The organism is Nonomuraea sp. N2-4H (assembly GCF_045291505.1).
Classification (GTDB): Bacteria; Actinomycetota; Actinomycetes; order Streptosporangiales; family Streptosporangiaceae; genus Nonomuraea; species Nonomuraea fastidiosa.
In genome coordinates this window covers 340980-396334 of sequence record NZ_CP147987.1, presented here as the reverse complement: position 1 = coordinate 396334, position 55355 = coordinate 340980, and the positions used below count along the sequence as shown (strand labels likewise).

Here is a 55355-nt window from a genome sequence, read left to right as displayed (position 1 = left end):
GCTGGCCGCAAGACCCTTCTGCATGGGCTTGCCGCTGGCCGGCAGCCCCGTGTCACCGGCCCGGCCGGAGCCGTCGTCCCAGAAGTAGGACGCCGTGGTCGAGCCCTTGAGCAGGATCTTTTCGTCTTTGGTGTCGGCATGGGCCGCCGTGCCGGCGATGGTCATGCCGACCGCGCAGCAGGCGGTCAGCGAGGCGAGGGAACGCAGGCCAAAACGGGCAGACATGAAGCAGCTAACCCTTCACGAGGGGACAGGGGGAGTTACGCCGGGCTCTCGGGGGAAATGGGCGCAGCGGGGCAGAGCACCCGCGCGCTACGCGCGGCGCAAATGATGAGCCTGGGGAAGGGGGCCGCTCAGCAGGCGGCCGTCAACACGAAGCGGTCCGCGAGTACGACACGCTGGTGACACATGTGATACGCAATCCTCTCCATCACGCCTACCGGGTTAGCTGACGGGTTCGGGCGGTGGAGTTGCCCTACCGGCCACGGGGGCCGGATTCACCCCAAGGGGAGGGTGGTTCCCCGGTTCCCGAAAGGTTCGGGATTCGGCGCCAGCCGGTCGTCCGTCTTGGGTAAGGACTAGGTCACCGGCTGGTAATGGCGAACACTCTAACGACGGGATCGGACACCCGCAAACGTTTCACCACGAATCGGACAAAAGATCTACCTTCGGCGGGAATGAAATGCGAAAGGGGCACGGCATGCCGTGCCCCTTGGGATTTCGCTTTCTCAGCCGCCGCTCTTACGCCTGAACGATCTCTTGCTGGCGGCCGGACCGTGCGTCCCGTGAATCTTCGATGGATCGAAGCCCCTGCCACCCGCGCCTGAGCCCGCCTGCTGATTGCGCTTGCGTTCGAGCGCCTCGCGGAACTTGCGCTTCATCTCGTCCTCGGGAGTCTCGCTGACTTCCGGCTCCGGTGTATCCGCCATGAGGACCTCCATGGTGTTGGGGATACTGACAGCTTCGCATGGTGCCGTTCATGACGCGAAACCGGCCTCCACCGCGCTCTCCTGCGGCCGGGCAGGCGCTCCCGGGCGGGTGAGCCGCCGGTCCGGCAGGGCGGCCAGCGCGACCAGTGCGATCACCGCGCCCGTCACGCCGAGTGACGGCACGACCAGTGCGGCGGCGGAGGCGTGCGCGGCGGCCTCGCCCGCCACGGGTACGCTCGCGGCGAACTCCGCCGAATACAGCGTGCCGCCGATGGCCAGCGCCACCGAGCCGCCGATCTGCCGGAAGAAGGTCAGGTTCGCCGAGGCGGTACCGAGGTGCCGCGGCTCCACCGACTGCTGCGCGGCCACCGTCAGCCCGGACAGCATCGGCCCCATGCCGAGCCCCAGAGGCAGCATCCACAGGGCGACCGCCACGCCCGCGCTGTCCACGGAGAGGTTGAGGCACAGCAGCGCGCCCGCGGCCAGCAGGAACGGCGAGACCAGCAGCCACGGCTTGTACCGGCCGCTCTTCGACATCAGCGCGCCCATGAGCACGCTGCCCGCGGCCATGCCCAGCGTCAGCGGGTAGATGCGCAGGCCCGAGGCGGTGGCGCTGGCGCCTAGCGCCTCCTGGAAGTAACGGGGCAGGAAGACGACGCCCGCGTACATGGAGAAGGCCGTGACGAACGAGGTGAGGTTGACCAGCGTGTACGAGCGGTTGGCGAACAGCTCCAGCGGCATGATGGGGCTCGCCGCCCGCCGCTCGACCGCCACGAAGACGGCCAGCAGCGCGAGCGCCAGCAGGATCGGCCCGGCCACGGCGGCGTCGGTCCAGGTGTGGCCGTCCAGCCCCTTCTCGGTCAGGCCCAGCAGCAGCGAGGTGACCGCCAGGGTGAAGACCGCGATGCCGGCGTAGTCGGGCCGGCCGCCGCCGGTGCCCGGCCGGTACGGCAGCCGCAGCACGATGATCGCCACCAGCACGACGCCGATCGGCACGTTCACGTAGAAGGCCCAGCGCCAGCTCGCCTGGTCGGTGAAGATCCCGCCGAGGAACGGCCCCGCCAGGTACGTCAGCCCCATCACGGCGCCGATGGCCCCCTGGACGCGGGCGCCGCCGGACGCGGGCGGGAACATCTCCATCACCAGCGCCAGGGACAGCGGCATCAGCGCTCCCGCGCCGAGCCCCTGGAGCGCGCGGAAGACGATGAGCTGCGTCATGTCCTGCGCGGCCCCGCACAGCGCCGAACCGATCAGGAACACCACCATGCCGGTCAGCAGCAGCGGCTTCCTGCCGTGCTGGTCCGACAGCCTGCCGTACAGCGGCACGGTGACCGTGGAGGTCAGCAGGTAGGCGGTCACCGCCCACGTGTAGAGCGTGCCGCCGCCCAGCTCGGCCACGATGCGCGGCAGCGCCGTACCCACGATCGTCTGGTCCAGCATCGCCAGGAACATGCCGCCGAGGACGGCGAACAGGAGGATGCCGTCACCCTTTTTGTCATTGCTCACATGTGAAGAGTGATATGTAAGTCTTTACATGTCAAGCCTTCGATATGCTGGCGGCCATGTCCCTACGGATCGCGCTGCTCGGACTGCTCTCGACCGTCGGCCCCGCCAGCGGCTACGACCTGGCCAAGACGTTCGACGGCTCGCTCAACCACGTCTGGCAGGCGGGGCACACGCAGATCTATCCCGAGCTGGTGAAGATGGCCGCCGACGGGCTCGTGACCGTCGAGGCGGAGGGCGCGAGAGGGCGCAAGATCTACGCGATCACGCCCGAAGGTGAGCGCGAGCTGCGCACGTGGATGGAGGAGCACCACCCCGTGCTGCCCGCACGCAGCGAGATCGCGCTCCAGGCGTTCCTCCTCCACCTGATGGAGCGCGATCAGGCGATCGCCGTCGTCGAGCGCATCAGGGCCCGCTACCAGGCGCAGCTGGAGAAGCTGGAGGCCCTGCGGCCCGGCCGGTTCGGCCGCCACGCCCACGCTTTGGGCCTCGCCCTGGCCCGCGCCGGCCTCCAATGGGCCGACGACACCCTCACCGACCTCGGGAAAACCTGACCCGGCCCGCTCACTTGATCCAGCCGCGCTTGGCGGCCATGACGCCGGCGGCGAAGCGGGTCTCCGCCGAGAGCATCTCCATGATCGTGGAGATGTGGCGGCGTACGGTGCGCAGGCTCATGCCGGTGCGGTTGGCGATCGACTCGTCCTTGAGCCCGAGCGCCATCATCCCGACCAGGCGGAGCTGCAGCTCGGTGGGCCCGCCGCGGGCCGAGGGCACGGGGACGGCCCCGGCCCGGCCGGGCGCGGCGACGGGCGTGGCCCTGTCCCACAGCAGCTCGAAGTACTGCCGCAGCGCTTTGACGATGACGGGGGCCTTGACCAGGGCGATCCCGTCGGCGCCCGTGGGCGTCAGCGGGAGCATCGCGACCTCTTCATCGACGAGCTTCATCTTCATCGGCAGCCTGCGGATGATCCGCACCTCCTCGCCCTCGGCGATGGAGCTCTGGATCACGTGGTGGCCGACCTCGTTCTCGAAGTACTCCGTGGAGTAGATCGACCGGCAGCGGACGTTGCGGGAGATCACGCCGCGCGGCGGCTGGGCCGAGCTCTCCTTGCGCAGCGGCCTCTCGAAGCGCCAGGTGTGCAGGCCGAGGAAGTCGGACTGCGCCGAGTTGATGATCGACAGCGACAGGGAGTGGATCTCCTCCTTGTCGGTCACGATCCTGATGGCCTCCTCGGGGGCCTGCTCGATGGCCCGCCGGGCGAAGATCCGCTGGACGTCGTTGAGCCAGCCGTAGGCGGCGGCGAGGCGGTCGCTCGATTCGATCAGCCGCCGCTGCAGATCGTGGATGATGTCGCGGAAGGCCAGGGCGGGGTCGGTGGGCCGGATGGCGGCCGAGGACGCGTAGACGACCCGGTGGACGAGGCCGCGGGCGATCAGCTCGTCCAGCACCGCGCGGGATCCGGCACGCCCGGCCGCCTCCTCCTCCGGGCACTCGCCCCGGCTGAGGAAGACCGCGTAGCCGGCGGCGAGCCGTTCGGGGAGCAGCCCGCCGAGCAGGTCCCCCATCTCGGCCGCGGCGCCGTCGTCGTGCTCTGTGGTCCGTGGCGCGTCCGTCACGAGTCCCCCGCTGAGCTCCAGGCCCGACAGTGATCAGCGCGGGCACTGTAACACCGTCCATGACGGACATCCAGGTGCCGATCGAGGTGCCTGTTGCTGCCATCCGGCAGCTTCTCCCTCCACCGCAGGAGGGTGCGCGGCCTAGTGTGCGATCGCCTGCCCGTCGGCCGACAGCAACCCCCACCCACAGGTAAGGCGGAGACCGATGATCACACACGAGGTTTCAGCGTCGCCGATCTCACACGGCGTCCGGGGCGCGCCCGCCATCGAGGTGAGCGGCCTGCGGCGGAGCTACGGTGACTTCGAGGCCGTACGCGGCATCTCCTTCCAGGTCCAGCCCGGAGAGCTGTTCGCGCTGCTGGGCACCAACGGTGCCGGCAAGACCACCACCATCGAGGTCCTGGAGGGGTTCTCCCCGCCGACCGCCGGCTCGGTCAGGGTGCTGGGCCACGACCCGTACGCCGAGCGGGCCGAGGTCCGCTCCCGCACCGGACTGATGCTGCAGGAGGGCGGGTTCTTCGGCGACCTGACCGTGGCCGAGACCGTCCGCTTCTGGCGGGACGTCTCGCCGCGCAAGCCGTACTCGGCCCTGGAGATCATGGAACGGGTCGAGCTGGCCGACAAGGCGGAGGTGCGGGTCCGGCAGCTCTCGGGCGGGCAGAAGCGCCGCCTGGACCTGGCCCTGGCCACGCTGGCCCGGCCCGAGGTGCTGTTCCTGGACGAGCCCACCACCGGCATGGACCCCGAGGCGCGCCGCAACACCTGGGCCGTCATCCGGGACCTGGTCGGCTCCGGCACCACGGTCCTGCTGACCACCCACTACCTGGAAGAGGCCGAGCAGCTCGCCGACCGGCTGGCCATCATGCACGCCGGCCGGATCGAGCTCTCGGGCACCGTCGCCGAGGTGGTGGCCGCCCACGGCCACAGCATCCGCTTCCAGCACCCCGCCCAGGTGGCCGCCCACCACCTGCCCGAGCTGGGCGGCGTGCGGCCCCAGGTGGAGGGCGGCACGGTCGAGTACCGGCTCGGCCCCGACCCCGTCGGCACCCAGCAAGCCCTGGCCCGCCTGCTGGCCTGGGCCTGCGATCACCATCTCGTCCTGACCCGGCTCGAGGTGCGCAGCGCCTCCCTGGAGGACGTCTTCCTGGAGGTGGCTCATGGCGCTTGACACGTTCCCGTCGCTGTCCCTGTCGTCGTCCCTGCACGGCCTGCAGCCGTCGCTGCTGCTCAGCCACACCTGGCGGCTGGCCAGGCTCGACCTGACGCTGCTGTTTCGCAACCGGATGGCGTTCTTCACCGCCATCGCCTTCCCGCTGCTGCTGGGCAGCGTGGCGCTGCTGCTGCGCAGCGGGTACGTCTCCGGCGTCTCGACCGGCCTGTACACGCTGACCGGGATGCTCGCCCTGGCCGGATTCTTCGTCACGTTCATGCACCTGACGACCGTGTTCACCGTCCGGCGCGAGGAGCTCGTACTCAAGCGGATGCGCGGCAGCGTCCTGTCGGAGGCGGCGATCTTCGCCGGCAGCGGCCTGGCCACCACCCTGGTCTACGTCGCGCAGACGGCGGTGCTCATCACGCTGAGCATCGTCACCCTCGGCGGGCACCTGCCCCGCAACCCGCCGCTGCTGTTCCTGGGCGTGGTGCTGGGCTCGGTGATGTTCGTCCCGCTGGCGGCGGCCCTGTCCGGCGTGACCAAGAGCGGCGAGTCGGCGCAGATCACCGTGCTTCCGGCGATGCTCGTGCTGGCCGCCACCTCCCAGGCGAGCTTCCCGCTGACCGGCATGCCGGAGTTCCTGCAGCGCATCGCGGCCTCCATGCCGCTCTCTCCGGTCGTGGACGTCATCCGCATCGGCTACTTCGGCCTCGACTTCACCACGGCCGCCCCGCATCCGGCGGTCGGCTTCGCCGAGTCGTGGGCGGTGGCCGCGCCGCGCCTGCTGCTCATCGCGGCGTGGATCGTGGCCGGGACGCTCATCGCCCGCAGGTACTTCCGCTGGGAGCCGCGCCACGGCTGATACGCGCAACTAACACCGTTTCGGTAAAAATGCCCGGTTCTGTTCCTGGTGTTGCGTTGGAGCAGCTCAGGAAATACGTCCGGCGATGAGTCTCTTCGGTCGTGATTTGGCGATGGACCTTGGAGCCGCCAGTACGCGCATCTACGCCAAGCGCAGAGGCATCGTGCTGGACGAGCCCTCGGCCGTGATGTGCGACGGCCGCACCGGCAAGGTCATCGGGTTCGGCGCGGAAGCCGCCGCCCTCGGGGGTGGCGGCCGTACATGCTGGCCGGTGCGCGGCGGCCTGCCCGCGGACACCGAGCTGGCCAGGCGCATGATCCGGCACTTCCTGCGCAAGGTGCACTGGCACCCCTACTCCCGGCCGCGCGTCGTCATGGCGCTGCCCGGCGACTGCACGCCGATCGACCGGGCGGCGCTGCGCGACATCGCGTACGAGGCGGAGGCGAGGATCGTCCGCCTGGTGCCGCACCCGGTGGCGGCGGCGCTCGGAGCGGGCCTGGAGCTGTCGGACTGCACCGGGCACATGGTGATCGACATCGGCCGCGACAGCGCGCGCATCGCCGTGCTGTCCGGCGAGTCGGTGGTGGCGTCGGGCTCGGTCCCGTACGGAGGGCTGGCGATCAACCGGGCGATCGCCAGGTTCGTCGAGCGGGAGCACGGCCTGCTGCTCGACGACGAGGAGGCCGAGTCGGCCAAGCGCCGCTCCACGGGCATGAATCCTGAGGTCACCGTGCGGGCCAGGAACCCGGAGACCGGGCGCGAGCACGAACTGGTGCTCCCCGTGCAGAAGATCTCCGAGGCCATCGCGCCGCCGTTCGAGTCGATCGCGCGCACGGCGGTGGAGACCGTCGAGCGCTGCCCGGCCGAGCTCGCCGCCGACCTCGGCGTGCGCGGCGCGGTCGTGGTCGGAGGCGGCGCGCTGCTGCGCGGCCTGGGCCGCTGCCTGCGCGATGCGCTGTGCATGCCGGTACGCCGCGCCGAGCGCCCGCTGGAGGCCGTGGCGCTCGGGCTCGGCCGCGTCGTGGACGAACTGGGCCTGATCAGGAGGCTGCGCAGCCGCACGTGAGCGGCCCGTACCAGAGCGGCGATCCCGCGCGACCCGTCCGGAAAGCCGTACATGAGCGACCCCGTCCGGCACCGTCTGACAGGAGGCAGGCCCATGACCGTGCGCGGCATCGACCACATCGGGGTCACCGTGCCCGACCTCGAAGCGGCCACCGAGTTCTTCGCCCGGGCCTTCGGCGCCGAGGTGCTCTACGACACCCTCCCCCGCGAGCGGGGGCCAAGGGGCGGCTGGGCGATGGAGCGGCGGCTCGGCGTGCCGCAGGGCACGGTCGAGGTGGCGGTCCGCATGCTGCGCCTGCCGAACGGACCGGGAATCGAGCTGTTCGAGTTCGAGGGGCCACGGCAGGGCGGCCCCGTGGTGCCGTGCGACCTGGGGTGGCAGCACGTCGCGGTGTACGTGGACGACCTGGACGAGGCGCTGCGGCGGGTCACCGAGGCCGGCGGGACCGCGCTGACGGAGCCGGTGCCGCTGCCGGGCCCCGAGGCGGGTCCGCACAACCGGTTCGTCTACTGCCGCACGCCGTGGGGCGCGACCGTCGAGCTGGTCACGTACCCGGACGCGCAGGCGTACGAGAAGGAGACCGATCTGCGCCGCTGGCGTCCGTGAACCGGCTGAGACCCCCTCGTCCGGCGGGGGCGTCCTCGATATGGTCGAAGCGTGCGCGCCCGCCGTCACGTCCTGTCCGCGGTGCTCATCTGCGTCGCGGCGATGACGGCCTGCACGCACGCGTCCGAGCTGCCCGGCTTCGAGGAGGCCGCGCGGCAGCTCGACCACGACACCGACACTCTGCTCGGCTCCGGCCTGACCCGCTCGGCGGTGCGCCTGCTCGACGACGAGACGTGCGTGCCGGGCCAGGTGCGACACTCCGTACGCGCTGAAGGCGACCTCGCCGGCGGCTCCGACGGGCTGCTCGAACGGCTGGGCGCGCTGGGCTACGACCGCGTCGCCGACGACACCGACCTGCGCGACGACGCCGACGACGTCGCGGTCTTCCGCAACCCGCGCACCCAGGTGACGTTCGAGCTGACGCTCAACCCCCGCGACGGCGGCGACATCCGGGTGATCGGCAAGACCGTCTGCTACGCCACCGACTGACCGACCCGCCGGCCTCGGACGCGCGCCACCGGCCGTCCCCGAGCACGCGCGCCACTACGGCGTCGCCAGCGCCTCCGTCGGCGACAGCCGGGAAGCACGGACCGCCGGATAGAGGCCGGCGGCGGCGCCGATGACCAGGGTCGCGGCCAGCCCGCCCGCCGTCGCCCACGCGGGCACGACCGGCGGCCAGCCGCTGTAGAGCGCGTACGCCATCGTCACCCCCGTCCCGAGCAGCACGCCGCCGGCCCCGCCCAGCGCCGACAGCAGCAGCGACTCGGCGAGGAACTGGGTGCGGATCTGCCCCCTGGTCGCGCCGAGCGAGCGGCGCAGCCCGATCTCGGCCCGGCGCTCCAGCACGGAGATGACCATCGTGTTGGCCACGCCGACCCCGCCGACGAGCAGCGCCACCGCGCCGACGCCCAGCAGCAGGCCGGCGAACGCCTGGCTGGTCGCCTGCTTGGCGGCAAGCGCGTCGGACGGGCGGGAGACGTCCACCTCGTTGGGCGCCTGCGGGTTGGCGGTGGCGCCGAGCACCTGGCGTACGGCCTCAAGGCGCGACTCGTCCGACCGGGTGTAGACCGTGGTCGGATGCCCGTCGAAGCCCAGCAGCCGCTCCGCCACCGGCCAGCCGACGAGCACGCCGCTGTCCAGGTCGGAGGCCAGCGCCACCGGCTCAAGGACCCCGATCACGGCGAACCTGACGCCGCCCACCACGATCTGGGTGTCCGGCCCGGCCGCGCCGATGCCGAGCCGCCGGGCGGCCGTCGCGCCGACGACGGCGGCCGGGTAGCGTTCGGTGGCCGCGTTCAGCCAGGTGCCGTAGCTCAGCGTCGCGCCGATGGTGGCGGGCAGGTCGAGTCTGGCCGCGTACGTGCTGATGCCGCCGGTCTGCGCCTCGGGGATGTGCTCGGAGCGGTAGACCTTGGCCTCGGCGACCTTCCCGACGGACGAGACCGCCTGGACGGGGCCGATGCGCTCGATCATCGCCTCGGCGTCCAGCGGGAGCTGCGCCGACTCCCCCATCAGCGTCGTGCCCGAGGTGACGGTGAGCAGGTTCGTGCCCAGCGCGGAGAGCTGCCGGTCCAGCTCGGCGCCCGATGACGACGACAGCCCGACCACGCCGACCATGGCGGCGATGCCGATGGCGATGCCGAGCGCGGACAGGAACGCCCGCAGCGGCCTGGTGCGCAGGCCGACCGCGCCGACCCGCAGCACGTCGCCGGCCCGCATCCGGGCGGGGACCGGCCGGGGCCGCGCCTGCGGCGGTATCGGCCGCTCGACGATCGCCATCACGCCTCGCCCTCCCCTGTGACCGCTCCCGAAGCCACTCCCCTGGCCGCCCCCGTGACCTTTTTCCAGGCGCCGGAGAGCGCCGGTTCCGCCGGGTCCCGCGCCGAGTCGGAGACGATCTCGCCGTCGCGCATGCGCACCTGACGGGGCAGCCCGGCCGCGATCTCCCGGTCGTGGGTGATGATCACGATGGTGGTGCCGGAGGCGTTCAGCTCGCGCAGCAGCTCCATGACGCCCGCGCCGGAGACCGAGTCGAGCGCCCCGGTGGGCTCATCGGCCAGCAGCAGCGGCGGGTCGCCCGCCACCGCCCTGGCGATCGCCACCCGCTGCCGCTCGCCGCCGGACAGCTCGTGCGGCTCGTGCTCCATGCGGTGCCCGAGCCCCACGCGTTCCAGCGCCGCGGCCGCGCGGCGGCGGCGCTCGGCCCGGCTCATACCGGTGTAGACGAGGCCGTCGGCCACGTTGTCCAGCGCCGGGACCTTCGGCGCCAGGTGGAAGGACTGGAAGACGAAGCCGATCGTGGTGGCGCGCAGCGCGGAGAGCTGGTCGTCGGTCAGCGTGGAGACGTCGTGGCCGTCGATGTGCACGCTGCCCGCCGTCGGCCGGTCGAGGGTGCCGATGACGTTGAGCATGGTCGACTTGCCCGACCCCGAAGGGCCGACGATCGCGACCAGCTCGCCGTGGCCGATGCGCAGCGAAACCGAGCGCAGCGCCGCGACCCCGCCGGGGTAGGTCCTGGACACGTCCGCGAGAGCGATCATCGGGTACGTCACTTCGGCATCCCCACGGTCATGCCCTCGGCGATCCCGTCGCCGGACACCTCCACCTTGCCCCCGGCGAACAGACCGGTCTCGACCGCCACGTACCGGGACCTGCCGCCCTCGACGATCTCCAAGCCGTATCCGCCCTCCTGCAGCGCGACGAGCGCCGCGACCGGCACGGCGAGCACGTTCTCGCGCTTGGACGCGGTGAACGTGACGTCGACCGACGCCTTGTCCAGGCCGCGCGCCGCCTTGGCCGAGCCGATCGACACCAGCGCCTCCACCCGCGTCTCCGGCTCCTCACCCTGGCCCTGGGCGGGCACGACGACGGTGGCGACCTCGGTCACCTTGCCCGGCACGCTCTCGCCGTCCGGCAGCGTGACCTGGACCTTCGCGCCCTTCTTGGCCAGCCGCTGGTCCTCGGCGTCAAGCTCCACGGTGATCACCTTCGAGGTGCCCGTGTAGGCGAGCACCTGCTGGCCGGGCTGCGCGGGACGGCCCTCCTCGGCCTCCAGGCTCTCCACGCGCACCTTGCCGGGTGCGAACACCACCCGGCCCAGCTCCACCACGCCGGTCTCGGGCAGGCCGCGGTCGTCCTGCCACTCCATGACGGCCTGTGCGGTGTCCCAGGTGTACTCGTCGTCCACGGTGAAGCCGTCGTAGCCGAGCTTGCTGAGGTTGCGTTCGAGGTTCTCGACGTCCTTGCCCGTCATGCCTGGCTTGAGGTCCCGGTACGCGGGGGTGCCGCCGTACATGAGCGTGACCGGCTGGTCGTCGATGCGGTAGAGCGACTTGCCGCGGGTGATCGTCGCGCCGCTCTCGGGCAGCCAGGTGATCGTGCCGGGCCGCCTGGCGACGGCCGTGGTGACCGGGCCGTAGCCGAGCTCGCCGTCGGCCTCCTTGGTGTCGTGGAGCGTCTGCCTGGTGATCGTCGCGGTGGCCGGCGGCAGGGCGCTCGCCGATGCGGCCGGGCTCGCGCCGCCGTCCAGCACGCCCGCGCCGGCGGCCGCGACCAGCCCGCCGCCCGCCACCGCCACCACGGCCAGCAGCCCCGCCACCACCAGCCCGCGCCTGCGGGTTCCGACTCCCATCAGAGGTCTCCCAGGCCGGCCTCACCGGCCTCCTTCTGGCACTTCTTCTTGGCCGACTCGAAGTCGGGGTCCTCGCCGACCTCCGGGGTGATGCGCATCATGCCGCCCTCGGGGTCGGGGTAGTTCTCGACGCCGTTGTCACGCATGCACTGGGCGAGCTTGCGCAGCCGCTCGGCCGTCTTGCCGTCGCCGCCGCGCTTGCCGTCGCCGCTCGGCGCGTACTGCTTGCACGCCTCCTGGGCGGCCTCCACCTTCTCTCTCGGCGTGCTCTTGTCGAAGCGCATCGTGAACCGGCCGCTGGAGTCGGGGTCCGGCACGTCGATGCCGTTCTCGCGCATGCATTGGGCGAACTTGAGCGCCTTCTCCTTCGGATCCTCGGTCGGCTGCGCGCTGGCGGCGGCCTGGGTGCCCGCGCCGGTCACCGAGGCCACGTCCGCCCCGCCGCCGTCGCCGGTGCCGCACCCGGCCAGCAACCCCGCCAAGAGGCCGGTCGCCAGCAGGGTGGCGGCGCGTGCTCGTTCTCGTCCTCGCATCAGGCTCCCTTTCGTGGAGGAACGTTGTACGAGGGGAGATGGAACAGATCGGGGTGTTTCCTCCGCGTTTCCACCGGCGGCTTACCTGGAGCGAACGCCGCATGCAGCACACTCGGCTTCGTCAGCGAGCTTCGTCGCGAGCTTCGTCAGCGAGAGGAAGGGACCTGAGGAACGTCATGCGGGTGCTGGTGGTTGAGGACGAGCCGATGCTCGCCGACGCGATCGCCGAGTGGCTGCGTGAGGAGACGCATGCGGTGGATCTGGCGCACGACGGGGAGGCCGCGCTCGAACGCATCGCGGTCAACGACTACGACGTGGTCGTGCTGGACCGGGATCTGCCGCGCGTACACGGGGACCAGGTGTGCAGGGAGATGGTGGCCGCCGAGTGCGCCGCGCGGGTGCTGATGCTCACGGCCGCCGCGCAGCTCGACGACCGGGTGACCGGGCTGTCGCTGGGCGCCGACGACTACCTGACGAAGCCGTTCGCGTTCCCCGAGCTGGCGGCGCGGGTGCTGGCGCTGGGGCGGCGCTCGCGGCCCGCCGTGCCGCCCGTGCTGCGGCGGGCCGGGATCACGCTCGACCCGGCGCGCAGGGAGGTCTTCAGAAACGGGCGCTTCGTGCCGCTGTCGAAGAAGGAGTTCGCCGTGCTGGCCGAGCTGATGCGGGCCGGCGGCTGCGTGGTCTCGTCGGAGCAGCTCCTGGAGAAGGCGTGGGACGAGAACGCCGACCCGTTCACCGGCGCCGTCCGCCTGACCATTCTCAAGCTGCGCCGCAAGCTGGGCGACCCGCCGGTCGTGGAGACCGTGCCGGGCGTCGGCTACCGCATCCCATGAGCCGTCCCGTCGGCCTCGCGGCCCCGGCCCGCCTGCTGCGCAGGCCGCGGCCCACGCTGCGGCTGCGGCTCACGCTCGTCTACAGCGTGCTGTTCCTGCTGGCCGGCCTGGCTCTGCTCGCGGTGACGTACCTGCTGTTCGACCAGCAGCTCAAGGCCATCTTCGAGCGCCAGTACGCCTCCGAGCCCGGCAAGCACAAAGAGCTTTTCATCACGAGGAACGGCGTCACGCTCTCCGGCGAGGCGGCCCTGGAGTGGCTGCGCGAGCAGCAGGCCGGCGTGCACGACGCCGCCGTCACCTCGCTCATCGTCCAGGGCGCGCTCGCGCTGCTGCTGGTCGGCGGCCTCGCCGTGGGGCTCGGATGGGTGGTCGCGGGCCGCGTGCTCGCCCCGCTGAACCTGGTGACCGAGACCGCGCGCAGGATCGCCGCCGCCCCCATGGCCGAGCGCGGGCTGTCCGAGCGCATCGCGCTGCGCGGGCCCGACGACGAGGTCAAGGACCTGGCGGACACGTTCGACACCATGGTGGAGCGGCTCGACCGCTCCTTCGACGGGCAGCGCAGGTTCGTCGCGAACGCCTCACATGAGCTGCGCACGCCGCTGACGCTCAACAGGGCGCTGGTGGAGCTGGCCATGCACCGCCGTACGGCGTCGCCCGACGTCAAGGAGCTGGGCGAGAGCCTGCTGGAGATCAACGCCAGGCACGAACGCCTCATCAGCGGACTGCTCCTGCTGGCGAGGTCGGAGCAGGAGCTGGCCGACCGGGCGCCGGTGGACCTCGCGGACGTGGTCACGCACGTGATCGAGCAGAGCGCCGGAGCCGCCGAGTCCGCCGGGGTCACCCTGAAGGAGGTCACCGGCCCCGCCCCCACCACCGGTGACGCGCTGCTGCTCGAACGCCTCGTGCACAACCTGGTGGAGAACGGCGTCCGCTACAACGTGACCGACGGCACCGGCTGGGTGCGGGTGGAGAGCAGGACCGCGTCAGAGGAGACGGTCGAGGTGGAGGTGTCCAACACCGGGCCGAACGTGCCGCCCTACGACGTGCCGCTGCTGTTCAAGCCGTTCCACCGCCTCGGGGACGAGCGGGCCGTGACCGGGACGAGCGCGGGTCTCGGTCTGTCGATCGTCCGGTCTGTGGCGGTGGCGCACGGCGGGGACGTACGGGCGCGGCCCCGCGAGGGCGGCGGGCTGGTCGTGATCGTGTCACTCCCCCGAGCGCGCTGACGCCCCGCTCTGCGAGGCCGTCTCACTCCGCGCGCCGACGCCCCGCTCTGCAAGGCCGTCTCACTTCGCGTCCGGGAGCACCGCCACGGCCTCGACCTCCACGAGCTGGTCGAAGTACCCCAGCACAGTGACGCCGAGCAGCGTGCTCGGGGGCTCGTGCTCCCCCATGTACTCGCGGTAGACGTTCCACACCGTCACGAGGTCCTTCTGGTCGCTGGAGGCGACGTACACGGTGGTCTTCACAACGTCGGTGAGCGCGGCGCCCGCGCTTTCGAGCGCGCTGATGAGGTTGCGCATCACCTGGTGGGTCTGCCCGGCGTAGTCGCCGACGGCCACCGTGGCCCCGTCGGCGTCGAGCGGGCAGGCTCCGGCCACCCAGATGGAGCGGAGCGGCGCGTCGGTAGTGGCGGCATACGCGTAATCGACCTTGGCCAGCCGGTCGTCGCGGACGAGTCGGACACCTGAAGTCATGACCGGTTTCCTATCAGTTGCCCGGATGACGATGCATCTGAATTGCGGTTGGATAACCGTGTCACCCGAGCGTGCCCGAGCTTCGTCCTTTCTCGTGCACCTCGTCCGTCGCAAGGAGAACCGTCGTGCGCGTCCTGCCGGCCGTCTTATCCGCCGCCGCCGTCTTCTCGTTACTCCCCGTGCCGGCCGCCCACGCGGCCGCCCCGATCCAGTACAGCTGCAAGATCGGCGGCACCACGCAGGAGGTCGGCATCGACGTGGAGCTGACCGTGCCGGCGCAGGCCGAGGTGAACGAGGAGCTGACGATCGGCTGGACCGGCTCGTACGCGGGCGACTCCGAGCTGATCGCCCCCGCCACCGGGTTAGAAGGCGACATCAAGATGTACGCCTACGCCGGCATCAGCGGCATCCCGAACTTCACCTCGGCCACCGGCGTCGCCGAGATCGGCACCGTCATCCCCGGCGAGGCCATCCCGCTCCCCACCACCAGGGTCGAGCTCAAGACGACTCCCAGGAACACCGGCACCGGAAAGGTCCACGCCGCCTCGATCAACTTCGGCCTGACGAACACGGATCCGCTGATCGAGTGCGAACCCTCCGACACGGCCACCAGGACCGAGTACACCATCACGGTCGGCACGGGCCAGGGCTCTCCCACCACCTCGTCCAGCCCCACGGCGGACGACACGGAGAGCACGACCCCCACCCCGGACGAGACCGACGACACCGACGAGACGGGCGACCTTGACGAGACCGACGAGGACGCCGAGGAGACCCCTGCCGAGGTGCCGTCGGGCGGCGCGGACACGGGCGGCGGCGGCCTGGCGGGCCCGGACGGCCGGGCACTGATGGGGATCGGCCTGGTGATCTTCCTGGCCTCACTCACCGGCCTGCGCCTGCGCAGACCCCGCCGCACCTGACCGCGCCCGGTCCGTGCCGAACTCGCCGCACCCGACCGCGCCCGACCGGTGCCGAACTCGCCATATCTGACCGCGCCCGGTCCGCACTGGACCCGCGGCACCTGACCGCGCCCGGCCCGTACTGGACCCGCCCCGCCCGGCCCATCACCCGCACCGACCGTCTCGTTGCGCCGCCGACGATGCGCTGCCCTGTGGTCAAACCATTGAACTGAGGCCCGCGCGACGCTACCGTTCACCCTCAAGGACTTCTTGCTGTGAGTAGTATTTTACCGATTGAGGTCTGCCCATGCTCAGACGAGCGACGTTCCCCCTCATCGCGGGCTTACTGACGGCCGCGACGACCGCACTTCCCGCACAGGCCGCCCCTCCCCAGCAGATCGTGTACGTCGCCGAGAACGGCAGCGACGACGCGACCGGCACCATCAACGACCCGTTCGCCACGATTGAACGCGCCCGCGACGCGCTGGCCCGCAAGACCAGCCGCAACCGCCCCGGCGTCGTCTACATCCGCGCTGGCGTCTACCAGACCGCGAAGACGGTCGAGGTGCGCGGCCCGGAGCACTCGTACGTCACCTACGCCGCCTACCCGGGCGAGCAGGTCGAGCTGGCCGGCGTCACCACGCTCGCACCGGAGAAGTTCCGCAGGCTGAGCGACCTGCCGGCCGACGACGCGAAGTGGTCGTCGAAGGCCCGCGTCCCCGAATCGGCCGCCCCGAACGTCTGGGTCTACGACCTCGGCGCGGAGGGCATCCCCACGGGCACGCTCAACAAGAACGGCTTCAACTGGAAGCCGCAGCCGTACGCGCCCGAGCTCATCACCGACGACGTCGCCCAGACGCTGGCGCAGTACCCCAACGGGGACGCCAAGCTCACCAGGGACCACCTGACCGTCAAGGTGGCCCCGAAGGGCGCCCGCGACTACTTCTCCGACAAGACGCCCGACGGCACGACGCTGCCGTACGAGGAGATGCTCAAGCTCCCCGGCCCCGTCTACACGGTCGAGGACGCGGACCTGGCGGCCAGGTACGAGAAGTGGGCCAAGCCGCCGGGCGCCGAGACCCCGGACGGCACGCAGGTCGAGACGGACGGCTGGCTGTCCGGATATTTCGGTAACAACTACGCGAACGACCGCATCCGCATCGACACCGTCGGCGGCGGCGACATCACCACCTACTACCCCACCATGTACGTCGCCACCGACAAGTGGTCCTCGTTCGTGGCCCAGAACGTGCTGAGCGAGCTGGACACCGAGGGCGAGTACTACATCGACCGCTGGCAGGGCCACGACACGCTCTACTACTACCCGCCCGGCGGCACGGTCGAGGGCAAGGAGATCAGCCTCACCTCGTTCGACGCCCCCTTCTTCCAGCTCGAGAACGTCACCGGCGTGACGCTCAAGGGCCTGCGCATGAACGGCACCACAGGGGCCGGCATCCGCTTGCTGGACGCCGAGTCGTGCACGATCGACGGCGTCGAGATCCTCAACGTCAGCATGGACGCGGTGCAGATCGGCGAGGCGAACGACGCGATCACCGCCATCGCCGAGTACCGCACCAGCCGGGGCGGCCACCACAACCGGGTGATCAACAGCCGGCTGCACGACCTCGGCGGCGGCGGGGTCTTCACGGCGGGCGGCGACCGCGACTCGCTCGAACGCGGCGACCACGTGGTGGAGCACAACGAGATCTATGACTTCTCGAAGCTCGCGACGTACACGCCGGCGGGCTACATGTACGGGGTCGGGAACACGTTCCGGTACAACCACGTGCATGACGCGCCGCACATGGCGATCCAGATCATGGGCAACGACATGGTGATCAGCCACAACAGGTTCGAGCGGCTGGTCACGCACGCCTCCGACCAGGGCGTGATCTACTCGGGCCGCGACTACACATATCTGAACAACGTGGTGGCGTACAACCTGTTCAAGGACATCGGCGCGGACGGCAACCAGGCCGTCTACATGGACGACGGCATGTCGGGGATGGTCGTGCACCACAACGTCTTCGACAACGTCCAGCACGGGCTGTTCTACCAGGCGGGGCACAGCAACGTGGCGCGCGACAACGTGTTCGTGAACGTGACGTACATCGGCCACGACAAGCTCTACCACGAGGGCGGCAAGCGGCTGCCGGTGCCCAACGCCAAGGTCGTGATCGAGCGCTTCAACGACATGCTGAAGGCCGGCGAGGGCACCGGCTTCACCAACACCAGGGAGAACGTGGAGAAGTGGTACCGCCACTACGCCAGGCAGTACCCGAACATCCGCGACTGGTACGTGCCGTCCGACGCCCAGGGCGTGCCGTGCACGGCGGTCGGCGAGACCGAGTGCACCGACGAGCAGGTGTGGAGCGACCCGAACTCGGTGTACGTGCCCGCGAACAACGTGCTGACCAGGTCGGTCAGCATCGGTAGCGGCGACTTCGCCTACACCGACGACGCGGGCGGGCTGAGCGTGAAGACGTTCAACCCGGGCTTCGACTCCTTCAACGCCAAGGCGGCCACGCCGGAGGAGGCGGGCTTCGACCCGGCAACGTGGCGCTTCGACGCGCGTAACACGCCGCTGAACAGGACGGAGGGCTTCGGACCCGCGTGGGTGCGCGAGTGGAACCGCACCTTCAGCCTGGACGGCGTCGGCCCCAGGGCGACGCGATGAGGGCTCAAGGCCGGTGAGAACACTTCGGGCGCTCACCTCGCGAGGTGAGCGCCCGATCCGGTACGCCGCCAGGGACTCGAACCCCGGACCCGCTGATTAAGAGTCAGCTGCTCTGACCAACTGAGCTAGCGGCGCGCTGGCAGGAATGAATATACCGGTGATCGCCATCCTGGTCGAATCGGAATCCGGAGGACAGGCCACGCTAGAATAAAATTCGGTACTTCCGGCTCCGGCAGACAGGATTCTTGGATGTTCGACTCCCCCGCCGACGTGACGGAGCGGCTCGCCGCCGTGGACTACCTCTCCGACGACGCCATCTCCACCTCGGTGTTCCTGGCCGCCGCGCTGGGCAAGCCGCTGCTGGTCGAAGGGCCGGCCGGAGTGGGCAAGACGCAGCTCGCCAAGGCCGTCGCCCAGGCGACCGGCGCAGACCTCATCAGGCTGCAGTGCTACGAGGGACTCGACGAGTCCAGAGCACTCTACGAGTGGAACTACAAAAAGCAGCTCCTGCGCATCCAGGCGACCAACGCCGACGACGACATCTTCAGCGAGGAGTTCCTGCTGGAGCGCCCCCTGCTCAAGGCGGTGCGGGCGCAGGAGCCGACCGTGCTGCTCATCGACGAGACCGACAAGGCGGACGTCGAGGTCGAGGGCCTGCTGCTGGAGCTGCTGTCGGACTTCCAGGTGACGATCCCCGAGCTGGGCACCATCGCCGCCACCCGCCGCCCGTACGTCGTGCTGACCTCCAACGCCACCCGCGAGCTGTCGGAGGCGCTCAAGCGGCGCTGCCTCTACCTGCACATCGAATACCCGACCCCCGAGCGCGAGCGCGACATCGTGCTGGCCCAGGTGCCCGGCTTCCGCGCCGATCTGGCCGAGCAGCTCGCGCGTACGGTCGCCACGCTGCGCTCGCTGGAGCTGAAGAAGGCGCCGTCGGTGGCCGAGACCGTCGACTGGGCCAACACGCTGCTCGCGCTCGGCCGCGACGAGCTGGACGAGGCGACCGTGGCCGGCACGCTCGGCGTGGTGCTCAAACACGCCTCCGACCAGGCGCGGGCGATCAAGGAGCTGGGGCTGCCCGATGCCTGAGACCGGCTCGCTGGTCGACCGGCACATCGGCTTCGTGCACGCGCTGCGCGAGGCCGGGCTGCCGGTGTCGATCGCGGAAGGGCTGGACGCGGCCAACGCGCTGCGGGTCATCGACCTGGCCGACCGGGAGTCGCTGCGGGAGGCGTACGCCGCCACGCTGGTGAAGAGGCCCGTGCACCGGCCGGGGTTCGACGTGCTGTTCGACCTGTGGTTCCCGGCGTCCACCACCGGGCTGCGGGCACGGCGCCCCGGCCGCGAGCGCATCGACTTCGCGACGGCCGACGTCAAGGAGCTGCGCGAGCACCTGGCGGACCTGCTGACCGGCTCCACCGACCAGGAGATGCGCGCGTTCGCCGAGGCCATGGTGGAGCGGTTCGGCCGGCAGGAGGCCGCTCCCGGGCGGCAGAACTGGTTCTCCTACAGCGTGCTGCGCGCCCTGTCGCCCGAGACGCTGATGGCCGGCATCCTGCGCGCGGTGCTGCAGGGCCGCGAGCGCGGCGGGCTGGCGGAGAAGACGGTGCGGCAGGGCGTCACCGCGAACATCCGGCGCTTCGAGGAGGCGGTGGCCACCGACGTGCGCCGCCGCATCGCCGAGGACGCCGGGATCGAGCGCATCGCGCGCTCCGCCGTACGCCCTCCGCTCGACCAGATCGACTTCCTCCGCATCACCAGGGCCGACCTGGCGCAGCTGCGCAGGGAGGTGCACCCGCTGGCCCGCCGGCTGGCCGCGCGCCTTGCGATGCGGCAGCGCAAGGGCAAGCGCGGCCGGCTCGACTTCCGCAGGACCATGCGGGCCTCGCTGCAAAGCGGCGGCGTGCCGCTCACCACGCACCTCCGCCCGCCCCGGCCGCACAAGCCCGAGCTGGCGGTCCTCTGCGACACCAGCGACTCGGTCTCGTCGTTCGCGCACTTCACGCTGCTGCTCACGTACGCGCTGCGCGAGCAGTTCACGAAGGTGCGGGCGTTCGGGTTCGTCGACACCGTGGATGAGATCACCCGGTTCTTCCAGCCCGGCTCCGACGTGGTCGAGGCGATGACCAGGCTCGCCAACGAGGCCGACATGGTGCGCTTCGGCCGCACCAACTACGGGAACGCGCTGGAGCGGTTCGCCGAGCGGTACGGCGACGCGCTCGGCCCGAAGACGTCGCTGCTGATCCTGGGCGACGCCCGCTCCAACTACCAGCCGCCCGCGCTCGACGTGCTCAGGTCGCTGGTGTCGCGGTGCCGGCACGCGTACTGGCTGAACCCGGAGCCGCGGCAGCAGTGGGACACCGGCGACTCGGTGGCGGGCGAGTACGGCACCGTCGTGCCCATGTACGAGTGCCGCAACGTCGCCCAGCTCACCGCGTTCATCGAGACCCTGGCGTGACCGGCCCGGTCAGACGCGCTGCAGCTCCCGGGCCGCGGTGCGGGCGAGCACCTCGACCTGCGCCGGGCTGAGCACGTCGCGGTCAGCGGCCTTGATGAGCTTGGCCATCGTGCGCGGCTTGGCCAGCGTCAGGCCCTCGGCCGAGACCACGCCGTTCCTGGGCAGCAGACCGCAGTGGACGGCGAGCATGGGCGTGATGCTCACCTGGATGCCGGTCTCGCGGCTGAGCAGCTCGGCGAACTTCTCCGCCTGCTCGACCAGCGGCTTGGCGGTCTTGCTTCCGTACTTCTCACCGAAGAACAGCCGGCCCGCGTAGCAGGCGATCTCGGTGTCGGGGCTCCACGACTCGTTGTCGATGATCCACACGCCGCCGGGGCCGATCACCAGGTGGTCGATGGAGGCCTGCCCGCGGATCGCCCGGCCGTCGAGCACGTGGTAGTCGTGGCGGCGCAGCGAACGGCGTAGCAGGCGTCCCATGATGACCTCGCCGCGCTTGGCTCCGCGCCAGACGGCGGTCTTGCGGAAGCTGTAGATGTCGTACAGCCAGTCGCCGCCGAAGACGAGCGCCGCCGCCAGCAGGCCGGTGAACGCGGAACCCCCCGTGAGCCCGAACCTGAGACCGAGCGCCACACCGATGATGAAACCCACAGCGGCCTTGACGTACCTGCGCTTGAGCCGGTTGGGCGCGTCGTCGCGCCAGAATTTCTCGTACCACCACTGCGGGGATGAGCCAGTGTACTTCTCGTTGGGCTGCACGTAGATAGAGCCACCGGGCACGGCAAACTCCCCGAAAGTCGTCGTAGTGCAGGATCTGCCACGCCGAAGATCCCTCGCCGGTCAAGGGATACCCATTCCCCGACCAAGGTGAGCCTAAGGTGAGGGAATTAGTACCCGCAAGACCAATCAACCGACCAGTCGGTATGCTAAGGCGGTGACCAAGGGGGACCGAGTGAAAGACGAACCGGTCAGGCAGCGGTTGCTGGCCGAGGCGACCCGGCTGTTCGCCGAGCGCGGCTTCGAGAGCACCTCGGTGCAGGAGATCGTCGCGGCGGCGGGCGTCACCAAGGGCGCCATGTACCACTACTTCGACTCCAAGGACGACCTGCTGCACGAGATCTACATGCGGGTGCTGCGCATGCAGATGGATCGGCTGTTCGAGATCGCCGACGGCCCCGGCACCGTCCAGGAGCGCCTGCACCGGGCCGCGGCCGACGTCGTGGAGACGACGACCGCGAACCTCGACGACTCCAAGATCTTCTTCAGGTCGATGCACCTGCTCGCCCCCGAGACGCGCAAGTCCGTGCGCGCCGAGCGCCGCCGCTACCACGAGCGCTTCCGCGACCTCGTGGCCGAGGGGCAGCGCTCGGCGTCTTCAGCGACCGGGTGCCCGCCGAGCTGGTCGTCGACTACTTCTTCGGCTCGGTGCACCACCTGGGCACGTGGTTCAACGCGCAGGGGCCGCTGACCGGCGCCCAGGTGGGCAAGCACTTCGCCGACCTGCTGCTCACCTCACTCGGGGCCGGGCACGTCGACGAGTGAGGCCAGCGCCTCCCGGTGATCGCCCGGCGTGCCGAGCGCGACCTCGGCGGCCTTGGCGCGCTTGAGATACAGGTGTACGGGGTGCTCCCACGTCATCCCGATCCCGCCGTGGAGCTGCAGGGCCTCCTCGGCCGCGTGCACGGCCACGCCCGCGTTCCACGCCTGCGCCACCGCCACCGAGATCGACGAGGCGTCCGCGACCGCGTTCCTGGCCGCCGCCCTGGCCCTGACCACGTCGAGCCACAGGTCGGCCAGCCGGTGCTTGATCGCCTGAAACGAGCCGATCGGCCTGGCGAACTGGTGGCGCTCCTTGACGTAGGCCAGCGTCGTCTCCAGGCACCACTCGGCCACGCCGAGCTGCTCAGAGGCCAGCAGCCCGGCGCCGAAGCGCAGCACCGCCGCCAGGTCGCAGGCGCCGACCCGGCGGGCGGGCGTCCGCGCGAACGTCACCTCGGCCACCGGCCTGGTCAGGTCGATCGAGGGCACCACCCGGACCACCTCGGGCTCGATGCTCTCGACCGCGTACAGGTCGCCGTCCACCGGCACCAGCAGCACGTCCGCCACCTCGGCCCCGGCCACGCCGGTGACAGTGCCGGACAGCCGCCCCTCGCCGTCCACGCTCACGGACGCGCCCCGGTCAGGACGGTACGCCGAAGCCGCGAACGACACCGCCAGCGCCGCCGTCTTGCGCCCCTCGGCCAGCTCGCCGAGCAGCGCGTCGCGGGTCGGCAGCAGCGCCCTGGTGGCCAGCACCGAGCTGGTGAGGAACGGCACCGGCGCCACCGCCCGCCCCAGCTCCTCCAGGACCACGGCCGCCTCGCTCGCCGACGCGCCCGCGCCGCCCAGCTCCTCGGGCACCAGCAGCCCGGCCACGCCGATCTCGCCGGCCAGCGTCTTCCACAGATCCAGGTCGTACGGCTCGGACTCGACGCGCCTCAGCACCGCGGACGGAGGGCAGCGGTCGGCCAGCAGGGCGCGCACGGCGGCGCGCAGCTCCTCTTCGACGTCGGAATAGAGCAGGCTCATCGCGGCAGGTCCTTCCACGGCACGTCCTTGTCGACACGGGGCTCCGACGGCAGGCCGAGCACCCGTTCGGAGATGATGTTGCGCAGGATCTCGGAGGTGCCGCCCTCGATCGAGTTGCCCTTGGCCCGCAGGTAGCGGTAGCCGGGGCCGCGGCCGTAGAAGTCGACGTTCTCCGAGCGCCTGAACGTCCAGTCGTCGTAGGTCAGCTCGCGCCGGAACTCCATCTCCAGGCCGGTCAGCGCCTGGTTGAGCTTGGCGAACGAGAGCTTCATGCCCGAGCCCTCCGGCCCCGGCTGACCGGCGGCGAGCTGCTCGCGCAGCCGCGCCCCCGACAGGCGGGTCACCTCGGCCTCCACCCACAGCGACAGCAGCCGCTGGTGCAGGTCGTGGGTACGCAGCTCGGGGTGCTCGCGCCAGGCGGCCAGCACGGACGCCATGACGCCGCCGCCGCGCCTGGAGGGCGCGCCGCCGATGGCCACCCGCTCGTTCATCAGCGTCGTCTGCGCGACCCGCCAGCCGTCGCCGACCGCGCCGAGCCGCAGGTCGTCGGAGAGCCGGACGCCGGTCAGGAACACCTCGTTGAACTCGGCCTCGCCGGTGATCTGCCGCAGCGGCCGCACCTCGACGCCGGGGGCGTGCATGTCGCACACGAAGTACGTCAGCCCGCGGTGCTTGGGCACGTCGGGGTCGGTGCGGGCGACGAGGATCGCCCACCGGGCGTGGTGCGCGCCCGACGTCCACACCTTCTGCCCGTCGATCACCCACTCGTCGCCGTCCCTGACCGCCCTGGTGGCCAGCGTGGCCAGGTCCGAGCCCGCGCCCGGCTCGCTGAAGAGCTGGCACCAGATCTCCTCGCCGGTCCACAGCGGCTTGAGGAAACGGCGCTTTTGCTCCTCGGTGCCGAACGCCAGGATCGTCGGGGCGGCCATGCCGAGACCGATGCCCTGCAGGCCGCTGTTGAGCTGCGGGGTGTCGGCCAGCTCCCGCTCCACGACCTGCTGCAGCTCGCGCGGCGCGCCGAGCCCGCCGAGCCCTTCGGGGAACCACACCCAGGCGAGCCCGGCGTCGAAGCGGGCGCGCAGGAACTCCAGGCGGTCACCGCTCGGATCGTGCTCGCTGAGGAACGCGGCCACGCGCTCCTTGATCTGTGCCTCGTTCACATGTACCTCTTCAGCTCGCGATAGGCCAGGGACCGCTTGTGCACCTCGTCGGGGCCGTCGGCCAGGCGCAGCGTGCGCGCGTGCGCCCAGAGCGCGGCCAGGGGGAAGTCCTGGGAGACGCCGCCGGCGCCGTGCACCTGGACGGCCTTGTCGAGGATCTGCTCCACCGTGATCGGGGTGGAGATCTTGATGGCCTGGATCTCGGTGTGCGCGCCCTGGTTGCCCACCGTGTCCATGAGCCAGGCCGTCTTGAGCACGAGCAGGCGGAGCTGCTCGATCTTCACGCGGGACTCGGCGATCCAGTCCTGGACGACGCCCTGCTGCGCGACCGGCTTGCCGAACGTGGTGCGCGACAGCGCCCTGCGGCACATCATCTCCAGCGCGCGCTCGGCGATGCCGATCAGGCGCATGCAGTGGTGGATGCGGCCGGGTCCGAGCCTGGCCTGGGCGATGGCGAAGCCGCCACCCTCCTCGCCGATGAGGTTCGCCGCGGGCACGCGTACGTCCTCGAACACGACCTCTGCATGTCCGCCGTGGTCGGCGTCGGTGTAGCCGAAGACGTGCATGCCGCGCTTGACGTGCACCCCGGGCGTGTCGCGCGGCACGAGGATCATGCTCTGCCTGCGGTGCTTGGGCGCGTCGGGGTTCGTCTGCCCCATGACGATGAAGATCTTGCAGTTGGGGTTCATCGCGCCGGAGATGAACCACTTGCGGCCGTTGATGACGTACTCGTCGCCGTCGCGGACGATCGAGGTCGCGATGTTGGTGGCGTCGGATGAGGCCACGTCGGGCTCGGTCATGGCGAAGGCCGAGCGGATCTCGCCGTCGAGCAGCGGCCGCAGCCACTCCTTGCGCTGCCACTCGCTGCCGAACATGGCCAGGACTTCCATGTTGCCGGTGTCGGGGGCGGCGCAGTTGGTGGCGACGGGGGCGATGGCGGGACTCCTGCCCATGATCTCCGCCAGCGGGGCGTACTGGAGGTTCGTCAGCCCCGCGCCGTGCTCGCCGGGCAGGAACAGGTTCCACAGCCCGCGCTTTCTCGCCTCGTCCTTCAGGTCCTCGATCAGCGGCGGCGGGCTCCAGCCGCTGGTTTTCGCCTGTTCCTCGAAGGCCGGTTCTGCGGGGTAGACGCATTCGTCCATGAAGCGGAGCAATCGCTCGCGCAGGTCCTCGGTGACGGTGTCGAAGGCGAAGTCCATGACGCGACCCTACCGACCGGCCGGTATGAGTGTCGACAGGTGGTTCCCGGCAAATGCCTCCAGGTGGCCATCTACCCACCCTCACCTGGTCTTCTACAGTGGCCGCCATGACCGCGAAGCTGCCCGGCCCTACCGTGCTCCAGAACGACGTCGTCCGCCTTGAGCCGCTCGCCATGGACCACGTGCCCGACCTGTTCGCCGCGGGAGGCGGCGACGACGAGGTCTGGCGGTGGATGCCGGTGCCGGCCCCGCGGACGGAGGAGGAACTGGGCAAGGTCGCGCGCATGCTGATCGACGACGACAAGCACGTGCCGTTCGCCGTGGTGGACCGGTCGAGCGGGCGGGCCGTGGGCTGGACGACGTACGCCGACGTGCCCGGCTTTGAGGCCAGCGTGGAGATCGGCTGGACCTGGTACGGCCGCGCGTCCTGGCGCACGGCGATCAACACCGCGTGCAAGCTGCTGATGGTCGGCCACGCCTTCGAGCTGGGCTACAACCGGGTGCTGCTCAAGACCGACGTGCTCAACGTACGGTCTCAGAACGCGATCAGGCGCATCGGCGGCGTGCACGAGGGCACGCTGCGCCGGCACCGCCGCCGGCCGGACGGCACCTGGCGCGACACCGTCTGCTTCGGCATCCTCGACGACGAGTGGCCGCCGCACCGCGACCGTCTCCAGGCCCGCCTGGCGGCCTCCTAGCCGATCAGGTCTCGGCGGCGGTCCCGCCGAGCATGCCCGTGAGCACCTCGCGGACGGCCCGCTCCAGCTCCTCCCGCGTGGGCATGGCGCCCGCGCCCACGACCGCGTCGAACACCAGGCCCTCGGCGAACGCCACCAGCGTGCGCCCGTGCCGCACCGGGTCGCGCGAGCCCAGGGCGGCCAGGATCGCGACGGCGGGGTCGCGGAAGCGGCGGCCCGCCCTGTCGTAGATCGCGCGCAGCTCCGGCCGTCTGGTGGCCTCCAGCGCCAGCTCGTAGCGCGCGAGGGTGTGGACGCGGTCGGCGAGCCGCAGGTGCAGCGCTCCGGCCAGCAGTGCGGACAGCCCGGCCAGGTCGTGCGTCCGCTCGTACGCGCCCTCGTACGCGCCCGCCACCGCCTCCCACTCCAGCGCGGTGAGCCGGGCCAGCGTCAGCTCCAGCAGCGCCGCCCGCGTGCGCGCGAGGTTGGAGGTGGATCCCGGCGGCAGGCCCGCGGCCTCGTCGACGGCCCGGTGGGTCAGGCCGCGCATGCCGCGCTCGGCGAGCAGGGCGATGGCCGCGTCCGCCACGACGTCTGAGCGCTTCACGGCACCAGATACTACAGGAGTAGTTGGACATCACTACGGACGTAGTATCGTCGAACTACAGACGTAGTGAGCGAAGGAGGCCGCAATGGCCAGAGCCGTGGTGATCGGCGGCGGCGTCGGCGGGCTGAGCGCCGGTGTCGCGCTGCTGCGCAAGGGATGGGAGGTGACCGTGCTGGAGCGGGCGCCCGCCATCGAACCCGTGGGCTCCGGCCTGGCGATCGCCGCCAACGCGCTCAAGGCGCTCGACGCCCTCGGGCTCGGCGACCGGGTACGCGCGCTCGCCCACGCCGAGGGGCCGCTGATGCTGCGCAGGGCCGACGGGCGGCGGCTGACCGCCACCACGGAGGAGGCGGCCGACGGCGCGTACGGCGACTCGGTGGTGGCGATGCTGCGGGCCGCGCTGCTCGACATCCTGGCCGGCGGGCTCGCCGAGGCGGGCGGGCCGGACTGCCTGCGCGTGGGCACGGCGGTCACCGGCGTGGACGCGCAGCGCGGCGTCGTACGGACTTCTGCGGGCGACCTGGCGGCCGACCTGGTCGTGGCGGCCGACGGCATCAAGTCGCTCACCCGGCGCGCGCTCTTCCCCGGGCACCCGGACCCGTCGTACGCGGGGGTGACGGTCTGGCGGGCCCTCATCCCGCTCGGCGACGTGCGGCTTGACGACGGAAGCCCGTGCGACCCGTCACGCGTGCCGAGGTCGGAGAGCTGGGGCAGGGGCGCCGTCCTGGGCGTCCACCTGCTGGCCGGCGACCAGGTCTACATCTACGCCACCGACGTCGCACCGCCCGGCGGCGCCGCCCCGGACGAGCGCGAGGAGCTGCTGCGCAGGTTCGGCGACTGGCACGAGCCCATCCCCGCGCTGCTGCGGGCGGCCGACCCGGCGCGCATCATCCGCGGCGACATCTACTACCAGGCCACGCCGCTGCCCGCCTACCACCGGGGCAGGGTGGCGCTGGTCGGCGACGCGGCCCACGCGATGACGCCCAACCTCGGGCAGGGCGCCTGCCAGGCCATCGAGGACGCGGTGGTGCTGGGCCACCTGGCCGACCCCGCGCGGCCCGGTGAGAGCCTGGCCGCCTACACCGCGGCCAGGAAGGAGCGGACGACCCGGATCGTACGGCGCTCGCTGACGCTGTGCCGGATGAGCCGGCTGCGCAACCCGCTCGCCGTGCGGCTGCGGGACTCCGCGCTGACGGCGGCGAACCGGATCAGCCCAGATCTGATGTTGCGGTCGATGGACGAGATACTGCGCTGGCGTCCACCGGCGGAGGCTGCTCGCTGACAGCGCTCTCCTGAGGGCTCTCCTGGGGGCTCTCCTGGGGGCTCTCCAGGGGTTTGGGCGCTGGGGCCGGCTTGCTCTTGTCGGGGGCCAGCCTGCCCAGCGTGATCGTGCCGCCGATGGTCAGCGCGGCGGCCAGCAGGGCGGGCACCGCCGTACCGGGGGCGGTGGGCAGCGGCTCGCCGAGCAGGATCGCCCCGGCGAACACGGACGTGACCGGGTCGATGACCTGGACCCCCGCGTAGGCGATGCCGAAGTAGCCGACCGCGTACGAGCGTTGCAGCAGCACCACCGCGCAGACCAGCAGCACCGGCACGGCCAGGCTGAACCAGTGGATCAACCGGCCCCAGTCGCCCTGCATGCCGCCGGCCACCACGCGGACGAACGTGGACACGCTCGCCGTCATCACGCCCGCGCCCACCGCCAGCAGCAGCGCCTTGGCCGCCCCGCCCACCCGGCCGGCGAGCAGCTGGGTGAGCAGCGTGACGGCGGCGATCACGCCGATGAAGCCGAGTGCGGCCTTGTCGCTGAGGTGGGGCGGCACGTCATGGGCGGGCACCAGCAGCATCAGCCAGAGCAGGCCGACGGCCACCGCGATCGAGCCGATGATCTCCGCGCGGTACGGCTTGCGCCCGTACATGAACGCGGCGAGCGGCACGGCGAACACCAAGGTGGCCACGCTGATCGGCTGGACGGCCACCAGGGGCGCGAAGCTGAGCGCGACGGCGTGCAGGCAGGCGCCGGTGAAGGAGATGACGCCGCCCACCCACCAGCGGGGGCGGCGCACCAGACCGAGCGAGGCGCCCTCGGCCACGACCTCGTACTGCTGCAGCGCGGCGCCCAGCGCGTAGCCCAGCGCCCCCGCCAGCGCGATCAGCATGCCGACCCAGGTCATCGCGGCCCGCGCAGACGCAGGGATCCTTCCAGGAGCATTGCTCCAGCTTATGAGGCCGGAGGAGGCGCAGAATCATTCTTTAGGCGGAAAAGTCCATACAAATCGGTCTCGACGCGTACGGACTCGTAGCCTCGCCTTGGCCTCCCCTGGGCCCCCGCCGACTCCTGTTTGCCCTGCTATGCCGGTTCCGGGCACACGCAGAACAGGTGGCCCTGCGGGTCCTGGAGCACCACCCAGCGGGTGCCCTCCTCGGTGACGCCCGGCTGGAAATCGGGCTTCGTCGCGCCCAGCGCCACGTATTCCTCGACCGCCCGCTCCACGTCCGGCACCCGGAAGTCGAAGTGGAACTGCTTGTCCGGGCTCGGCCAGGTGACCGGCTTGCGGTCGGGGACGCGGCCGAAGTAGATCGAGACCGTGCCGTCGCCGATCGCGGCGTACTCGTCCTCGGCGTAGGTGATCTCCATCCCGGTCACCTGGTGGTAGAAGCCGGCCAGCGCCTTGGGGTCGGAGCAATCGATCGTGAAGGCCAAGAGGCTTGCTTTCGTCGTCATGGCGGCAAGCGTCTCAGCCGTACCTGCCATCTTCTGTCAGGTATGAGAACCCGCCGGCGCGTGAGGCGCGTCGGGCCTGGGAGCCCGGCGACGGCGAGCCGGAGACACGGCGATCACGTGTGTCTTGTCGGACATCGCGTCAAGTACCCGTCGGTACTCCTGTAAACCCGTAAGAATGCCTTTGCTGTCCTTTAACCAATCCGCAAGCTGATGCCGCCACCCTCTCCACATCAGAAGGGAGATGCCGTGCGTACCAGGCCAGAACGGCTCTACGAGATCGACGGGCTCCGGCTGCTGGCGGCACTGTGCGTAGTGCTGTACCACTATGTCTTCTCCGGCTGGGCCGGAGGAAAGACCACTGTGACGTTCGTCACCGAAAGCGCCTGGGCCAAATACGGCTACCTCGGCGTCGACCTGTTCTTTTTGATCAGCGGTTTCGTCGTGCTGATGAGCGCGTGGGGCAGGACGCCCCGGCAGTTCATCGTCTCGCGCGTGGTGCGGCTCTATCCCGCGTACTGGGTGGGCATCGCCGTCACTGCGACCGTCACCGCGCTGCTCGGATGGGGCATGTTCCAGGTGACGCTGCCGCAGGTGCTGGCCAACCTGACGATGTTCCAGGCGGTGCCGAACATCGAGAACGTGGACGTCGTCTACTGGACCCTCTGGGCCGAGATGCGGTTCTACATCCTCATGCTGATCGCCACCATGATCGGCATCACGCGGGGCCGCATCATGATCGGGCTGTGGGGCTGGCTGGCGCTGACGTTCCTCGTCGAGCTGGGCGTGCTGCCGGGCGTCGCCGACCTGGTCGTCCAGTCCGAGTTCTCCCACTACTTCATCGCCGGGATGGCGCTGTTCCTGCTCTACCGGTTCGGGCTCGACTGGCAGATCGCGCTGCTGGTGCCCATCTGCCTGGGCAACGCCGTCTACCGGGCCATCGGGTACGCCGAGGCCGTCGGCGAGCGCTACAACGTGACGTACTCGCCGGTCGTCATCACCGCCGTCGTCGTGCTCATCTTCCTCGTCATGACGTTCATCGCGCTCGGGGTCACCCGGGCCCTGGCCAGGCCGTGGCTGGTGACGGCGGGCGCGCTCACGTACCCGCTGTATCTGCTGCACGCGCACGTGGGCTTCATCCTGTTCGCCAGGCTCGAAGGGGCGTTCAACAAGTACGTGCTGCTCGTCGGGATGATCGTGGTCATGCTGGTGGCCGCGTACGCGGTGCACCGGTTCGTGGAACGACCGCTCGCACCCCGGCTCAAGCGCCTGCTGTCCAAGAAGGAGCCACCCGCACACGCCGCGGTCCCCGCCGGCACCCCCAGCGCCTGAGCCCGCGCCCCCACCGGCACCCCCAGCGCCTGAGCTCGTGTCCCGCCGGCACCCCGACCCCGTGAGCACCCCTGCCTCGCGAGCACCCGCCCCCGTGAGCGCCCCTGCGGACGGGGCACCACTGGGGGAGCGGTTATCTTAGGGGGCATGCATCGGCGTCTGATCTGTTCTCCGCCTCCCGCCCGCTAGCGGGCGGCGTCTTCTGACCTTCGCCGGGTCGTCACCGATCCGGGGGTGATCGCTGCCCGCTCACCGGGCCTTGATCGATCTTCACCTCCGGAGAACTCTTCGATGACGCATGTCTCCGCCCGGCGGGGCGCCCTTTACGCGTCCGTGGCCGCGACCGCCTGGGGCACCGGCGGCGCCGCCGGGTCGTTGCTCTTCCAGACCGGCGGGCTGGGTCCCGTCGGCGTATCACTGTGGCGCTACATCATCGGCGCCGCCTGCCTGCTCGTTCTCGTCCGCGGCACGAGCCGCCCGCACATGACGGGGCGGACGGTGGTGGTGGGGGCCGGGATGGCGCTCTACCAGACCGCGTACTTCGCCGCGATCGCGCACTCCGGCGTCGCGGTGGCGACCGTGGTGACGATGGGCGCCACCCCCATTTTCACCGCCCTGGGCAGCCGCTTCCTGCTCCGCGAGCGCCTGGGACGCACGGCGCTGGTCGCGCTGGCCGCGGCGCTGACCGGGCTCGTGCTGCTCACGTTCGAGTCCGCGACGGCGGGCACCGGACAGTCCCCGGTGGCCGGGGTGCTGCTGGCGCTGGCCTCCGCCGCCGGGTACGCCGGGGTGACGCTGGTCTCGCGGCGTCACCGCGACGACGGCGGCCCGGAGGCGGCGGCGATCGGCGGGTTCGTGGTGGGCGCGCTGTTCCTGGCGCCGTTCGCGCTGGCGGAGGGCGCGCTGCCCGAGCTGACCTGGACGTCGGCGGCGCTGCTCGTCTACCTGGGCGCGGTGCCGACGGCGCTGGCGTACGGGCTGTTCTTCCGCGCGCTGACCGCCCTGCGCGCCACCACCGTGTCGATCATCTCGCTCGGCGAGGCGGTGGGCGCGGCGCTGCTGGGGGTGGTGCTGTTCGGCGAGCGGCTCACTCCGCTGGCATGGTCGGGCTGCGTGCTGCTGCTCGCGGCGGTTGCCGTGCTGGCCGCACGGGCCGATGCGCCATGATGTGACGGCGCAGACGGCCGGATGAGTTAAGGTCCGGTACGGCGGCGCTTGCCGAATCGTCGCTCCGTTCCCCCAGAGCGGCAGGGGGAACGGTGTCGGCGTAGCGCGCGTTGGAGGAACTGTGGCCTCGCTAAAGGGAATACTGAGGAACCTCCTGGACCGACCGGGAGGCGTCCCTCTCGCGCCCTACCAGAAGATCGTGAAGGCGGCCGGAGCGCGGGAAGACGAGCTGCGCGGCATGCACGAGCTGCCGGTGCCCGATATGAGGGATCTCGCGGAGTTCTGCGCGATCGTCCGTGAGACCGCCGACCGCACGCTCGGCCTTCGGCCCTATGACGTGCAGTTGCTGGGCACGCTGGCGCTGCTCGACGGCAAGGTCGCCGAGATGGCCACAGGCGAGGGCAAGACGCTCTCCGGTGCGATGGCGGCGGCCGGTTACGCGTTGCAGGGCAAGCGCGTCCACGTGATCTCCGTCAACGACTACCTCGCCAGGCGCGACGCCGAGTGGATGGGCCCGTTCTACGAGGCGCTGGGCGTGAGCGTGGGCTGGATCGACCAGAACTCCACGCCCGAGGAGCGGCGCGAGGCGTACGCGAAGAACGTCACGTACGGCCCGGTCAGCGAGATCGGCTTCGACGTGCTGCGCGACCGGCTGCGCACGAAGGCGAGCGAGCTGATCGTGCCCGAGCCCGAGGTGGCGCTGATCGACGAGGCCGACTCGGTGCTGGTCGATGAGGCCAGGGTGCCGCTGGTGATGGCGGGGGCGGCCGACGCCGGCAACACGGTGCCGGAGATGGCGGCGCTGGTCAGGCAGCTCGTCCGCGGCTATCACTACGAGATCGACGAGCAGGCGCGCAACGTCTACCTGACCCCGAAGGGCGCCGACAGCGTCGAGAACATCCTGGGCGTCGACCTCTACGACGAGAACGAGCCAGGCACGCTGATCGAGCTCAACCTCGCCCTGCACGCCCACGCGCTGCTGACCCGCGACGTCGACTACATCGTGCGCGACGGCAAGGTGCAGCTCATCAACCCGTCGCGGGGCCGGGTGGCGCTGCTGCAGCGCTGGCCCGACGGGTTGCAGGCGGCGGTCGAGGCAAAGGAGGCGCTGCCGCCGAGCGAGAAGGGCGAGATCCTCGACTCGATCACCGTTCAGGGGCTGATCCGCCGCTATCCACAGATCTGCGGCATGACGGGCACGGCGGTGGCGGTCAGCGAGCAGCTCGGCGAGTTCTACGGGCTGAAGGTCGCGGTGATCCCGCCCAACCGGCCGTGCATCCGGGTGGACGAGCCCGACCGCATCTATCCGACGGTGCCCGACAAGGACGCGGCGCTGGTGGAGGAGATCCAGGCGGTCCACGAGACCGGGCGGCCGATCCTGATCGGCACGCTCGACGTGGCCGAGTCGGAGAACCTCGCCAAGCTGCTGCAGCGGCGCGGCCTCGAGCCGGTGGTGCTCAACGCCAAGAACGACGCCGAAGAGGCGGCGATCATCGCCAAGGCGGGCGAGCGCGGCGCGATCACCGTCTCCACGCAGATGGCAGGCCGCGGCACCGACATCAGGCTCGGCGAGGGCGTGGCCGAACTGGGCGGCCTGTACGTGATCGGCTCGGGCCGCCACGCCAGCAGCCGGCTCGACGACCAGCTCCGCGGACGGGCCGGGCGGCAGGGCGACCCCGGCGGCTCGGTGTTCTTCGTCAGCATGGAAGACCCGCTGATCACGCAGTTCGTGCCCGACGAGCGCCCGCCCGCCCCCGATCCCGACGGGATCATCAGGCACCGGCGCGGGGCGTACATCGTGGGCCACGCGCAGCGCGTCGCCGAGGGCGTCAACCTTGAGATCCACCGCAACACGTGGCGCTACACGCGGCTGCTGGAGCACCAGCGCGAGCTGATCCTGGAGTGGCGCGACAAGGTGCTGCACGGCGACGCCGCCTCCAAGGCGCTGGCCGAGGCCGACCCCGAGCGGTGGGCGGCGATGCCGGAGGACACCCGCGACGAGACGGCGCGGCAGATCGTGCTGCACGCGATCGACAGCTGCTGGACCGAGCATCTCGCGTTCCTGACCGACCTGCGCGAGGGCATCCACCTGCGGGCGCTCGGCCGGATGAGCCCGATCGACGAGTTCCACCGCGAGGCGGTGGCCGAGTACAAGAAGCTGCTGGCGGAGGTGGAGCGGCGCTCGCTGGAGTCGTTCGAGGCGCCGGAGCCCGACCTGAAGCGGCCGTCGGCGACGTGGACCTACCTCGTGCAGGACAACCCGTTCGGCACCGAGTGGGACCGCATTCTCAAGCGGGTCTCGGACGGAAGCCGCCGCCGCTGACTCACGGCCACGTGGACTCGCCCTTGGGGATCACCGGGCCGTCGAGCACGCCCAGGCGCTCCAGCAGGGTGATGAACGTCGCCGCGTACGGCGAGGTCTCGGTGACGGCGGCCACCCGCGGCCAGTCCACCTGCTCGCGCAGCGCCCGCACCTGCGCGAGCAGCGCGCCGTAGTCGCAGGCATGCTCCGACAGCGGCAGCAGCCAGGAGATCACCAGGTCGGTGGCCTGGAGCACGGGCACGATCACCGCCGACGCCTTCAGCGGCTCGGCCCGGTCGAGCAGCTCGTCGGTGATCGGCATGTCGGAGATCCGGAAGATCAGGTCGACGAGCCGCCCTTCGTCGTACGCCTTGACCAGCCAGTCCTCCGGCGGCTTGGCGGTCTGGAAGCCGATGCCGCGCAGCGCCTCCAGGGCGGCGGGCACGTCGTGCTCGGTCAGCACGAAGTCCACGTCGTGCAGTGAGGGCGCGGCGCCGCGCGCGTAGGCGGCACAGCCTCCGGCCAGCGCGAATTTGACACCGGCGTCCTTGAGCCCCGAGCTGGCTCGCTTGAGCGTGTCGAGGATCGCGTCGGTGACCGCGTGGCTGTGGCTGCCCATGCGCATCGGCTACCCGAACGATCGTCGGCTAGACGTTGGGGACAGGGGTATCTGGGTAGCCCGATGAGCTATGACCGAAATCCTGGCAATGACCGAGCAGACCTATGCGAACGGCCAGGATCGGCCGCTGGCGCGCTACGCGGGACTCCTCGGCGCGTACGGCGGGACGGTCGGCGTGGCCGCCGCCGTGGCGGCGCTGGCGGGCCGCTGGCTGCGGCTCGCGTACGCGAAACTGATGAAGTCCGCCGAATGACCGCTGTTCGAACGGAGCGTTCAAGACAGGACGTTCAGACAGGGCGTTCAAGACAGAGCGTTTAATACTCCAGCCGCACTTCGAGATCTCGATCTGGTCGAGGCTGAGACGTGAGACGGCCACCGCAGTGATCATGTGGGTGTGTGGAATCCAGATGATCGGCGGTGGCCGTGGCAGCCACGGTAGCCGAAATCGACCCGCGTGTATGGGCCGATGCGTTCGATGACCTGTTCGCGCAGGTAGTGGCACCGTTCTTCGGCCGGCGTGAGCCGCGGATCAGAGCGCGTGGTTACCTGCTGGGCCTGCTGAGTTCGCTGGAACGCAAGAACGGCTGGTCCCTGGCCGAGTTCGCCGGAGACGCGACACCCGACGGGATGCAACGACTGCTCAACCACGCCCGCTGGGACGTCGATGCGGTCCGGGATGCACTGCGGGCCCAGGTCGCCGAGCGGCTCGGGTGCCTGGACGGGGTGCTGGTGGTCGACGACACCGGGTTCGAGAAGAAGGGCCGCCGCTCGGCCGGGGTGCAGCGCCAGTACACCGGCACGGCCGGAAAGATCACCAACTGTCAGGTCGGAGTGTTCGCCTCCTACCTGCACCCCGGCCGGCAACGGGTGCTGATCGACCGGGAACTGTATCTGCCCGCTTCCTGGTTCACCGCACCCGAGCGGCGCACCGACGCCGGCATCCCGGAGCAGGTGGAGTTCGCGACCAAACCGGAGCTGGCCTGGAGGATGATCGAGCGGGCCGCCGACGATCCGCTGCTCACCTTCGCCTGGCTCACCGCGGATGAGGGCTACGGCGACAACCCCGTGTTGCGTGAGCGGTGCCGCAGCCGGGGTTTGAGCTACGTGTTCGCTGTCTCCTGTGACCACCCGATCGTGCTGGCCGGCCGGAAGATGCGTGCCGATGAGGTCTTCGCCGCGCTGGAGGAGCAGGCGTGGCAGCGTTACTCCTGCGGCCAGGGTGCCAAGGGCCACCGCTACTACGACTGGGCGTGGATCCCGCTCGGCCCGGCCGAGTGGCTGCTGGCCCGCCGCTCCATCACTGATTCCGGCGAGCTGGCGTTCTACACCTGCTGGGCCACCGGCCCGGTCGCGCTGCCGGAGCTGGTGCGAGTGGCGGGATCGCGGTGGAGCGTGGAGGAATGCTTCCAGGCCACCAAGAACGAGGTCGGCCTGGACCATTACCAGGTCCGCAAGCACCTGGCCTGGTATCGGCACGTCACGTTGGCCATGGTCGCTCACGCTCACCTGGCTTTCCTCGCCGCCGGCCCACCCGGCGCAACGGGCGCTCAGCAGGGCGAGGCTTTCTCGGGCCTGGCCACACAGGGGGCCCTGCCGACAGGGACGATCACAGCTTGAGGGTGCGAACGGTGACGATTCCGGCGAGCTGATCCCGCTTACCGTCAACGAGATCCGGCGTCTGCATGCTCATCTTGCCCAGCCCCGGCACCCTGCCAGTCATCGAATCCGCTGGTCACAGTGGCGACGTCGGCATCAAGCCCGCGCCCGCCGCTGCCATTACCAGCGACAGCGACGAATCATCGATCACTAAATGCGGCTGGAGTATTAAGCAGGGCCGAAAACGGCGGTGCATTTCCCGTTTTCTTTGCCGGCGTAAGAAACAGGTTATGAGTCACCCGCCGAGGGCAGGTGCAGGCCCATGGCTACATTGCTCTGGATCATCGCCGTCATTCTCGTCATCGCCGGGATCTACGTGCTCCTGGCCCGGCGCGACATCCTCTGGGGTATCGTGCTCATCGTCCTCGGACTCCTGGTCGGGCCCGGTGGGGTCAGCATCTTCCATGTCTAAGGGAGCCGTTCTCCCGGTCTCCCTGCCCGCATCCACCGGGCCGATCTCCGAGAGCGGCCCGGCGGTTTTACGGTTCTCCGGTTCTCCAAGGAAATGAGCGTTTTTCAGCGCCGCACGTCTTACTCGTGGACTTCCGCGCAATTGATGCAGTAGACGCAGTAGGCCCGGCCGAGCACCGGCAGCGCCACGTTGCGCACCCGGATGCCGCCCGGCGTCATGCCCTTCTCGCTGCCCTTGTGTGCGTGTCCGTGCAGGATGAGGTCGGCGCCCGCCGTATCGACGGCCTCGGCCAGCAGGTAGCTGCCGAGAAACGGGTAGATCTCCGGCGGCTCGCCCTCCAGCGTCTCCTTGATCGGTGAGTAGTGGGAGAGCACCACGCGATAGTCGGCGACGATCTCCTTGAGCGCCATCTTCCACGACTCGGCGATCTGGCGGGTGTGGTGGACGAACGCCTTGATCTCGCGCTCGCCGAACTCGCTGGCGCACTTGCCCGCGAACCCGCCGCCGAACCCCTTCCCGCCGACGACGCCCAGCTTCTTGTCGCCGCACTGCAGCACCACACCGTCGTCGTCGAGCACGGTGACGCCCGCGTCGCGCAGCTCGGCGGCGATCTCGCGCTCCAGGTCGGAGTGGTAGTCGTGGTTGCCGAGCACGGCGACCGCCGGGATGGGCAGGCCGCGCAGCTCGTCGGCCACGATCCGGCCTTCCTCCAGCGTGCCGTGCCTGGTCAGGTCGCCCGCGAGCATGAAGACGTCGGCGCGGTCCTCGATGCCGCGCAGCCGCTTCCTGTACTGGCCCTTGACGTCTTCACCCAGATGGATGTCGCCTACCGCGGCTATCCGCAGGTCAGTCAAGATGCTCATCCTCCCCCGGCTCGCCGGCCTCGACGACGTTGATCTCGTTGTGCAGGTGCAGGTCGGGCGCGACCTCGTGGGCCACCTGCCCGAGCCGGTCGCGCTGCTCCCACCCGCTGACCTGGCCGCGCAGGAAGAGCTGATCACCTCGGATGTCGACGCGGATTCCCAGCTCGGTCGTACGGGCGTCCTCGGCCAGCGCCTGCTGGACACGGGCCGCGACGTACTGCGGAGCTTCCATCGCTCGTCCCCCTTCTCTGTCGCCGCATGCCCGAGCGCCAATCGCTCAAACAGCCTCAAGCAGCACGAATCAGGTCGATAACCGCCCGTTCCACCGGGCCCGCCGTGGCGAGCTGGCCGAAGTCGGTGTCCGCTCCCAGCTCGGTGAGCACCGCGGCGATCGTCCGCTCCTGGTCGTACGCCTCGATCACTCTCGGGTCCACGTACGACGCCCTGGCCACGGTCGGCGTGTTGCCCAGGTACTCCGACACCTCGCGCATCACCCGGGTGATGGCCTGCTTCTTGCGGGTGACGCTCTCGCGCCCGGCCGGCCCGGACACCGCCAGCCCCACGGCCGCCAGCACGGTGGCGTGCCAGGTGCGGAAGTCCTTGGCCGTGACCTCGTGGCCGATGGTCTCGCGCAGGTACTCGTTGATGTCCTCGCTCTTGATGTCGCCCCAGCCGTCGGCGCGCCGGTAGCGCAGCAGCTCGCCGTCCACCCGCAGCGCCTTCAGCGCGCGCAGCACCTTGCACGCCCCGGGGTCGGCGACGTCCACCTCGCGCAGGATGTCGCCCTTGGCCTGGTAGGCGCAGGTGACCATGCCGCGCGAGCAGGTGATGTGCTCCATCCTGAGCGTGGCCAGGCCGTAGGTGTCGTAGCTCTCCCCGCCGATGCGGAAGAAGCCGATGTCGAGCAGCCGGGCGGCGGTGGCCAGCACCCGTTCCCTGGTCAGCCCGCGTCCCTGGAGCTGCTCGTCCACGATCTTCCTGAACGCCGGCAGCCGCTCGGCCACCTCGAGCACCCGGTCGAACTTGGCCCGGTCCTGCTGCTCGCGCCACACGTCGTGGTAGCGGTACTGCCGCCGTCCCGCCGCGTCGGTGCCCACGGCCTGCAGGTGCCCATGGGGTGAAGCGCAGATCCACACGTCGCGCCAGGCCGGTGGGATGGCGAGCGCCCTGATGCGGGCGAGCACCTCCGGGTCGCGCACCGGCCGCCCGTCGCAGTCGTGGTAGCTGAACCCGCGCCCGCGCCGTCGCCGGGTGATGCCCGGCTCGCTCTGGTCGCTCGGATGCAGCTCGATGTCCGGCCCGTTGACGTCCGGCCCGTTGCCGTCTGGCCCGTTGATGTGTGGCCCGTTGCCGTGTGGCCCGTTGTGTGGCGCGGTCGCGAAGGCCGCTGCCAGGGCTTCGGCATCGGGTGGTTCTGTACGGGGTTTCGTCTCGGGCACTCGAAGCGGCTACCCCCGACGTTAGGCGGCAAACGGCACGGGCAGGGGAAGCCCCATGTCTGACAAAGGTGAGTGGCACGAGGAACGAGACAGCAGAGGTCACGCCATGGTGCCCGCCACCCCCCGCGACGTGGTGCACATCAGAGTCGTCTCCTTCATGCTGGTGTTCCTGTTCGCGTTCACGGTGCTGGGAATCATGACCCGGGCGTGGGTCCTGGCCGTCATCGCGGTCATCGCGGCGATCGTCGCGGTGATCGACCTGCTCATGGCCGTACGACGGCAGAAACAGCGCTCCGGACAAGACGGAGAGGCGGGCTGATCCCGGCATGGCACCACTGCGCGGGCGGGTGGTCGTGGTGACGGGCGCGAGCGGCGGGGTGGGGCGGGCGGTCGCCCGCGAGCTGGGCACGCAGGGTGCCAAGGTGGCCCTGATCGCCCGCGGCACCGCCGGGCTGGGCGCGGCGGCCGTGGACGTCGGCACCGGCGGCGGCACGGGCCAGGTCTACGAGGCCGACGTATCGGATTACGAGCAGGTGCGGCAGGCGGCCGAGCGGATCGAGAAGGAGCTGGGCCCCATCTCCGTCTGGATCAACGCCGCCTTCTCCTCCGTATTCGCGAAATTCACTGACATCTCCCCCGAGGAGTTCGAACGCGCCACCGCCGTGACATACCTCGGATACGTCTGGGGCACCAAGGTGGCGCTCGACCTCATGCGCCCGCGCAACGCGGGCGCGATCGTCCAGGCCGGCGCAGCGCTGGCGTACCGGGCGATCCCCCTGCAGTCGGCGTACTGCGGCGCGAAGCACGCGGTCAAGGGCTTCACCGAGTCGGTGCGCACGGAGCTGCTCGCCGAGCAGAGCAACGTCAAGATCACCCTGGTGCAGCTTCCCGCGCTCAACACCCCGCAGTTCGAGTGGGTGCTGTCCAAGCTGCGCCGGCACCCCCAGCCCGTACCCCCGATCTACCAGCCGGAGGTGGCCGCGCGCGCCCTCGTGTACGCGGCCGAGCACCCCGAGCGCAAGGAGTACTGGGTCGGCACCAGCACGGTCGCCACCCTCATCGCGCAGCGGCTCGCCCCCGCCCTGATCGACCGCTACCTCGCGCGGACCGGCATCGAATCGCAGCAGACCAGCGAGCAGGCGCCGAGCGGAGTGTCCAACCTGTGGGAGCCCGCCGACGAGGACACCGACTACGGTGCGCACGGCACGTTCGACCGCCGCTCACACGGGCGCAGTCCCCAGCTCTGGCTCTCCCAGCACCGCGCGCCCGTCCTCCTCACGCTGGCGATGGGCGGCGCCGCCGCGGCGACCGCCGCCATGCTGCGCCAGGCCGGCCACCTCTGACCGCCGACGGACTGCACCGGGCCGGTCACCTCCGACCGCCGACGGACTGCACCGGGTAGGCCACCTCCGACCGCCGACGGACTACGCCAGGCCGGCCGCCTCCGACCGCCCCTGACCGCCTCGGGCGGGAGCCGACTTATCCGCTCCTGCCCGGGTAGGCGGGCGGGAACCCGTCAACGAGGAGGACATCGTGCCTGAGCGCGATCTTCAGTATCTGGCCGAGCTGGCGGCGCAGCTCCGGGTCGACTCCGTACGGGCCGCCGCCGCGGCCGGCTCCGGCCACCCCACCTCGTCGATGTCGGCCGCCGACCTCATGGCCGTGCTGTTCGCCTGCCACCTGCGCTACGACTTCGACCGGCCCGGCCACCCCGCCAACGACCACCTGATCTTCTCCAAGGGCCACGCCTCTCCCCTCCTCTACGCCCTCTACAAGGCCGCGGGCGCGATCGATGACGATGAGCTGCTGACGTTCCGTCGGCGGGGCAGCCGGCTCGAAGGGCATCCGACCCCGCGCCTGCCCTGGGTGGACGTCGCCACCGGCTCGCTCGGCCAGGGCCTGCCCATCGGGGTCGGCGTGGCGATGGCCGGGCGGCTGGAACGCCTGCCGTACCGGGTGTGGGTGCTGTGCGGCGACGGCGAGCTGGCGGAGGGCTCCATCTGGGAGGCGGCCGAGCACGCGGGCAGCGAGGGCCTGGCGAACCTGACCGCGATCGTGGACATCAACCGCCTCGGCCAGCGCGGGCCCACCCGGCACGGCTGGGACATCGGCGCGTACGCCCGCAGGTTCGGCGCGTTCGGCTGGCACACCATCGAGATCGACGGCCACGACCCCGGGCAGATCGACTTCGCGCTCGCCGACGCCGCGAACACCCGGCGGCGGCCCACCGTGATCCTGGCCAAGACCCGCAAGGGCGAGGGCGTGCTGGAGGCCGAGAACCGCGAGGGCGCCCACGGCAAGGCGCTGAAGGACCCGGACAAGGCCGTGGAGGAGCTGGGCGGGATCCGGGACGTCCGCGTCGCCGTGCACCCGCCGGAGACGGATGCCGCGCCGTTCAGGTTCGGCGACGACGGGCTCGCGCTGCCCGCGTACCCGGTGGGCGAGCAGGCGGCGACCCGGGACGCGTACGGGGCGGCGCTGGCGGCGCTCGGCGCGGCCAGGGGCGACGTGGTGGCGCTGGACGGCGAGGTGGCCGACTCCACCAGGGCCGAGGCGTTCGCCAAGGAGTTCCCCGAGCGGTTCTTCGAGATGTACATCGCCGAACAGCAGCTCGTCGCCGCCGCCGTCGGTCTTCAGGTGCGGGGGTGGAAGCCGTACGCGGCCACGTTCGCGGCGTTCCTGACCAGGGCGCACGACTTCATCAGGATGGCCGGGGTGAGCGGAGCCTCGATCAGGCTCGTCGGCTCGCACGCCGGAGTGGAGATCGGCCAGGACGGGCCGTCACAGATGGGCCTGGAAGACCTCGCCATGCTGCGCGCCGTACACGGCAGCACCGTGCTCTATCCCTGCGACGCCAACCAGACGGCGGCGCTGCTGGCGGAGATGGCCGACCTGGAGGGCGTGTCCTACCTGCGTACGACGCGCGGGCCCACGCCGGTCATCTACCAGCCGGGCGAGCGCTTCCCCGTGGGCGGCTCACGCGTGCTGCGACACTCCGCCGGCGACCGGGCCACGATCGTGGCGGCCGGGGTGACCGTGCACGAGGCGCTGGCGGCGGCCGGCTCCCTGCGTGCGGACGGCATCCCGGTGGGCGTCATCGACCTGTACTCCATCAAGCCCGTGGACACCGCCGCGCTGACCGAGGCGGCCACCACCACAGGGAACCTCATCACGGTCGAGGACCACAGGATCGAGGGCGGGCTGGGCGACGCCGTGACGGACGCGGTGAGCGAGCTGGGGCCGCGCGTGATCAAGCTGGCCGTACGTGATCTGCCCGGATCCGCGACGTCGCGGGAGCAGCTCGCCGACGCCCGCATCGACCGCCACGCCATCGCGGACGCCGTCAAGCGCCTCCTCTGATTCCCGCCGCCCGGCTCTGACCCCGCCTGCTCGCCACGCGGAAGCGCGTTGGGACGAGCGCCGTTCGGATGCCCACCGTAGAAGCCGATCACCGCCGGACCGCCACGCGACGGTCACTCGGAGCGCGTGGCCCCACCGGCGGGCGACTGCTGCCGGGGCCACGGGCGGCGCGCGTCCGCCACGCGGAAGCACCGGGCGCGGCTCGGGAAGCGGAGGGCGGGTGAACGGAGGGCGCGGGGCATGCGGAAAGGCCGGCGATGCGCGGCGGTGGCCGACCGCCGCTCCTCGCCGGCCCTGTCGTCCTGGGCACCCGGCTGGTCGCCGGGAAGCCCGGAACGGCCCGCCGGCGCAGGCCGGTACGGGTGACGCTCAGCGGGACTTGGCCGTGGCCCTCCTGTTGGCCTTTTTGATGGCCGTGACGAGCTCCTGCTTGGTCATCTTCGACCGGCCGCGCACGCCGAGCTTGGCGGCCAGGCCCTGCAGGTGGGTCTTGCTCGCGTTGGCGTCCACGCCCTCGGCCGTACGGCCGGAGCGGTCGGTCGCGCCCTTGTCGGACGGGCCCTTCTTCGCCTTCGGCTCCCAGTGGTCGCCGACCTTCTCGAACGAGTGCTTGAGCGCGGCGAACGCGGTCATGTGCGCGCGGCGTCCCTCGCCGTACTCCTTGACGGCCGAGTCGTGGGCCTTGATCCACGTGTCCTGCGCCTTCTTGGGAGAACGCTTGACGGTCGACGGCAGCTCGTCAACACCTGGCATGGGGCTGCACCTCCTGAAGGGGCGGCGGTTAAAGGGGCGGCTCGTCGTAGCGGCGGCGGTCCTCGTACACGGTGGTACGCCGGGCGTGCGGCTCCTCGTAGATCTCGTGGCGGTGGACCGGCTCGTCGATCGGGCCGACCGCGCGCCGCGCGACCCTGATGCGGTAGAGGCCGAACCCCAGCCCGACCAGGCCGCCCAGCATGAGCACGACGCCGACTACGTTGATGTCGAGGCCGGCGAGGTCGAACTCGACGGCCCAGGTGAGGATCGCACCGAGCATGATGAGGATGATGCTTCCGGCGATGGTCATCTGATCTACCTCCTTGACAAGAAGGAACCTCTATCCACATGTCGAAAAACAAACCCGTCGTGATGATCGGGCTGATGGGCTCGGGCAAGTCGACCTCCGGTCGGTTGATCGCCGAGGCGCTGGGGCTCCCCCTGTCCGACAGCGACCAGTACCTCCTCGCCAAGTACGGGGCGACCTCCGCGCCGATCGCGGCCCGCGAGGGCAAGGAGACGCTGCACCGGTACGAGGCGGAGCACGTGCTGGACGAGCTGGCCGGACCGCCCAAGGTCATCGCGGCGGCGGCGAGCACGCTGGAGAGCCCCGAGGTGCGGGCGGCGCTGCGCAAGGCGTTCGTGGTGTGGGTGGACGCCGACGACGAGGTGCTGCGCGAGCGCATGCACACCAGCGACCACCGCCCCGACTATGACCCGGCCGCCATGCGGGCCCGCCGTGAGGGGTATTTCCGCGAGGTGTCCGACCTGATGTGCGACGTCGGCGTGATGAGCCCGGAGCAGGTGCGCGACGCGGTGCTGAGCAAAATGGGCTTGCCCGGTGATGATCGCGGCTGATAGCCAACGAGGATGTTCGCCGAGAAACCCACGCTGAAGGGCGAGCGGGTGACGCTGTGCCCGGTCGGGCCCGAGCACGCCGAGGGCCTGTTCGAGCTGGTGTCCGATCCGGAGGTGCGCCGGCTCACCGGTTCGCGCGCCCGCTTCGACCTGGAGAGCCTGCGCACCTGGTACGCCACCAGGGCGGGGCACGCCGACCGGCTCGACCTGGCGATCACGGTGGACGGCGCGTTCGTGGGCGAGGTCGTGCTCAACGAGCTCGACACCGACAACCTGTCCTGCAACCTGCGCATCGCGCTGATCGGCGCGCGCGCCTTCGGCAAGGGTTACGGCAGCGAGGCCATCGAGCTGGTGCTCGGCCACGCGTTCCGCACGACGCCGCTGCACCGGGTGCGGCTGGAGGTGTTCGACTTCAACGAGCGGGCCAGGCACGTCTACGAGAAGGCGGGGTTCGTCATGGAGGGCGTCGAACGCGACGCGCTGCTGTGGGAGGGCGAATGGCACGACGTGGTCGTGATGGCCATACTCCGCCCGGAGTGGCAGGCACGTGCCGGAACCCTGGCATAATGATCATGACGCATGGGTCCCCCGAGGCGCGCGGGGGACCTGTGGCGTCTTCGAGGCAACCAATGGGCGGTGTCGTGCATCTAAGCATCAGTGACGATGCGCTTGGTGCCCGGTGACCCCGAGAAGCTTGGCGGCTATTGGCTGGCTGCCAGGCTTGGCGCGGGTGGGCGCGGGGTCGTCTACGACGCCTATGACGACGAGGGGCGGCGCTTCGCCGTCACCGTGCCCAGGTGCGAGGTCGGCCACCGCTACGAGCAGGTGACCTGCCGCCATCTCGCCCAAGTGGTGGCCGTCGGGTCCGACGGCGGCATCCCGTACGTGGTCAGCGAATACGTCAACGGCCCCGACCTGCGCCAGGCCGTCGGGCTGCACGGCGGCCCCTACTCCGGCGACGAGCTGATCGCGCTGGCCGCCGCGCTGGCGACGGCGCTGCGGTCGCTGCACGCGGCCGGGCTGACTCATTCCGGGCTCAATCCCGAGTGCGTGCTGCTGGCCGACGACGGGCCCAGGGTGATCGAGCTGGGGCTGGCGGCCGGGGCGCAGGCGGGCGGCACGTGCCCGTACCAGGCGCCCGAGGTGCTGACCGGGCAGGAGGCCGGGGCTCCCGCGGACGTGTTCGCGTGGGGCGCGGTGGTGCTGTTCGCGGCCACCGGCAGCGACCCGTTCGGCGGCGACAGCCCGGGGGCCGTCATGCACCGGCTGCTGACCGTCGATCCCGACCTGAGCTGCCTGCCCGAGCCGCTGGCCGGGCTCGTGGAGCGGGCGCTGGCCAAGGATCCGGCCGACCGGCCCGCCGCGTCCGAGCTGCTCATCGAGAGCGAGACCGAGCTGCGCCCGCCTGAGGCGTTCGTGCGTACGCCGTCGCTGGGCGAGGTGGCCGAACAGGCGTACCTGTCGCTCACGCCGCGCCAGCAGGAAGAGGTGCCGGGGCTGCTGCTGCGGCTGCTCGACGGCGACCGGCCGCAGGACGAGGGCGAGGCGCTGGCTCCGCTCATGGCGGCGGGCCTCCTCGTACGCCGCAGCATCCGCGTTCCCCCTCACAGACCGCCATCGGCAAGCTCGTCGCGATCAGCGACGACCGCGTCACCCCCGCGAGCGCCGCCCTCTACCGCGCCTGGCCCCGGCTGCGCGGCTGGGTCGCCGACGAACGCGACGGCATGGCCGTGCACCGCCACCTCCGCGAGGCCGCCAGACACTGGTCCGAGCACCGGCGCGACCGCAGCCACCTGCTGCGCGGCGACGAGCTCGCCGACGCGCTCGGCTGGGCCGCGGCCAAGCGCCGCCACGTGCGGCTCAGCCAGCTCGAACGCGACTTCATCAGCGACAGCGTGGCGCTGTCCAGGCAGCGCAGGAAGATGCTCGTGCCCGCGCTGTCGGCCGTCGCCGCCGTGGTCGCGGTCGCGGTGACCATGACGGTGGTGACCGTCCACGGGCAGAACGACCTGCGCGACCGCCTCATCGAGGCCGGCGCGCGGGCCGTCGCCGCGCGGGCCGACGCGATGCGGACCACCGATCCCCGCACCGCGATGCGGCTCAGCGTGGCCGCCTGGCGGATGTCGCCGGTCTTTGAGGCGCGGGCCGCGCTGCAGGCGTCGCTGGTCCAGCCCGAGCTGGGCGTGTTCACCGATCCGCGCGCGGACGGGCGGGCCAACTACCTGCTGCGCGGCGACGAGCTCGTCCGGTGGGACACCGCGTCCGTGACCGTCTACGACGTGCCGGGCGGGCGGCGGGTCGCCTCCTACCCGATGCCTTCAGGGAGCGCCGGGCTGAGCGACGACGGGCGGTTCGCCGAGGGACCTGACGGGCCCATCGAGGTGGCGACCGGCCACCCGCCGGCCGACGGGGTCTTCACGATCAGCCGCGGCAACAGGACCCGGGTCTACCGGGGGCCGCGCGTGCTGTTCGACGTGGTCGATCGCAAGGTGGCGCTCTCGCCCGACGGCACCCGCGCGGCGCTGTCCGGCCTCGACGGGCGGGTGGAGCTGTGGGAGCTGGTGCCCAGGCGGGTGCGCACCGGGGTGGTGAAGGTCGCTCCGCTCGCCGGGGCCGCCGCGCCGGCCCTCGCCTTCAGCCCCGACGGCGTCACGCTCGCGGTCGCCGGGCGCGACGGGGTCACGCTGGTGGGCACGGGCGGCAGGCGTACGGACGCCTCCGACGCCCTCACCGCCCGCACCGCGACGCAGGAGCCCGACCTGCCGGTCCTGCCGTCGCCGACCACGCCGTTCTCCCCCGGTCCCGGGCTCCTCGCCCTTCCGCAGCCGTCGTCTCCGGCCGCCCCCGACGCCCGTACGGACGCCGCATCGCCGCGCCCGGTCGCCACGGCCGCTCCTCCCGCCGCGCCCGACACGCCCGCCACGGCCCGCCCTGTGCCCTCGGGGAAGGGCGAGACACCCTCGGGGAAGGGCGAGACGTTCCGCCCTGCGCCCGAGACGCGCGGGCCGGCGGTCGCGTCGCGCGACAGGATCGCCGCACCGAAGCCCGTCCCGTCGCGCAGCCACGCCACCACCTCCACCCGGCGGCCCTTCCCCACCCCCTCGCCGAGCGGCTCCCCATCGGCCACCGCCTCGCCCGAGCCGACCAAGGTCCCGGCGTCCGGGACCTCCCGGCCCACCGCGACGCCCACGCCGGACGTGACGCGCACGGACCCCGCTGAGGGCCCTGCTGAGGGCCCTGCTGAGGGCACCGCTGAGGGCACCGCTGGGGGCACTGCCGACGAGACCGCTGCCACGAAACCCGAGGACAAGAGGGCGCGGGGCGACCGTGCGAGGCCGTCCGGCCCCGACGCGGGAGCCGGGCAGAACACCGGTGGGCGCAACGCCGCGCCCGCGGGTGACGCAGCGCGGGCGCGGACCGTGACGCTCGCCAAGGCCGTGAACGCCCCGCCGGTGGCGGAGCCCGGCGAGACGCGGGACGCCGTGGCATCGGCGCGCGCTGCCGAACCAGCGCCTGCCGCCGGGGAAGCTCGCACCGCCGGGGACGCACGTACCGCCGGAGAAGCGCGTGGCGCCGCGTCGGGGCCTGAGCCCGCGGACGCGAACGCGCGGGACACCATGGTGACGCGGGACGCCGCGTCCGTGCGGCAAGGCGCGAAGACGCAGGCGGAGAGCGCGAAGGCGCAGGCGCAGGTACGGGCGGAGACCGCGCGGGTCGTGGCGCGGGCCATGCAGGCGAAGAAGGAGCGGGTCAAGAGCAGCGATCCCGGCACGGGCGCGGACGGCACCTGGGGCGTCGAGATCGTGGACGGCCTGGAGGTGACGCCCGCGACGGCGGCGGGCCCGCTGGTGTTCAGCCCGGACGGCCGCCTGCTCGCGCTGCCCGGCGACGGCGAGGTACGCGTGTGGAACGTCGCCGAGCGCCGCCTCGCCGGCTCCTACCCGCTCAAGGACCCCGGCAGGGGCCTCGCCTTCTCCGCCGACGGCCGCGCCCTGCACTACCTGAGCGGCGTCGGCACGGTCGTCTCGCTCGACGTCTCCGGCCTGCCGGCGCCGGCCGGCGAGGAGCAGGTGGCCGCGTTCTCCGGCAACGGGAGGGTCGCGGCCAAGGAGGTGGGCAACGGGATCGAGCTGACCGACGCCGAGAACCACAGGACGCTCGGCCGCATCGCCGCCGCGGGCGACCTGGCGTTCGACGCGACCGGACGGCTGCTCGCGGTGGCGGGCGACCCGGTGACGGTATGGGAGGTGCCGAGCGCCCGCCGGGTGACGTCGATCGCGGCGGGCGGCGACGTTCCGGCCGTGGCGCTCTCCCCCGACGGCCGCACGCTGGCCACGGCGCGCGGCCGTCTCCTGGAGACGTGGGACGTGCACTCGGGGCGGCGGATCAGGGCGTACGAGGGCGTGGGCGACCTGGCGCTGGCCTTCAGCCCCGACGGCAGGACGCTCGCCACCGGCACCCGCCTGCTCGACCTGCGCACCGGGCAGGTGACCCCGCTCGATCAGGCCGCCGAGGCCGGCGACGGCGCGGCGACGACCGCGCTGGCGTTCTCGCCCGACGGCGACCGGCTGGCGTTCGGGCTGGAAGGCGGCAGGGTGCTGCTGTGGAACGTCCGCGAGCGGACCTCCATCGGCACCATCACGACCGGCGGCGGCCCCGTGGACGAGCTGCGCTTCTCGCCGGACGGCGAGCTGGTGGCGGTCAGCGCGGGCCGTACGTCGCTGTGGGACACCGCGACGCTGCGCGAGGTCGGCCAGGCCGGGTCGTGGGCGGCGGGTCCCGCGTTCAACCAGGACGGCACCCACCTGCGCGGCGTGGCGCTGGACGGCTCCGTACGCGAGTTCCCCGTCGATCCGGCGCTGACGGCGCGGGCGGTGTGCGAACGCGCGGGCGGCTCGCTGACGCGCGAGGAGTGGGCCCGCCTGATCCCGGAGGCCGGCTGACCGCGACATCTGCTGACCCGACGGCCCGCTCCCCCGGCCGCGCGGCCCGGCCGCCTCAGTCCCCGTGGCCTGCTACTCGTTGCGGACCAGCTTGATGACCTTGCCCTGCGGAGTCGCCACGAGGTAGCCCGTGCGGTGGTACTCGTCGCTGGCGTAGACGAGCAGCACCTGCTTGACCGAGGTGAAGCCGTAGTCGGGGTCCACGATGATGTGGTGCGATGTCGGGTTGGGCACGCCGAGGTCCTTGTCGGCCCGCTTGAGCAGGGCGGGCAGGCGGTCCCAGTCGAACGTGTCGAGGTCGACCAGCGGCGTCTTCACCTCGCCGCCGATGCGGGGCTCTTCGAGCCGGCCGTCGCGGTAGTCGTAGGTGTCGTAGACGCCCTTGTCGTGCTTGGTCGGCACCTCGATGGAGGCGTGCTGCTCGTACACGTACATCTTGACGACCTTGCTGCCGCCGATGACCGGCTTGGCCTTGGCGAGCATCTCGCGGATGGCGGCGGGGGTCAGCATGTTCCGCGGAGCCGTCGGCGTGGGCGTCTGAGTGGGGGTGGCCGTACGGCTGGGGACGGCCGTGCTCGGGCCGGCGTCCAGGACGGCGGCGCGGTGAGGGCCAGGTGGCTCGGGGTGGGGTCCTGTACGGGCTCCTCGTTCGTGCCGGGCAGCAGCCGCCACACCAGCACACCGGCCACCACGACGGCCGAGAGCGAGACCGCCACGGCCGCTCCCCTGCCGCGCTGCCCGGCGCCTCGCGGGGCCAGCGTGTCCGCCTGCGGCACCGGCCCGCCGCCCGGCGACGGCCGCTGCTGGGGGCGCGCGTGGCCAGGCGGCACGGTGTGCGCCTGCCCCGGCCCCGAGGCGTGTCCCGGCCCCGAGGCGTGCCCTGACCCCGAGGCGTGCCCTGACCCCGAGGCGTGCCCTGACCCCGAGGCGTGCCCTGACCCTGTGACCTGCCCAGGCCCCGTGGCGTGCCCCGGCCCTGCAACGTGCCCCGGCCCCAAGGCATGCCCCGGCCCCGTGGCGTGAGGCCAGGCCGCCTGGCTGGGCTCGGGAGGAGGCAGGGGCTGCGGATGGCCGTGGCCGGTCGGCGGGAAGGGCTGCGGATGATCGCTGTCGGGCGGCGGGAGGGGCTGCCGCAGGCCCGGCTCGGGCGGTGACGCGGGCTGAAGCGGGGATGCGGCGTCGGGGTCCAGGGCCGCGGCGAGCATGCGGTCGAGCGTCTCGGCGTCGGGACGGGCGGCCGGGTCGCGAACGAGCAGCGCGGTCAGCACGGGCGTCAGCGCCCCGGCCCGCTCCGGCGGCGGCACCTCATGGTTGAGCACCGCGGCCAGCGTGGCCAGCACCGTGTTCCTGCGCAGCGGGTGGCGGCCCTCGACGGCGACGTACAGCATCATGCCGAGCGACCACAGGTCGGAGGCCGGCTCGCCCTCGACGCCGTTGATGCGCTCCGGCGCCATGTACTCGGGCGAGCCGATGAACGCCCCCGTGGACGTCAGGCTGGTGGACTCCCGCATGGCCGCGATGCCGAAGTCGGTGAGCACGGACCTGCCGTCGGCGTGCAGCAGCACGTTGGCGGGTTTGACGTCACGGTGGTGGATGCCGACGGCGTGGGCCGCGCGTAACGCCGACAGCACCTCCCGGCCGATCCGCGCCGCCTCCACCGGGGGCATGGGACCGCGCTGGACGCGCTCCTGGAGCGAGCCGCCGGTGACCAGCTCCATGACGATCCACGGGTAGCCCTGCTCGCCCGGATCCACGATGTGGTGGATGGTCACGACGTGCGGATGGTTGAGCCGGGCCAGGGCACGCGCCTCGCGCAGCACCCGGGCGCGCAGCTCGCGGGCGTGCGTGGGATCGTGCTCGTCGATCGACGGGTCGGGCGGGCGCACTTCCTTGAGCGCGACCTCGCGGTGCAGTGCGACGTCCCAGGCCCGCCACACCAGGCCCATGCCGCCTCCGCCGAGGCGCTCCACCAGCTCGAAGCGGCCGTCGATCACCCGTCTCTGCATGCGCAGCAGCGTAAGGCCGAGGCGTCCGCCGCCGCCATCGTGCCTCTACGGGGAAGCCCCGCCAGGGGAACCCGCCGCCGCCAGCGCGCCCCGGCCAGGGAGCACCGCCGCCGCACTCTCGCCCGTTAGGCGCACCGCCGCGCCCCCGCTCGGAAGGCGCCCCGCCCGGAAGGCGCGCCGCCGCTCCGGGCAGCGTCAGGCGCTGATCGCGAGGTCCCCGGCCGTCACCCCGTGGGCGAACGGCAGCCCGCGCGCGTACCTGGCCAGCTCGTCCACGGCCAGGTCGGCGATGCGGGCCAGCTCGCCGCCGAGCGAGCCCGCGACGTGCGGGGTGAGCAGGACGTTCGGCAGGTCGTACAGGGGCGAGCGGCCGGCAGCGGGTCGGGGTCGGTGACGTCGATCACCGCGTACAGGCGGCCTGAGGTCAGCTCGGCGATGAGCGCGTCCTGGTCGACGAGGGCGCCCCTGGCGGTGTTGATGAGGGTGGCGCCGTCGCGCATGCGCGCCAGGCGGGCCGCGCTGACCAGGTGGCGGGTCTCCGGCAGGTCGGGCGCGTGCACGGTGACCACGTCGCTGCGCTCGAACAGCTCGTCCAGCTCGACGTGCGCGACGCCGAGGTCCTCCTTCAGGTACGGGTCCGCGACCAGCACCTCCAGCTCGAACGGCCGCAGCAGCTCGATCACCCGCCGCCCGATCCTGGACGCGCCGATCACGCCCACCGTCCGCCGGTAGTTGCCGAACCCGGGGAACAGCGTGTCGAGGTCGGGCCGCGTGCCCGGCCGCTCCCGGTAGAGCCTGGCGCTGTCGAGCACCCGCTTATTGGCGAACAGGATCGCGGCCAGCGTGTACTCGGCGACCGGCTCGGCGTTGGCGGCGGCCGCCGACGACACCAGCAGCCCGCGCTCCCAGCACGCCTCGGTGACGTGGTGCTTGACGGACCCCGCCGCGTGCACGATCGCGCGCAGCCTGGGCGCCGCCGCCAGCACCTCGGCGGTGATGGGCGGGCACCACCAGCTCGTCAGCAGCACCTCGGCCTCGGCCAGCGCCTCTGCCACAGCGGGGTCGGCGAAGTCGGTGGCCACCAGATCAGGGTCGATGTCGGCGACGGCGAGCAGCCGGTCGCGCACGGGAGCGGTGATGAGGCGGGCGGCGGTGTCGGCGCCCATCGCGAGCAGGGTCTTCGGCCGGGAATCCGTCATTCGCTCCCCCGATGTGCTGCGGTCGCCTTGATCATAACGAGGGGGATATCGCGGGATACGCCCGGGTTGTCGGGGAAGGCCGCTCAGGCCGCGGATCAGCTCAGGCGGCCGATCAGGTCCAGGCGGTCAGCTCAAGGCGGTCAGGTCGCGACGGTCAGCTCAAGGCGGTCAGGGTCGTGGCGGTCAGCCTGAGGCGGTCAGAGCAGGGCGCCGGCGCGGCGGAGCCGGCGTTCCCGGAAGGCGAGCAGCGGGGGCAGGCCGATTCGCAGCGCCACGTACGCGGTGACGAGCAGCGCCTCCCAGAACTCGGCGGACCCGATCTGCCCGGAGGCGAGCCGGTCGAGGCCCCACTGGGCGAGCGACAGCATGAGCGGCAGCATGACGGTGAGGAAGAGCCAGACCATGACCGCCATGCCCGCCACGTACAGGAGCGCGAACCAGCGGGCCATGTCGCGGTCGCGCGCCCCTGACGCGGCGAGCTCGGCGGCCTCCGCCTCGGTGAGGCGGAAGAGCCGGTTCTTCACGGTCAGCCAGGTCGTCCGGTAGAGGTTGTGGCAGCGCAGGGCGTTGGCGAGCAGCGCGTACGAGTCGCTGCGCAGCGGCAGCGCGGCCCACTGCCACACGATGGCGACGACCCTGAACAGGATGACGGCGGCGAGCAGGTCGCTCACCAGGCCGGGCGGGATGATCATCCGCAGGGCGAGCGCGACGGCCACGACCACGATCTCGACGGCCATCCCGGCCAGGTAGACGCCGTGACGGCGGTTGCGCGGCACCGCGACGATCTGGGTCAGGTCGGTCTCATAGACGATGTACATGCCGCGGTAGCTGACGCGGAACGTGGCGGGCACGCCGACCGCGCGCCCGGCGAGCCAGTGCCACGCCTCATGCAGCGCGCCGAACGCGATCCCGAGCACCAGCCAGCCGAAGACGGACAGGCCCATGCTGGGCAGGAACCACGCGTCCTGCCAGGAGGGCCGCAGGTCAGGGCGGGCCACGAGGACGGCGATGACGAACACCAGCGCCGCCGCGTACACCGTCCATCCGGTACGCCCGAACAGGCGGGCCGCGGCCTGAGGGCTGATGCCCTCGATCCACCTGATACGGCGGCCGCGCCCGGAGGTGTCGTCGTCGGGCGCGGCGGTGGCGGCATCGAGCAGGCCCGCCGCGGTGAGCCCTTCGATGAAGTCGTCGCCGTCGACCGGCTCTCCGGCCTTCTCACTGGCGCGCGCCGTGGCCTCGGCCACCGACCCGGTCTCCTGCAGGGTGGTGACGAAGACCGCGCCCGGCTCCGGCACCGCGACGAACACGCCCAGGTCCGGCCGGCCCAGCACCCAGGCCTCGCCGTCGAAGGCGACGGTCAGCCGCGCGGCCCGCTCCCGCAGGCCGGCGTCCGTGGACGCGGTCATCGGTTCCCACCACCAAGAAGTGTGATCGCTGTCGAAGTGCGGAAGCGAGGCGGAAGGCGGGGGTCGCTCCCGGAGCGCGAGGGCCGTCGTGAAGGGCGGGGGGTGGCTCCGGGAGCGCGGGTAAACCGCGTGGCACGCGGGCACGTGCCGTGATCGCCTCTTGTGTGTGGGGCCGCGCTCCACACCGGAGAGAAGCGCGGCCCCGCATCATCAGGAGTCCGAACCCGGGTCGGCGTCGACGGTCAGCCGGGTGTTCTCGATGCGCACGATCTCGATCTTCATGGGTCACCTCCCTCCGCAGACTTCACAGTCGGGATCGCGGGTCCATTCGGTGCGGCTGGTGGCGCATCCGCCCGCGAAGTCGATGATGAGCGGCAGGCCCGCGTAGACCGGCGGCTCGAAGCCGGTGAGGTAGCGCAGGACCTCGAAGGCCCCGTACGCGCCGAGCAGTCCGGCGACCGGCCCGATGCCGCGGTTGGGCCTGGGCCCGTCGCGGTAGAGGCGGATCGCGGCGAGGTCGGGGCTGTCCGAGCCGGCGCTCGGCGGCACGCACGCGCGGCAGGCGCTGACGCCCGGCGCGACGGACCACACGGTGCCGGAGGTGACCCACATGCCGCCCCGTACGAACGGCACCCCGTGCCGCACGCAGGCGGCGTTCACCCACAGGTCGATCTGGGCCGGCCGGTCGATGCCCGAGGCCACGACGTCGGGGCGGGTGCGGGCGACCAGCTCGTCGAGCTGCTCGGGGCTCTCCACGCCCATGTCCACGGTCTCGACCTCGATGGACGGGTCGAAGGCGCGGACCCAGTCGGCGGCGCGCTCCACCTTGCGCGAGCCGACGTCGTCCCATCGGTAGAGGTACTGGCGGGCGAAGTTGCGCGGGTCCACGGTGTCCCTGTCGAGCAGGGTCATCTTGCCGACGCCGAGCCCGGCGAGGTGGGGGATGGTGTTGGAGTTGAGCCCGCCGGTGCCGAGCACCAGCACGTGCGACTCGCGCAGCCGGCGCAGCAGGTCCTCGCGGCTGCGCCGGAGGGTGCCGAACGACTCGAAGAAGGCGAGGTTGCTGAAGTGGCGTTCGGCATCGCCGGGGTCGAGCAGGCCGAGGCTGTCCCCGTCCTCCAGCAGGCGTTCCGCGTCGAGCGCCGCGACGGCGGCGGAGACGTCGGAGACCGGCAGCGACAGCTCGTCGGCGAGCTCCTCGACCGTCCTGCCGCCCTGCTCGAGAAGGTCGAGCAGCTTCTCCACCGTCCCCTCGGGGTCGGTGAGGACCAGCCGGTCGCGGGGGTCGTACACGAGCCGCAGCTCGTCCCCGACACGCTCGCGGGCGAGGGTCTTCAGTCTCGGCCTCATCGGTTCTTCAGCGCCCAATCAGTCACGGAAGTGCTGGTCAGACTCTGACAGCCGGGTGCATGGACGCCGCATGGATCCCGCATGGAACGGCGAGGGGTCCGATTGATCCCTTGTCTGACGCTGCACTAGCGTCTCTGACTGTGCGTTGTCAGGCTGTCCGCGTCTCCCTCCTAGGTCCTCTGGAGGCCGTCGTGGACGGCCGGGGGGTGCGCCTGACCGGCAGGCAGCGCGCGTTACTCGCCGCGCTGCTGCTCGACGCGGGCCGCGTGGTCTCGGTCGAGCGGCTGGCCGAG

The 55355-nt window shown here is 71.5% G+C and carries 54 protein-coding genes, 1 tRNA gene, 2 pseudogenes and 1 riboswitch (2 of these 58 cut by a window edge); of the genes and pseudogenes, 29 read left to right on the top strand and 28 right to left on the bottom strand.

Going from position 1 to position 55355, the window contains the following annotated elements:
• The 3 genes from WBK31_RS01840 to WBK31_RS01830 all read right to left on the bottom strand — a co-directional run.
• Window positions 1-225: the 5' end (the start) of a hypothetical protein gene (locus tag WBK31_RS01840; protein WP_378784923.1), read on the bottom strand. Its footprint begins 375 nt before the window's first position; the window shows 225 of its 600 coding nt (coding positions 1-225); it begins with the start codon at window positions 223-225; the stop codon falls past the left edge of the window.
• A 193-nt stretch (window positions 226-418) separates the two neighbouring features.
• Window positions 419-560, bottom strand: a riboswitch (cyclic di-AMP (ydaO/yuaA leader).
• A gap of 168 nt (window positions 561-728) precedes the next feature.
• The gene (locus WBK31_RS01835) at window positions 729-941 is read right to left on the bottom strand and encodes a DUF5302 domain-containing protein (RefSeq protein ID WP_364058540.1); all 213 of its coding nucleotides are present in this window, start codon (window positions 939-941) and stop codon (window positions 729-731) included.
• A gap of 36 nt (window positions 942-977) precedes the next feature.
• A complete protein-coding gene (locus WBK31_RS01830; RefSeq protein WP_364058543.1) occupies window positions 978-2435 on the bottom strand; it encodes an MDR family MFS transporter in 1458 nt (485 codons plus the stop codon).
• Between the two features lie 56 nt (window positions 2436-2491).
• On the opposite strand from WBK31_RS01830, the gene WBK31_RS01825 reads away from it, so the two are divergent.
• Window positions 2492-2986, top strand: a complete 495-nt coding sequence (locus WBK31_RS01825) for a PadR family transcriptional regulator (RefSeq protein ID WP_364058546.1) — start codon at window positions 2492-2494, stop codon at window positions 2984-2986.
• 10 nt (window positions 2987-2996) lie between these two features.
• Here the strand turns inward: WBK31_RS01825 and WBK31_RS01820 are convergent, their stop codons facing one another.
• A complete protein-coding gene (locus WBK31_RS01820; RefSeq protein WP_406674231.1) occupies window positions 2997-4049 on the bottom strand; it encodes a hypothetical protein in 1053 nt (350 codons plus the stop codon).
• A gap of 205 nt (window positions 4050-4254) precedes the next feature.
• Here WBK31_RS01820 and WBK31_RS01815 point away from each other — a divergent pair, with 205 nt between their 5' ends.
• The 5 genes from WBK31_RS01815 to WBK31_RS01795 all read left to right on the top strand — a co-directional run bounded on the left by WBK31_RS01815 (window position 4255) and on the right by WBK31_RS01795 (window position 8225).
• Window positions 4255-5217: an ABC transporter ATP-binding protein gene (locus WBK31_RS01815; RefSeq protein ID WP_364058552.1), complete on the top strand. Its 963-nt coding sequence runs from the start codon at window positions 4255-4257 to the stop codon at window positions 5215-5217.
• Window positions 5207-6064, top strand: coding sequence for an ABC transporter permease (locus tag WBK31_RS01810; RefSeq protein WP_406674230.1), 858 nt, complete (start codon window positions 5207-5209; stop codon window positions 6062-6064). The genes WBK31_RS01815 and WBK31_RS01810 overlap by 11 nt, the downstream gene beginning before the upstream one ends.
• Window positions 6065-6176: 112 nt before the next feature.
• Window positions 6177-7130, top strand: a complete 954-nt coding sequence (locus WBK31_RS01805; RefSeq protein WP_406674229.1) for a rod shape-determining protein — start codon at window positions 6177-6179, stop codon at window positions 7128-7130.
• Window positions 7131-7223: 93 nt separating this feature from the next.
• Window positions 7224-7736, top strand: a complete 513-nt coding sequence (locus WBK31_RS01800) for a VOC family protein (RefSeq protein WP_364058561.1) — start codon at window positions 7224-7226, stop codon at window positions 7734-7736.
• Between the two features lie 51 nt (window positions 7737-7787).
• Complete coding sequence (locus tag WBK31_RS01795) at window positions 7788-8225, top strand: hypothetical protein (protein WP_364058564.1); 438 nt, start codon at window positions 7788-7790, stop codon at window positions 8223-8225.
• A 54-nt stretch (window positions 8226-8279) separates the two neighbouring features.
• On the opposite strand, the gene WBK31_RS01790 is transcribed toward WBK31_RS01795, so the two are convergent.
• From WBK31_RS01790 to WBK31_RS01775, 4 genes are read right to left on the bottom strand one after another with little or no spacing between them, the layout of a single operon-like run.
• Window positions 8280-9515 (bottom strand): ABC transporter permease, encoded by a 1236-nt coding sequence (locus WBK31_RS01790; protein ID WP_406675437.1) that lies wholly within the window; start codon window positions 9513-9515, stop codon window positions 8280-8282.
• The gene (locus tag WBK31_RS01785) at window positions 9515-10276 is read right to left on the bottom strand and encodes an ABC transporter ATP-binding protein (protein WP_406674228.1); all 762 of its coding nucleotides are present in this window, start codon (window positions 10274-10276) and stop codon (window positions 9515-9517) included. The genes WBK31_RS01790 and WBK31_RS01785 overlap by 1 nt, the downstream gene beginning before the upstream one ends.
• A gap of 8 nt (window positions 10277-10284) precedes the next feature.
• Window positions 10285-11367: a peptidoglycan-binding protein gene (locus WBK31_RS01780; RefSeq protein ID WP_364058570.1), complete on the bottom strand. Its 1083-nt coding sequence runs from the start codon at window positions 11365-11367 to the stop codon at window positions 10285-10287.
• On the bottom strand, window positions 11367-11900 hold the full coding sequence (locus WBK31_RS01775) for a hypothetical protein (RefSeq protein ID WP_364058573.1): 534 nt from the start codon (window positions 11898-11900) through the stop codon (window positions 11367-11369). The genes WBK31_RS01780 and WBK31_RS01775 overlap by 1 nt, the downstream gene beginning before the upstream one ends.
• 176 nt (window positions 11901-12076) lie before the next feature.
• Here WBK31_RS01775 and WBK31_RS01770 point away from each other — a divergent pair, with 176 nt between their 5' ends.
• Both WBK31_RS01770 and WBK31_RS01765 read left to right on the top strand, forming a co-directional pair.
• On the top strand, window positions 12077-12733 hold the full coding sequence (locus WBK31_RS01770) for a response regulator transcription factor (RefSeq protein WP_364058576.1): 657 nt from the start codon (window positions 12077-12079) through the stop codon (window positions 12731-12733).
• A complete protein-coding gene (locus WBK31_RS01765; protein ID WP_364058579.1) occupies window positions 12730-13959 on the top strand; it encodes a HAMP domain-containing sensor histidine kinase in 1230 nt (409 codons plus the stop codon). The genes WBK31_RS01770 and WBK31_RS01765 overlap by 4 nt, the downstream gene beginning before the upstream one ends.
• A 60-nt stretch (window positions 13960-14019) precedes the next feature.
• On the opposite strand, the gene WBK31_RS01760 is transcribed toward WBK31_RS01765, so the two are convergent.
• Entirely contained in the window at window positions 14020-14430 is a 411-nt protein-coding gene (locus WBK31_RS01760) for a RidA family protein (protein WP_406674227.1), read from the bottom strand.
• 125 nt (window positions 14431-14555) lie between these two features.
• Here WBK31_RS01760 and WBK31_RS01755 point away from each other — a divergent pair, with 125 nt between their 5' ends.
• Together WBK31_RS01755 and WBK31_RS01750 are read left to right on the top strand one after the other, a co-directional pair.
• The gene (locus WBK31_RS01755; protein ID WP_406674226.1) at window positions 14556-15350 is read left to right on the top strand and encodes a hypothetical protein; all 795 of its coding nucleotides are present in this window, start codon (window positions 14556-14558) and stop codon (window positions 15348-15350) included.
• Window positions 15351-15636: 286 nt separating this feature from the next.
• Entirely contained in the window at window positions 15637-18006 is a 2370-nt protein-coding gene (locus WBK31_RS01750) for a right-handed parallel beta-helix repeat-containing protein (RefSeq protein WP_406674225.1), read from the top strand.
• Between the two features lie 61 nt (window positions 18007-18067).
• On the opposite strand, the gene WBK31_RS01745 is transcribed toward WBK31_RS01750, so the two are convergent.
• Window positions 18068-18141, bottom strand: a tRNA-Lys gene (locus WBK31_RS01745).
• A 114-nt stretch (window positions 18142-18255) separates the two neighbouring features.
• Between WBK31_RS01745 and WBK31_RS01740 the strand changes: the two genes are divergently transcribed.
• Both WBK31_RS01740 and WBK31_RS01735 read left to right on the top strand, forming a co-directional pair.
• Window positions 18256-19095 carry a MoxR family ATPase gene (locus tag WBK31_RS01740; RefSeq protein ID WP_364058590.1) on the top strand — a complete coding sequence of 280 codons (840 nt, stop codon included), beginning with the start codon at window positions 18256-18258 and terminating at the stop codon, window positions 19093-19095.
• Window positions 19088-20464: a vWA domain-containing protein gene (locus tag WBK31_RS01735; RefSeq protein WP_406674224.1), complete on the top strand. Its 1377-nt coding sequence runs from the start codon at window positions 19088-19090 to the stop codon at window positions 20462-20464. The genes WBK31_RS01740 and WBK31_RS01735 overlap by 8 nt, the downstream gene beginning before the upstream one ends.
• Window positions 20465-20473: 9 nt before the next feature.
• On the opposite strand, the gene WBK31_RS01730 is transcribed toward WBK31_RS01735, so the two are convergent.
• Window positions 20474-21241, bottom strand: a complete 768-nt coding sequence (locus tag WBK31_RS01730; RefSeq protein WP_364058596.1) for a nuclease-related domain-containing protein — start codon at window positions 21239-21241, stop codon at window positions 20474-20476.
• 154 nt (window positions 21242-21395) lie between these two features.
• Between WBK31_RS01730 and WBK31_RS01725 the strand changes: the two are divergent.
• Window positions 21396-22003 (top strand): annotated as a pseudogene (locus WBK31_RS01725) (TetR/AcrR family transcriptional regulator).
• Here the strand turns inward: WBK31_RS01725 and WBK31_RS01720 are convergent.
• From WBK31_RS01720 to WBK31_RS01710, 3 genes are read right to left on the bottom strand one after another with little or no spacing between them, the layout of a single operon-like run.
• Window positions 21974-23029: an acyl-CoA dehydrogenase family protein gene (locus tag WBK31_RS01720; RefSeq protein WP_364058602.1), complete on the bottom strand. Its 1056-nt coding sequence runs from the start codon at window positions 23027-23029 to the stop codon at window positions 21974-21976. The pseudogene WBK31_RS01725 and the gene WBK31_RS01720 overlap by 30 nt on opposite strands.
• Complete coding sequence (locus WBK31_RS01715) at window positions 23026-24189, bottom strand: acyl-CoA dehydrogenase family protein (protein WP_364058605.1); 1164 nt, start codon at window positions 24187-24189, stop codon at window positions 23026-23028. The genes WBK31_RS01720 and WBK31_RS01715 overlap by 4 nt, the downstream gene beginning before the upstream one ends.
• Window positions 24186-25388 (bottom strand): acyl-CoA dehydrogenase family protein, encoded by a 1203-nt coding sequence (locus tag WBK31_RS01710; protein ID WP_364058608.1) that lies wholly within the window; start codon window positions 25386-25388, stop codon window positions 24186-24188. Before WBK31_RS01710 ends, WBK31_RS01715 begins: the two co-directional genes overlap by 4 nt.
• A 107-nt stretch (window positions 25389-25495) precedes the next feature.
• On the opposite strand from WBK31_RS01710, the gene WBK31_RS01705 reads away from it, so the two are divergent.
• Window positions 25496-26086, top strand: coding sequence for a GNAT family protein (locus WBK31_RS01705; RefSeq protein ID WP_364058611.1), 591 nt, complete (start codon window positions 25496-25498; stop codon window positions 26084-26086).
• 4 nt (window positions 26087-26090) lie between these two features.
• On the opposite strand, the gene WBK31_RS01700 is transcribed toward WBK31_RS01705, so the two are convergent.
• Window positions 26091-26672, bottom strand: a complete 582-nt coding sequence (locus tag WBK31_RS01700; RefSeq protein WP_364058614.1) for a TetR family transcriptional regulator C-terminal domain-containing protein — start codon at window positions 26670-26672, stop codon at window positions 26091-26093.
• A gap of 85 nt (window positions 26673-26757) precedes the next feature.
• On the opposite strand from WBK31_RS01700, the gene WBK31_RS01695 reads away from it, so the two are divergent.
• Entirely contained in the window at window positions 26758-27954 is a 1197-nt protein-coding gene (locus WBK31_RS01695) for an FAD-dependent monooxygenase (protein ID WP_406674223.1), read from the top strand.
• On the opposite strand, the gene WBK31_RS01690 is transcribed toward WBK31_RS01695, so the two are convergent.
• Window positions 27881-28846 carry a hypothetical protein gene (locus tag WBK31_RS01690; protein ID WP_406674222.1) on the bottom strand — a complete coding sequence of 322 codons (966 nt, stop codon included), beginning with the start codon at window positions 28844-28846 and terminating at the stop codon, window positions 27881-27883. The genes WBK31_RS01695 and WBK31_RS01690 overlap by 74 nt on opposite strands.
• A 176-nt stretch (window positions 28847-29022) precedes the next feature.
• Complete coding sequence (locus WBK31_RS01685) at window positions 29023-29397, bottom strand: VOC family protein (RefSeq protein ID WP_364058623.1); 375 nt, start codon at window positions 29395-29397, stop codon at window positions 29023-29025.
• A 246-nt stretch (window positions 29398-29643) separates the two neighbouring features.
• Here WBK31_RS01685 and WBK31_RS01680 point away from each other — a divergent pair, with 246 nt between their 5' ends.
• From WBK31_RS01680 to secA2, 3 genes are all read left to right on the top strand, one after another.
• Window positions 29644-30726 (top strand): acyltransferase, encoded by a 1083-nt coding sequence (locus WBK31_RS01680; RefSeq protein WP_364058626.1) that lies wholly within the window; start codon window positions 29644-29646, stop codon window positions 30724-30726.
• 291 nt (window positions 30727-31017) lie between these two features.
• Complete coding sequence (locus WBK31_RS01675; protein WP_364058629.1) at window positions 31018-31893, top strand: EamA family transporter; 876 nt, start codon at window positions 31018-31020, stop codon at window positions 31891-31893.
• Window positions 31894-32014: 121 nt separating this feature from the next.
• Window positions 32015-34216 (top strand): accessory Sec system translocase SecA2, encoded by a 2202-nt coding sequence (gene secA2, locus WBK31_RS01670; RefSeq protein ID WP_378784946.1) that lies wholly within the window; start codon window positions 32015-32017, stop codon window positions 34214-34216.
• A 1-nt stretch (window position 34217) separates the two neighbouring features.
• Here the strand turns inward: secA2 and WBK31_RS01665 are convergent, their stop codons facing one another.
• Window positions 34218-34814: a nucleotidyltransferase gene (locus WBK31_RS01665; RefSeq protein WP_364058632.1), complete on the bottom strand. Its 597-nt coding sequence runs from the start codon at window positions 34812-34814 to the stop codon at window positions 34218-34220.
• Window positions 34815-34884: 70 nt separating this feature from the next.
• On the opposite strand from WBK31_RS01665, the gene WBK31_RS01660 reads away from it, so the two are divergent.
• The 3 genes from WBK31_RS01660 (at window position 34885) to WBK31_RS01650 (ending at window position 36882) form a co-directional block, all read left to right on the top strand.
• Entirely contained in the window at window positions 34885-35067 is a 183-nt protein-coding gene (locus tag WBK31_RS01660) for a hypothetical protein (RefSeq protein WP_406674221.1), read from the top strand.
• Window positions 35068-35294: 227 nt separating this feature from the next.
• Complete coding sequence (locus WBK31_RS01655) at window positions 35295-36431, top strand: IS701 family transposase (protein WP_364070935.1); 1137 nt, start codon at window positions 35295-35297, stop codon at window positions 36429-36431.
• A 301-nt stretch (window positions 36432-36732) separates the two neighbouring features.
• Window positions 36733-36882 (top strand): GPGG-motif small membrane protein, encoded by a 150-nt coding sequence (locus tag WBK31_RS01650; protein WP_364058638.1) that lies wholly within the window; start codon window positions 36733-36735, stop codon window positions 36880-36882.
• Between the two features lie 119 nt (window positions 36883-37001).
• Here the strand turns inward: WBK31_RS01650 and WBK31_RS01645 are convergent, their stop codons facing one another.
• Genes WBK31_RS01645 through WBK31_RS01635 form a run of 3 tightly spaced genes read right to left on the bottom strand, consistent with a single transcriptional unit; the run spans window position 37002 to window position 39184 of the window.
• The gene (locus WBK31_RS01645) at window positions 37002-37745 is read right to left on the bottom strand and encodes a metallophosphoesterase (protein ID WP_378784948.1); all 744 of its coding nucleotides are present in this window, start codon (window positions 37743-37745) and stop codon (window positions 37002-37004) included.
• Entirely contained in the window at window positions 37729-37977 is a 249-nt protein-coding gene (locus tag WBK31_RS01640) for a BON domain-containing protein (protein ID WP_364058644.1), read from the bottom strand. Before WBK31_RS01640 ends, WBK31_RS01645 begins: the two co-directional genes overlap by 17 nt.
• Window positions 37978-38032: 55 nt before the next feature.
• The gene (locus tag WBK31_RS01635; RefSeq protein WP_406674220.1) at window positions 38033-39184 is read right to left on the bottom strand and encodes a DNA topoisomerase IB; all 1152 of its coding nucleotides are present in this window, start codon (window positions 39182-39184) and stop codon (window positions 38033-38035) included.
• A gap of 55 nt (window positions 39185-39239) precedes the next feature.
• Here WBK31_RS01635 and WBK31_RS01630 point away from each other — a divergent pair, with 55 nt between their 5' ends.
• The 3 genes from WBK31_RS01630 to WBK31_RS01620 all read left to right on the top strand — a co-directional run bounded on the left by WBK31_RS01630 (window position 39240) and on the right by WBK31_RS01620 (window position 42544).
• Window positions 39240-39503 carry a hypothetical protein gene (locus WBK31_RS01630; RefSeq protein ID WP_406674219.1) on the top strand — a complete coding sequence of 88 codons (264 nt, stop codon included), beginning with the start codon at window positions 39240-39242 and terminating at the stop codon, window positions 39501-39503.
• Between the two features lie 7 nt (window positions 39504-39510).
• Window positions 39511-40527 carry an SDR family oxidoreductase gene (locus WBK31_RS01625; RefSeq protein ID WP_378784951.1) on the top strand — a complete coding sequence of 339 codons (1017 nt, stop codon included), beginning with the start codon at window positions 39511-39513 and terminating at the stop codon, window positions 40525-40527.
• Window positions 40528-40717: 190 nt separating this feature from the next.
• Complete coding sequence (locus WBK31_RS01620; RefSeq protein WP_364058656.1) at window positions 40718-42544, top strand: transketolase; 1827 nt, start codon at window positions 40718-40720, stop codon at window positions 42542-42544.
• Between the two features lie 369 nt (window positions 42545-42913).
• On the opposite strand, the gene WBK31_RS01615 is transcribed toward WBK31_RS01620, so the two are convergent.
• A complete protein-coding gene (locus WBK31_RS01615) occupies window positions 42914-43297 on the bottom strand; it encodes a ChaB family protein (RefSeq protein ID WP_364058659.1) in 384 nt (127 codons plus the stop codon).
• 28 nt (window positions 43298-43325) lie between these two features.
• A complete protein-coding gene (locus tag WBK31_RS01610) occupies window positions 43326-43607 on the bottom strand; it encodes a hypothetical protein (RefSeq protein WP_364058662.1) in 282 nt (93 codons plus the stop codon).
• Window positions 43608-43645: 38 nt separating this feature from the next.
• On the opposite strand from WBK31_RS01610, the gene WBK31_RS01605 reads away from it, so the two are divergent.
• The 4 genes and pseudogenes from WBK31_RS01605 (at window position 43646) to WBK31_RS01590 (ending at window position 49098) form a co-directional block, all read left to right on the top strand.
• Window positions 43646-44155, top strand: a complete 510-nt coding sequence (locus tag WBK31_RS01605) for a shikimate kinase (protein ID WP_364058665.1) — start codon at window positions 43646-43648, stop codon at window positions 44153-44155.
• Window positions 44156-44167: 12 nt separating this feature from the next.
• On the top strand, window positions 44168-44722 hold the full coding sequence (locus tag WBK31_RS01600) for a GNAT family protein (protein ID WP_364058668.1): 555 nt from the start codon (window positions 44168-44170) through the stop codon (window positions 44720-44722).
• A gap of 96 nt (window positions 44723-44818) precedes the next feature.
• A pseudogene (locus WBK31_RS01595) lies at window positions 44819-45520 on the top strand (protein kinase domain-containing protein); the annotation flags it as partial.
• Window positions 45521-45771: 251 nt separating this feature from the next.
• Entirely contained in the window at window positions 45772-49098 is a 3327-nt protein-coding gene (locus WBK31_RS01590) for a hypothetical protein (RefSeq protein WP_406675436.1), read from the top strand.
• Between the two features lie 72 nt (window positions 49099-49170).
• On the opposite strand, the gene WBK31_RS01585 is transcribed toward WBK31_RS01590, so the two are convergent.
• The 5 genes from WBK31_RS01585 to WBK31_RS01565 form a co-directional block, all read right to left on the bottom strand.
• Window positions 49171-49608 carry a hypothetical protein gene (locus WBK31_RS01585; protein WP_406674218.1) on the bottom strand — a complete coding sequence of 146 codons (438 nt, stop codon included), beginning with the start codon at window positions 49606-49608 and terminating at the stop codon, window positions 49171-49173.
• Window positions 49602-51104, bottom strand: a complete 1503-nt coding sequence (locus WBK31_RS01580; protein WP_406674217.1) for a serine/threonine-protein kinase — start codon at window positions 51102-51104, stop codon at window positions 49602-49604. The genes WBK31_RS01585 and WBK31_RS01580 overlap by 7 nt, the downstream gene beginning before the upstream one ends.
• Before the next feature lie 224 nt (window positions 51105-51328).
• On the bottom strand, window positions 51329-52303 hold the full coding sequence (locus WBK31_RS01575) for a hydroxyacid dehydrogenase (protein ID WP_406674216.1): 975 nt from the start codon (window positions 52301-52303) through the stop codon (window positions 51329-51331).
• Window positions 52304-52500: 197 nt separating this feature from the next.
• Complete coding sequence (locus WBK31_RS01570; protein ID WP_364058680.1) at window positions 52501-53712, bottom strand: hypothetical protein; 1212 nt, start codon at window positions 53710-53712, stop codon at window positions 52501-52503.
• A gap of 285 nt (window positions 53713-53997) precedes the next feature.
• On the bottom strand, window positions 53998-55062 hold the full coding sequence (locus WBK31_RS01565) for a HesA/MoeB/ThiF family protein (RefSeq protein ID WP_406674215.1): 1065 nt from the start codon (window positions 55060-55062) through the stop codon (window positions 53998-54000).
• Between the two features lie 191 nt (window positions 55063-55253).
• On the opposite strand from WBK31_RS01565, the gene WBK31_RS01560 reads away from it, so the two are divergent.
• Window positions 55254-55355 carry the beginning of a BTAD domain-containing putative transcriptional regulator gene (locus WBK31_RS01560; RefSeq protein ID WP_364058686.1) on the top strand. The gene runs 3045 nt beyond the window's last position, so only the first 102 of its 3147 coding nucleotides appear in the window; the start codon lies at window positions 55254-55256; the stop codon falls past the right edge of the window.

Bases quoted from the DNA above. Each gene is read 5' to 3' on its own strand.
- WBK31_RS01835 (WP_364058540.1), bottom strand. From the start codon at position 941: ATGGAGGTCCTCATGGCGGATACACCGGAGCCGGAAGTCAGCGAGACT.
- WBK31_RS01825 (WP_364058546.1), top strand. From the start codon at position 2,492: ATGTCCCTACGGATCGCGCTGCTCGGACTGCTCTCGACCGTCGGCCCC.
- WBK31_RS01815 (WP_364058552.1), top strand. From the start codon at position 4,255: ATGATCACACACGAGGTTTCAGCGTCGCCGATCTCACACGGCGTCCGG.
- WBK31_RS01810 (WP_406674230.1), top strand. From the start codon at position 5,207: ATGGCGCTTGACACGTTCCCGTCGCTGTCCCTGTCGTCGTCCCTGCAC.
- WBK31_RS01805 (WP_406674229.1), top strand. From the start codon at position 6,177: ATGGACCTTGGAGCCGCCAGTACGCGCATCTACGCCAAGCGCAGAGGC.
- WBK31_RS01800 (WP_364058561.1), top strand. From the start codon at position 7,224: ATGACCGTGCGCGGCATCGACCACATCGGGGTCACCGTGCCCGACCTC.
- WBK31_RS01790 (WP_406675437.1), bottom strand. From the start codon at position 9,515: ATGGCGATCGTCGAGCGGCCGATACCGCCGCAGGCGCGGCCCCGGCCG.
- WBK31_RS01785 (WP_406674228.1), bottom strand. From the start codon at position 10,276: ATGATCGCTCTCGCGGACGTGTCCAGGACCTACCCCGGCGGGGTCGCG.
- WBK31_RS01780 (WP_364058570.1), bottom strand. From the start codon at position 11,367: ATGGGAGTCGGAACCCGCAGGCGCGGGCTGGTGGTGGCGGGGCTGCTG.
- WBK31_RS01775 (WP_364058573.1), bottom strand. From the start codon at position 11,900: ATGCGAGGACGAGAACGAGCACGCGCCGCCACCCTGCTGGCGACCGGC.
- WBK31_RS01770 (WP_364058576.1), top strand. From the start codon at position 12,077: ATGCGGGTGCTGGTGGTTGAGGACGAGCCGATGCTCGCCGACGCGATC.
- WBK31_RS01765 (WP_364058579.1), top strand. From the start codon at position 12,730: ATGAGCCGTCCCGTCGGCCTCGCGGCCCCGGCCCGCCTGCTGCGCAGG.
- WBK31_RS01760 (WP_406674227.1), bottom strand. From the start codon at position 14,430: ATGACTTCAGGTGTCCGACTCGTCCGCGACGACCGGCTGGCCAAGGTC.
- WBK31_RS01750 (WP_406674225.1), top strand. From the start codon at position 15,637: ATGCTCAGACGAGCGACGTTCCCCCTCATCGCGGGCTTACTGACGGCC.
- WBK31_RS01740 (WP_364058590.1), top strand. From the start codon at position 18,256: ATGTTCGACTCCCCCGCCGACGTGACGGAGCGGCTCGCCGCCGTGGAC.
- WBK31_RS01735 (WP_406674224.1), top strand. From the start codon at position 19,088: ATGCCTGAGACCGGCTCGCTGGTCGACCGGCACATCGGCTTCGTGCAC.
- WBK31_RS01720 (WP_364058602.1), bottom strand. From the start codon at position 23,029: ATGAGCCTGCTCTATTCCGACGTCGAAGAGGAGCTGCGCGCCGCCGTG.
- WBK31_RS01710 (WP_364058608.1), bottom strand. From the start codon at position 25,388: ATGGACTTCGCCTTCGACACCGTCACCGAGGACCTGCGCGAGCGATTG.
- WBK31_RS01705 (WP_364058611.1), top strand. From the start codon at position 25,496: ATGACCGCGAAGCTGCCCGGCCCTACCGTGCTCCAGAACGACGTCGTC.
- WBK31_RS01695 (WP_406674223.1), top strand. From the start codon at position 26,758: ATGGCCAGAGCCGTGGTGATCGGCGGCGGCGTCGGCGGGCTGAGCGCC.
- WBK31_RS01690 (WP_406674222.1), bottom strand. From the start codon at position 28,846: ATGACCTGGGTCGGCATGCTGATCGCGCTGGCGGGGGCGCTGGGCTAC.
- WBK31_RS01685 (WP_364058623.1), bottom strand. From the start codon at position 29,397: ATGACGACGAAAGCAAGCCTCTTGGCCTTCACGATCGATTGCTCCGAC.
- WBK31_RS01675 (WP_364058629.1), top strand. From the start codon at position 31,018: ATGACGCATGTCTCCGCCCGGCGGGGCGCCCTTTACGCGTCCGTGGCC.
- WBK31_RS01665 (WP_364058632.1), bottom strand. From the start codon at position 34,814: ATGGGCAGCCACAGCCACGCGGTCACCGACGCGATCCTCGACACGCTC.
- WBK31_RS01660 (WP_406674221.1), top strand. From the start codon at position 34,885: ATGACCGAAATCCTGGCAATGACCGAGCAGACCTATGCGAACGGCCAG.
- WBK31_RS01650 (WP_364058638.1), top strand. From the start codon at position 36,733: ATGGCTACATTGCTCTGGATCATCGCCGTCATTCTCGTCATCGCCGGG.
- WBK31_RS01645 (WP_378784948.1), bottom strand. From the start codon at position 37,745: ATGAGCATCTTGACTGACCTGCGGATAGCCGCGGTAGGCGACATCCAT.
- WBK31_RS01640 (WP_364058644.1), bottom strand. From the start codon at position 37,977: ATGGAAGCTCCGCAGTACGTCGCGGCCCGTGTCCAGCAGGCGCTGGCC.
- WBK31_RS01630 (WP_406674219.1), top strand. From the start codon at position 39,240: ATGTCTGACAAAGGTGAGTGGCACGAGGAACGAGACAGCAGAGGTCAC.
- WBK31_RS01625 (WP_378784951.1), top strand. From the start codon at position 39,511: ATGGCACCACTGCGCGGGCGGGTGGTCGTGGTGACGGGCGCGAGCGGC.
- WBK31_RS01615 (WP_364058659.1), bottom strand. From the start codon at position 43,297: ATGCCAGGTGTTGACGAGCTGCCGTCGACCGTCAAGCGTTCTCCCAAG.
- WBK31_RS01610 (WP_364058662.1), bottom strand. From the start codon at position 43,607: ATGACCATCGCCGGAAGCATCATCCTCATCATGCTCGGTGCGATCCTC.
- WBK31_RS01605 (WP_364058665.1), top strand. From the start codon at position 43,646: ATGTCGAAAAACAAACCCGTCGTGATGATCGGGCTGATGGGCTCGGGC.
- WBK31_RS01600 (WP_364058668.1), top strand. From the start codon at position 44,168: ATGTTCGCCGAGAAACCCACGCTGAAGGGCGAGCGGGTGACGCTGTGC.
- WBK31_RS01585 (WP_406674218.1), bottom strand. From the start codon at position 49,608: ATGCTGACCCCCGCCGCCATCCGCGAGATGCTCGCCAAGGCCAAGCCG.
- WBK31_RS01580 (WP_406674217.1), bottom strand. From the start codon at position 51,104: ATGCAGAGACGGGTGATCGACGGCCGCTTCGAGCTGGTGGAGCGCCTC.
- WBK31_RS01575 (WP_406674216.1), bottom strand. From the start codon at position 52,303: ATGACGGATTCCCGGCCGAAGACCCTGCTCGCGATGGGCGCCGACACC.
- WBK31_RS01570 (WP_364058680.1), bottom strand. From the start codon at position 53,712: ATGACCGCGTCCACGGACGCCGGCCTGCGGGAGCGGGCCGCGCGGCTG.
- WBK31_RS01565 (WP_406674215.1), bottom strand. From the start codon at position 55,062: ATGAGGCCGAGACTGAAGACCCTCGCCCGCGAGCGTGTCGGGGACGAG.